Here is a 56,640-nt window from a genome sequence, read left to right as displayed (position 1 = left end):
CCTGTACGAAGCGCCCTCGGGAGACGTCGAGGCGCTCCTGATCGTGCGCTACCCACAGTGACGCGCAACCGGCTCGGACGAGCCGATCTCGGATCGTGGGACCCGGGTTGCCGAGGGCAAGATGCCGTGGCAACAATCGGCCCGGTGAGTGAGATAGCCCAGAAGTTACGCAGAGTAATGCCGGTCACCGTCGTCGTGGCGGGCCTGATCACGGTGTTGGTGGGAGTCACCAGTTCCGCCGCGATCGTCTTCACCGCCGCCAAAGCGGCAGGAGCGGGACCGCGGGAGCTCACCTCGTGGATGCTGGCCCTCGGGGTCGGCATGGGGGTCACCTGTATCGGCCTGTCCCTGCGGTACAAGGCCCCTGTCGTCACCGCCTGGTCCACCCCCGGGGCTGCGCTGCTGGTGTCCGGACTCGACGGGGTGACGATGGCTCAGGCCGTCGGCGCCTTCCTCGTCTCCGCCGCGCTGGTCGTGCTCAGCGGGTTGACGGGCTGGTTCGAGCGCGTGATGGGAAGGATCCCCGTGCCGCTCGCGGCGGGCCTGCTCGCCGGGGTGCTCGTACAGTTCGGCACCGGACTCTTCGCCAGTATGGACGGCCACTTCGCCGTCGTGTTCTCCATGGTCGCGGTCTATCTCCTGGGCCGCAGGCTGCTGCCCCGCTACGCGGTCGTCGCAGCGCTCGCCGCGGGAGTCGCGGTCGCGGCCGTACAGGGCTCGCTGCAGCCGGGCAGGATCCGGTTCGCCTTCGCCGAGCCGGTCTTCACGGCCCCCGCGTTCTCGTGGCAGGTGATCATCAGCGTCGCGCTGCCGCTGTTCGTCGTGACGATGGCCTCGCAGAACCTGCCGGGCGTCGCGGTCCTGCGCGGCGACGGCTACGGCCGGGTGCCGGTGTCGCCGGTGATCAGCTGGACGGGCGCCACCAATCTGCTGCTCGCGCCGTTCGGCTGCTTCGGACTGAACCTCGCGGCCATCACGGCGGCCATCTGCACGGGCCGTGAAGCACACGAGGACCCGGACCGCCGCTACCTGGCCGGTGTCTGGGCGGGAGTGTTCTACCTGGGTGTGGGCGTCTTCGGCGGAACGGTCGGCTCGCTGCTCACCGCGCTGCCCACCGCCCTCATCCTCGGCATCGCCGGGCTCGGACTGCTGGGCACCATCGGGAACTCGCTCGCCTCGGCACTCTCGGACGAGGGTGCGCGGGAGGCCGCGGTCATCACCTTCCTGGCCGCGGCGTCCGGGGTGACGCTGCTCGGAGTGGGTTCGGCGTTCTGGGGACTGCTGGCCGGGGCCCTGACCGTCGCGGTGACGCGCAGGCGCCAACGGCCCGTTCCGCAGGCCGAGACGGCCGTCCCAAGGCCTGACCGGACCGAGCAACCTGCGTACGGGGTGCACTGACATGCGCGACGTCCACCGCATTCGCCTCCTCCTTATCTGCCGCGCCGAGGGTCTCTAGGGTTCGACCTCCTCGGCGCGGAGTCCGGCCATGCGCCACACAGTCGGCCCGAAGCCGCGACGATCCACAGAGGACATCTCCGAATGAACTCCACACCCTCCGTCCATCGTGCCCCCGCCTTCCCGGTCCAGGCGCCCTCCGGAATGCCGTTCGAGCGGTACGCGCCCTTCCGGGCCATCGACCTGCCCGACCGCACCTGGCCCGGCAAGACCATTACCAAGGCGCCCCAGTGGTGCGCGGTCGACCTGCGAGACGGCAACCAGGCCCTGATCGACCCGATGGGCGCGGACCGCAAGCTGCGCATGTTCGAGCTGCTCGTCTCGATGGGCTACAAGGAGATCGAGGTCGGCTTTCCCTCGGCGAGCCAGACCGACTTCGACTTCATCCGGCAGCTCATCGAAGAGGACCGGATCCCCGACGACGTCGCCATCCAGGTCCTGGTACCCACCCGTGCCCACCTCATCGAGCGCACCTTCGAGGCCGTACGGGGCGCCGAGCACGCCATCATCCACCTCTACAACTCCACCTCGACCCTCCAGCGCCAAGTCGTCTTCGGCATGGACCGCGACCAGGTCACCGGGCTGGCCGTGAGCGGGGCGCGGCTGTGCGCCGATCTCGCCGAGCGGATGACGGACACCGGGATCGGCTTCCAGTACTCCCCGGAGTCCTACACCGGGACCGAGCTGGAGTACGCCGCCGAGATCTGCAACGCGGTCATCGGCGTGTGGCAGCCGACGGCGGACCGCAAGGTCATCGTCAACCTGCCGGCCACCGTCGAGATGGCCACGCCCAACGTCTACGCCGACTCCATCGAGTGGATGCACCGCAATCTGGACCGGCGCGACGCGGTGGTCCTGTCCGTGCACCCGCACAACGACCGCGGCACGGCCGTGGCGGCCGCCGAGCTGGGCTACCTGGCCGGCGCCGACCGCATCGAGGGCTGCCTGTTCGGCAACGGGGAGCGGACCGGCAACGTCTGCCTGGTCACCTTGGGCCTGAACCTCTTCAGCCAGGGAATCGACCCGATGATCGACTTCTCCGACATCGACGAGATCCGCCGCACGGTCGAATTCTGCAACCAGCTCCCCGTGCACCCGCGCCACCCGTACGGCGGCGACATGGTCTATACGGCGTTCTCCGGATCGCACCAGGACGCCATCAAGAAGGGCCTGGAGGCGCTGGAGCGCTCGGCCGCCGCCGCCGGGACCCCGGTGGAGGCCTTCGACTGGGCGGTGCCGTACCTGCCGATCGACCCCAAGGACGTCGGCCGCAGCTACGAGGCCGTCATCCGGGTCAACTCCCAGTCCGGCAAGGGCGGCATCGCCCACGTCATGAAGACCGAGCACAAGCTGAACCTGCCGCGCGGTCTGCAGATCGAGTTCTCGCAGGCCGTCCAGAACCGTACGGACGACCAGGGCGGCGAGGTCTCGCCCGCGCAGATGTGGGAAGCCTTCGTCGAGGAGTACCTGCCCGTCGACTCTCCGGAGGCGGGCGCCGTGGGCCGGGGCGGCGAGGTCGCGCCGTGGGGCCGGATGTCCCTGCTGTCCCACCAGTCGGCCAGCGTCATCGACGAGAAGAACTCCTTCTCGGTGGAGGTGCTGCTCGACGGGGAGAAGAAGACGCTGGACGGCATCGGCAACGGCCCCATCGACGCCTTCGTCTCGGCCCTCGACGAACTGGGCATCGAGGTACGGGTCGGGGACTTCCAGGAGCACGCGATGTCCACGGGCGGTGACGCCCGCGCCGCCGCGTACGTGGAGGCCTCGGTCGAAGGCCGGACCTTCTGGGGCGTGGGCCTCGACTCCAACATCGTCACGTCTTCCCTGAAGGCGGTCGTCTCGGCGGTCAACCGGGCCTTCCGCGACCGCGCCGACCGGGCCTGACCCTGTGCCGGGGCCTGCCCGTCCGCGGCTCTGACCTGCGGACGCCACCCGTGAAGGAATGCGGGGCCGTCCCGTCGGGACGGCCCCCGTGTCATGACCGCCTCGTGGAGGCGGAGAAGAGTACGGAGGAGGACAGATGGATCTGCGTGTGCTCACCGAGCCGCAGCGGGGGGCCGACTATCAGACGCTGCTGCGCGTCGCCCGGACTGCCGAGGATCTCGGTTTCGACGGGTTCTTCCGCTCGGACCACTACGTGAAGGTGGCTCCCGGCGATGCCCTGCCCGGCCCCACCGACGCCTGGATCACCCTGGCCGGACTCGCCCGTGAGACGAGCCGGATCACCCTGGGCACCATGATGACGGCGAGCACCTTCCGGCTGCCCGGAGTCCTCGCCGTGCAGGTCGCGCAGGTGGACCAGATGTCGGGCGGCCGGATCGAACTCGGCCTGGGAGCAGGCTGGTTCGAGCGCGAGCACCTGGCGTACGGCATTCCTTTCCCGGCCGCGCGATTCGGTCGCCTGGAGGAGCAGCTCGAGATCCTCACCGGGATGTGGGGCACGCCCGCGGGCAAGACTTTCAACCACGAGGGCCGGCACTACCGGCTGGTGGACTGCCCGGCGCTGCCCAAGCCGGTGCGCGGGCGGGTGCCCGTACTGATCGGCGGCCGCGGAGCCGTACGTACCCCGGCCCTGGCCGCCCGGTTCGCCGACGAGTTCAACGTGCCCTTCGCCGCGCCGGACGACACCCGCGACCAGTTCCGGCGCGTGCGTGAAGCGGCCGAGGAGGCCGGCCGCGACCCGGACGGGCTGGTGTACTCGGCCGCGCTCACCGTGTGCGTCGGTCGTGACGACGCCGAGGTCGTGCGGCGGGCCGGCGCGATCGGGCGCGACCCTCAGGAACTGCGGGTGACGGGACTCGCGGGTACCCCCGACGAGGTGATCAGGACGCTGGACCGGTACCGGGCGGCCGGTGCGTCGAGAATCTACCTCCAGCTCCTCGACCTGTCCGATCTCGGTCAACTGGAGCTGATCGCGGACCGGGTGGCCGCCCGACTGCCGTGACCCGGCAGGGGATTTCAGGCCTTCGCCCCGGACCTGGGGAGGGCGACCGCGATGGCCACCGCAGCGACCATGACCAGCGCGGCGTCCACGCCGACACCCATCCGGGTTCCGCCCAGGAGGGCCGTCTCGACGGCGTCGCCGGCGCGCTCCAGGGCACCGGCCCGGTCGGCCGCGATCGCGCTCAGCACCGGGATGCCGATGGTGATTCCGATCTGCTGAGCGCTGGTGACGAGTCCGGTGGCCAGCCCCTGTTCGTGGTCGGTCACGCCGGCCGTGGCGTTGATGCCGTACGAGACCACCGCGGACATGTGGCCGACGGACGCGAGGAGCAGTGCGGTGAGGGCCAGGGGGACACCGCCGTGATCCGGCAGGAACACCAGGGCCGCCGTACCCGCCGACTGCACCGCGAGGCCCGCGATCAGCGTGGTCCTGGCTCCCAGGGCGGCGACGATCCGGGAGGCCGCCATGCCGGTGAGCGCGAGGACGACACCCTGTCCGCCGAAGACGAGGCTGGTCTCGAAGCCGGAAAGACCGAGCACCTGCTGGAGGTAGAGCGTGAGGAGGAAGATCACCGAGCTCATCATCGAGAAGGTGGCGAACCCGCCGAGATTGCCGAAGGCCACGCTGGGGCGGCGCAGCATCTGGAGCGAGATCAGCGGTTCGGCGGCCCGGAACTCCACGGCCGCGAATGCCGCCAGCAGCAGGACGCCCAAGAGCAGGGTGACGATCACCTCGACCTCGCCGAAGCCCTGTTCGGCCGCGGTGGACAAGGAGTAGATGATGCTCAGCAGACCGCCGGTGACGGTGACGGCGCCGGGCACGTCCAGCTTCGGCCGCCGGGCGGGCCGGCTCTCGGCGAGCAGCACGGGGGCGGCGATCGCGAGGAGCGCACCGGCGCCCGCCAGCAGGGACATGGTGGACCGCCAGCCCAACTGGTCGGTCATCACACCGCCCATGAGCATGCCGACCGTGAAGCCCAGGGACAGGACCGTGCCGTTGACGGCCAGTGCCCTGTTGCGTTGCGGGCCCTCCGGGAAGGTCGTGGTCAGAAGGGACATGCCCGTCGGCACCACGGCGGCGGCGCCGAAACCCTGCAGGGCGCGGGCGACGAGGAACAGGGCCGGATTCCAGGCGGCCGCAGCGAGTACGGAGGCCAGGGTGAAGAGGGCGAGGCCGGCGATGAACAACCGGCGGCGGCCGAACAGGTCCGAGACGCGGCCGAAGAGCAGGAGGAATCCGCCCGACGGCAGGGCGAAGGCGGTGACGGCCCATTGGAGGTCGGCCTGCCCCATGCCGAGGTCGTCGCCGAGCACGGGAAGGGCCACGTTCAGGATGGAGAAGTCCAGCGCGATGATGAACTGCGCCGCGCACAGGAGCAGGAGCGTCAGTGTCGCTCGGGTGGTCAGCCGGTCGTGGTCACCGGGGGCGGCGGTATCCCTGTCCGCTGCCCCCGCTTCGGTCGGAGTGCTTGTCATGATCACAGAGTCCACCGCCCTGGAGGCGGGCGGAAGAGGCCACTTGTGCTGGTGGTGCCACCACCAGCCACACCGGCACCGTCGGCACGTGGTGACGTCAACGAGGGGATCCCGTACGTGACTTCGACCGTCCGGTCGGCGACGCACCGGCCCGAGCTCAGTGACTTCCTCCGCAATCGGCGGGGGCGGATCACGCCTGCGGAGGCAGGGCTGCCGTCGAGCGGCCGCAGGCGTACTCCGGGCTTGCGCCGCGAGGAGGTGGCGGTGCTCGCGGGGGTGGGGCCGTCCTGGTACCAGTGGCTCGAACAGGGGCGGGACATCACCGTGTCGCCACAGGTGCTGGACGCGGTGGCGCGCGTCCTGCGGCTGGACGACACGGAGCGGCGCCACCTCTACGCCCTGGCGGGGGTGAACCCGCCGCTGCCCGCCGCGGAGCCGGGAGCCGCGTACTGCGAAGGGCTGCAAAGGCTCATCGAGGCGTGGGAACCCCGTCCGGCGACCATGCTCGACCGCTACTGGAACCACGTCGCGTGGAACGAGTCGGCGCGCCTCGCGCTCGGGCTGCCGGGCGCGGACCGCAACTGGCTGGTGGGCTTCTTCCGACACCAGAGGTTCCAGCCGGGCGGTGGGCGGGCGCGGTCCTGGAAACAGGTCGCGCCGGCGGTGGTCGCGGCCTTCCGCGCCTCGATGGCGGAGCGGCCCGATGACGGGGGATTCCGGGAGGTGATCGCGGAACTACTGCGGACGAGCCCCGAGTTTGCCGAGCTGTGGGCCCACCAGGACGTCAAGGAATTCGGAGTGATCGTCAACGAGGTCGACCATCCGGTGGTGGGCGGGCTCAGCTTCGAGAGCAGTCAGCTGCGGCTGCCCGCCCGGCCGGACCTCACCGTGATGCTCTACAATCCGATGGCCGGAACGGATACGTCCGAAAAGCTTACCTGGCTCCTTTCGGCGCGCACGGGGTGAGCATGATCACAGTGATGCACCTGAACCGGCCGGCATTCCCCGGCGTGTTCACGCGGCGCCCCGTATATTGTCCACTCCTTGGACAGGCGGACTCTCCCTCGAAATCGCTCTGACCTGCGAATATTCGATGATCCGGGCATGTGCTGCCGAAACTTCTTGATCTGCCCGGCCGGAGATGGGAGTGTAAATGCATGAACCACGGACGTGCCTGTCCTTGAGTAACCGAACTCGTTCAGGCCGCCATTCGGAGGCTCACCCTCAGCCTCCTCTTCGCTGAATGCGGAACCCCGCATCGGATGTCGTAACTCACAGTTCAACGGGGGAATGCGATGCAGGACTTAGATATGTTCACGCCGGGGCCGACCCATGTTCCGCTGGCTATCAGAATGGCTTCGATCGCTCAGCTGACGCATCACCGGACGGCCGACTTCAAGAAACTCTTCGAGCGTATTCACGCCGGACTGCAGAATCTCTTCCGCACCAGCGGCCAGATTCTCATGCTTCCCGCCTCCGGCACCGGCGCGATGGAATCCGTCGTCGCCAATGTCGTGACAGCCGGTGACACCGTCCTGGTCCTCGCCGCGGGAAAGTACGGCCTTCGCTGGGCGGAGCTCTGTCGCACCTATCAGGCCGACGTGCGGCTGCACGAGGTGCCCGACGGCGAGACCTTCGACCTTCGCGCCGTGGAGCGCGAGCTCGCGGCACTCAAGCCGCGCCACCTGTTCGTGACGCACTGCGAGACCTCGACCGGCGCCGTGCACGATGTGCAGGGCCTCGCGGAACTGGGCCGGCGGCACGGCGCCACGGTCGTGGCGGACACCATGACGTCGATCGGTGTCGAACCCTTCCAGATGGACGAGTGGGGCGTGGACTTCGCCCTCACCGCCTCGCACAAGGGGCTGATGAGCCCCCCGGGCGCCGCCTTCGTCGCCGTCGGTGAGCGAGGCTGGGACGTGGTGCGTCCGTCCCAGGGGTACTCGTACTGGAACTTCCACCTGCTGCGCGCCGCCGCTCTGGAGAGCACCGTTCCCAACACTCCGCCGAACGCGACGCTGTTCGCCGTCGCGGCCGGGCTCGAACGGATCGAGGCCGAAGGGCTGGAGAACGTCTGGGAGCGGCACGCGCACAGCGCCGCCGTGTGCCGGGCCGGCCTCGCGGCCCTGGGTCTGCCGATGCTGCCGCAGGGCAGGGCCTCGCACTCGCTCACCGCCGCGATGCTGCCCGCGGACGGCCGTGCCGACGGCCTGGTGGAGGCATTGCACGAGCGCTTCGGCATCCGTGTCGCCGGAGGCCAGGGCAGCCTGAAGGGCCGGATCATCAGAATCGGCCACATCGGCTCGGTGTCCCCGCTCGACCTCCTGCCGGTCCTCACCGCCCTGGAGATCCTCCTCCTGGAACGCGGTGTCGTGCGGGAGCCCGGCCGTGCGTCGGCCGCCATGGCGGCCGTCCTGTGGAGACAGCAAGGGCTGCGCACCGCCTGACGTCAGCCGTTCTCCGGCCGTCGCGAGCGCCCCTTCACCGCACTCGTCAGCGCTCCCTTCCCCTCCATTCACTTCGCTTCCTTCCTTTCTCCTTCCCCTTCCCTCGCGCCGGCGCCCCGGCCGCCGCCGCACCACGTGCCGGCCGTGCTCGGCCGCGCCTCGTTCCCCCCCGCCCGCAGGCCCGAGCCTGCCCGCGGTTCATCCCTGCCTGCCCGGCCGCGGTCAACGGTGCCCGCGATCCTCGCCATGCCCTGACGCGAGCGCCCCCGGGCGGCAGTCAGACGCGCCCGACGGCGCAGCGCCGGCCGTTGCTGCCTGCCTGCCGCGTCACCCCGACCAAACCCCTTTGGAGAACCTGTGCTGAGCACCGAGACGCGCCGCTTCATCGGCGCGTACACCACCCTTCTCACTCCCTTCGACCCCTCTGGCGCCCTCGACGAGGAGGCCCTGCGCCGCCTGGTCGACTTCCAGATCGACAACGGCGTCACGCGGCTGTGTCCCAATGGCGTGACCGGCGAGGCGGCCGCCCTCACCGACGAGGAGAAGCTGCGCATCACCCGGATCTGCGTCGAGCAGGCAGCCGGACGCGCGATGGTCATCCCCGACATCGGCACGGAGAACCTGACCCGCACCCTGGAGCTGGCGAAGGAGGCCGAGAAGCTGGGGGCCGACGCCGTACTCGCCTTCACCCCCTACCTGGACCCGCCCACCGAGCGCGGTCTGGTGGCGTACTTCCGCAAGGTCGCCGACTCCGTGCAGATCCCGCTGATGATGCACAACCTGCCGGGCCGCACGACCGTCGACATCTCGCCGAACCAGGTGGCCGAGCTGTCGAGCCACCCGAACATCATCGGAATGAAGGAGGGCAACCAGGACATCGTGCGACTGCGCCGGGTGCTTCACCTGGTGCGCGACGCCGATTTCGTGGTGCTCGCCGGCAATGACTTCACCGCACTGCCGACCCTGCTCCTCGGCGGGCACGGGCACATCTCCGTGGCGGCCAACGTCATGCCCCGCCAGAGCCGCTCGATCGTCGAGGCGGCGCTCGCCGGTGACTTCGCCACGGCGCGCGACCTGTACCTCAAGTTCGCCGAGTTCTACCGCGGCATCTACTTCGCGACGAACCCGATCGCCCTCAAGAAGGCCTTCTCCCTCGCCCACTTCGAGGTCGGCGACCCGCGTCTGCCGCTCACCCCGCTGCCCGAGGACCGCATCGGCGAGCTCGAAACGATCATGAAGGACTGCGAACTCCTCTGAGCCGGCGCACATCGCCCGCCGCAGTCAGCCGAACCCTGGAAGGGATGAACAAGATGAACCCGTTGCTCGATGTGGCCGCCATGACCGAGGGCGTGTACGGCGGCGACGTCGTACGGTCGCTGCTCTACGCCGCCGCCGACAACCCGGGCAGCCGTGTCGTGCGCGTGGCCGTGGCCAGTGCGGAGCCCGGCAAGGGCGGTCAGGTGCACCACCACCCCAAGACCGACGAGACGTACTTCATCATCGCCGGCAATGCCGAACTGGAGTTCGACGGCGAGCTGTACCAACTTGCCCCGACCTCCTGCGTCCGCATTCCGCGCGGCACGAAGCACCGGATCTCCAACACCGGTACGGAGACGCTGCGCTACCTCGCCTTCCACATCGGCGACGCCGACTTCGGCGGCGCGGTCGAGCACGTCAAGGCGGGCTGACCCTCGTGGACGTCGTGATCGCCGGAGCGGGAAAGGCGGGATCGCTCCACTACCGGGCCTACTCGCACCTCGCCCGCTCCGGCCGCCTGGACCGCGCCCGTATCCAGTTCGTCGACCCGGCCCGCAAGGCCGGGCCCGAGCTGGCCGCGCTGCTGCGGCGCGACCGGGTGGCCGAGAAGGTGGTGGCCGGACGGGAGGAACTGACGCCCGTGGCACCGGAGTCGGCCATCGTCGACCTCTGCCTGCCGAGCCGTACGCTGGCCCCGGCACTGCTGGAGTGGTGGCGCGCCGGCTACCGCAAGTTCGTGATCGAGAAGCCCTTCACGGTCCCGCCGGAACTCGTCGACGACGTCCGCCGCGTCCTGGAGACCTCGCAGGCCGTCCTGGTGCGCAACTACCTGCACTCACAGGTGCACGGCGCGGTCCGTGAGCTGATCGACCTGTACGACCTCGACCCGGTCCTGTGCGTCACCAACTTCTCCAAGGACCGCCGTGCGGACAACCTGCGCGGGCGAGGCGCCTCCGGCACGGCGTCGCCGACGGTCTTCGAGGTCGAGATGCCGCACCAGCTCTACATCGGCACCGACCTGCTCGGAGAACCCGAACAGGTCGAGTACGCCGAGGACCTCGACCCGATGACCGCGCCCGACGGGACCCCGCTCAGGCTCGGCGAAGGCGTCATCGTGGGCCGAGCGGCTCGCGGTGCGGCCTTCGTGCACTACTCCAACCTGCACTATCCGACCATCGTGCGGAGCCTCGACCTCTTCAGCCGGGGTGGCCTGTCGATCCACGCCACCTACGCCCCGATCTGCGAGGAGCTGGCCGACATCAAGGCCGGCGTGATGCTGTGCCGGGGCTCCACGGTCATCAGCAAGAGGCTCTTCACCTCCGACGACAACATGCTGGGGATGGTCTCGCACGCCTTCTCCAGACTGTCCTCGGCCGCCCCGGCCCCGGTCGACCTGGACGAGGTACTGCGCAACTCGGCGCTCATCCGGTCGGCCGTCGACGAACCGGCCGGCCTGCGGCCGACCCTCGGCTCGGCCCGCGGCGACGTCCTCCAGGGGTGGGTCGCCGACTCCTTCAAGCTGGGACTCGAAGCGGGCGTCGGGCAGGCGTTCCTGGCCTTCCTGGAACAGCGCCAGCGGGCCCGGCTCGCCGGCGTGCTGCCCGCACTCGACCCGGCCTTCCACACCGGAACCCCGGCCCCCACCGCGATCCGGCCCCCGGCCGCAGCGAGGGAAGGGCTGACACGAGAGGTACTCGTCCGATGACGATCAAGGTCCATGGACTGCTCCACGTGGCGATGGTGACCGTGGACATCGACCGGCTCACCGACTTCTACGTCGGCCTCGTCGGCGCGGAGGTCGCCAAGCGGCTGGAGCTGACCACCCCCCGGTTCGCCGAGGGAGTCGGCGTGCCCGGCGCCACGGCGACCACCGTCCACCTGCGCATCCCCGGAGCACAGACCGTCCTGGAGCTCACCCGGTACGACCGCCACGTGCGCCCCGAGGACCCGCGGGCGCCGTCGAACACGACCGGCCTGCGCCACCTCGCCCTGGCCGTCGCCGACATCGCCGCCGCCGAGGCCGAACTGCGCGAGCGGCGGATCGAGGTGGTCGGCGGCCCCGTCGAGGTGGACGCTCCGGCCGCCGCCCGAGGCGTGAAGTTCCTCTACTTCCGCGACCCCGACGGCAACCTCGTCGAGCTGATCGAGCCGCCCGCGGCGCGCGACGCCTGACCAGGGCCCGCACCCGCGCCCGTTCCCGCACCCGTACCCGTACCCATCGCGTCCCATCCCGACTGACGAGAAGGAACAACCCAGCATGTGGATCGCCCCCGTCCAGCGCACCGAGACCGATGGCCGCCTGGAGCTCTCCGTCGAGGTGTCCCACCAGGACGGCACCGCGACCGACCGCCTCTGGTACCGCGTCGACCTGCGCCACGCCCCCTACCTGACCGACCTCATGGACCCCTTCCTGCTGGCCACGCTGTTCGTGGCCATGCGCAAGGGCGAGAACCTGCACGTCGAGGGCCCGGTGTCGCAGACGCTCCTGGAGAACCTCGAGGAGTTCCAGGCGGCCTGGGTGCAGTGGCGCCCCGAGCGCTACACCGCCGTCGAGCTCTCCGCCGACCGCGAGGTCCCGGACCGCGCCGGCCCCGACACCCGCAGCGCCCTGCAGACCTTCTCCGGCGGCGTGGACAGCGCCTTCACGACGATCCGCCACGTCAAGAAGGCGGCCGGCCGCGGCTCGCTCGACCTGACCGGCGCCGTCATGGTGCACGGCTACGACATCCCGCTGGAGGAGCGCGACGCCTACGACGCGCTCTACGCCCGCAGCGTGCCGCTGCTGGACGGTGTCGGCGTCGAACTGCTGCCGGTGACCACGAACTTCCGCAAGCTGTGGCACAGCGACCTCTCCCACTGGGAAGACGCCTTCGCCACCGGCATGACCTCCGTACTGACCCTGTTCAGCGGCCGGTTCGAACACGGAGTCATCGCCAGCTCGGAGCCCTACGGCTCGCTCGTGCTGCCCTGGGGCTCCAACCCCATGACCGACTGGATGCTGTCCGGCGGCCGGATGCGCATGCACCACGACGCGACCGGCATCGAGCGCAGCGACAAGGTCGCCGGCCTTGCCAGGCTGTGGCCCGAGGGCGCCGACAACCTGCGCGTGTGCTGGCAGGGCGAGCAGAAGGACCGTAACTGCTGCCAGTGCGAGAAGTGCATCCGCACCATCCTCAACTTCAAGGTCAGCGACAGCCCCCTGCCCCCGTCCTTCCCCCACGACGTGACGCCCGAGCAGATCCGCAGCCTGCGCGGCCTCGCCGAGGCGCACATCAACCCGCTGCGCCAGATCCTCGCCACGGCCCGCCGCCGCGAGATCACCGCCGAGTGGGTCGCGGCCCTGGCCGACTGCATCGCCGCCAACGAGGACGAGCTCGCCCGGGGCATCAGCTACGAGGGCGGCTTCCCGCTGCTGGCCGCGGCCCGGGCCGAGCGGTGAGCCAGGCCCAGTACGCGGTCGTCGCCCGTTTCGAGCTGAAGCCGGAGGGAGCCGAGGCCTTCGACGCCCTCGCCCAGTGGCGGATCGCGCAGGCCGCCGCCAACGAACCGGGACTGGTCGGCTACGCGGTGCATCGCATCGACGGCGAGCCGCTGACCCGCGTCTTCTACGAGATCTACCGCGACGAGGCCGCGTTCAGGGAACACCGGGCCACGGAGCAGACCGCCGAGTTCGGCCGACGCCACGTGCCCTTCGTCCAGGGCCCGCCGCGCATCGAGTTCCTCAACGTGCTCTGGAGCGCGAACGGGCTGGCCCCCAGCCCCTGACCGCAACCGCCCGCCGGCCCCCGCACCCCTTCGGAGAGAAGCCATGACCGCCCGCACCACCGTCTACCAGCCGCACCACACGGCCTTCAGCGTGGCCGACCTCGACGCGTCCAAGGCCTTCTACGGCTACTTCGGCTTCTCCCTCATCCTCGAGTGGACCAAGCAGGACAAGTCGCTGAGCATCACCCACCTCCAGCAGGAGGGCAGCAGCTACGTGCTGGAGCTCTTCCACTACGCCGCCAACGCGGCCGCCCCGCGTCCGTCCTTCACCGTCGGCAACAACCTGCCGGAGGTCGGGGTGAAGCACCTCGGCTTCAGCGTCTCCGACCTGGCGGCGGCCCGTGAGGAGATCATCGCCGCCGGCATCGGAGAGGTCACGGAGATCGCCACGGGCCGCACCCTCGTCGACTACTTCTTCGTCATCGACCCGGACGGAATGTACCTGGAGTTCGTCAACGACTCCCGCGGCCTGGACCCGAGCGCGCCGCTGCTGCTCTCGGACGCTCAGAAGTAACGAAAGGAACACCCGACATGGCCGTCTCCTCCTTCATGGTGCCGCTCGGCACCCCCGCACCCGATTTCTCGCTGCCCGCACTCGACGGGACCACCGTGAGCCTCGCCGACCACGCCGGGGCGCCCGCCCTGCTCGTGGCCTTCGTCTCCAACCACTGCCCGTTCGTGAAGCACCTGGAGAAGGCGCTCGTGGCCTTCTCCGAGGAGTTCCCGCAGCTCGCCGTCGTCGCCGTGTGCAGCAACGACACCTCGGTCGCGCCCGACGACGGGCCGCAGGGGCTGCGCGACCAGGTCGCCCGTACCGGCTGGACCTTCCCGTACCTGATCGACGCCGACCAGTCGGTGGCGCGGGCCTACCGCGCGGCCTGCACACCGGACTTCTTCCTGTACGGGCCCGACGGCACCCTCGCCTACCGAGGGTCGTTCGACGACTCGACCCCCGGTAACGGCCGGCCGGTGACGGGGGAGCGGCTACGGTCCGCCGTCACCGAGACGCTGGCCGGGCGGCCCGTGCCCGAACCGCACCACCCCAGCATCGGCTGTTCGGTGAAGTGGGCTCCCGGAAACGAGCCGTCCTGACCATGAGGCCGAAAATCTCCGTGCTCGGCACCGGCTACCTCGGTGCCACCCACGCCGCAGGGCTCGCCGAGATGGGCTTCGAGGTCATCGGCCTGGACGTGGACGCCAACAAGATCGCGACGCTGGCCCGCGGCGAGGTGCCCTTCCACGAACCCGGCCTGGGCGCCCTCATGCGGACCCACACCGCCTCCGGCCGGCTGCGCTTCACCACGGACTACGCCGAGGCGGCGGCCTTCGCCGACATCCACTTCCTCGCCGTCGGAACCCCGCAGTCCGCCGATGGCGGGGCCGCCGACCTGCGGTACGTGGATGCCGCGATCGACGCGCTGGCCCCGCACCTGACCCGACCCTGCCTGGTCGTGGGCAAGTCCACGGTTCCCGTGGGCACGGCCGCCCGGCTCGTGGACCGGCTGGTGTCCCTCGCCCCGGCCGGGGGCACCGTCGACCTCGCCTGGAACCCCGAGTTCCTGCGCGAGGGGCATGCGGTGGCCGACACGCTCCGGCCGGACCGCATCGTCGTGGGCGTGCGCTCCGACATCGCGGAGAAGCTGCTGCGGGAGGTGTACGCCGGCATCGTGGAGCGGGGTACGCCGTTCCTGGTCACCGATCTCGCCACGGCGGAACTGGTGAAGACGGCCGCCAACTCCTTCCTCGCCACCAAGATCTCCTTCATCAACGCGATGGCGGAGCTGTGCGAGGCGGCGGGGGCCGACGTCACCACCCTGGCCCGGGCCATCGGTCACGATGCCCGGATCGGGAGCCGTTTCCTGAACGCCGGTGTCGGCTTCGGCGGCGGATGCCTGCCCAAGGACGTCCGGGCCTTCCGGGCCCGGGCCGCCCAACTGGGGGGTGAGGGGGCGGCCGCCCTGCTGTCCGAGGTGGACGCCATCAACCTCCGGGCCCGCGGCAGGGTCCTGGACATGGCCCGCGACACCCTCGGCGGCGAGTTGGCCGGCCGGCGGATCGCCGTGCTGGGCGCCGCCTTCAAGCCGGACACGGACGACGTGCGCGACTCGCCGGCCCTCGACGTCGCCGCGCAGGCGGCACGTGCGGGAGCCGAGGTGAGCGTGTACGACCCGATGGCGGCCCGGGCCGGTGCCGCGGCCCGCCCCGAGCTGAACTTCGCCTCCTCACTGGAAGCCGCCGTCACCGGCGCCGACCTGGTGATGCTGCTCACCGAGTGGGAGGAGTTCCGGGTCGCCGATCCGCGCCGGCTCGCCACGCTGGTGCGTACCCCGCTGCTGGTCGACGGCCGCAACGCGCTGGACCACCAGGCGTGGGCGGCGGCGGGCTGGAGCGTGCGGGCACCCGGGCGGGTGCCGCTGGCCGGCCAGATCCCGTTCGACGCGCCCGAAGCCGCCTGAGCCAGGGCGTCCTGCCGGTTCCACCCGTCTCCACCCCTCTCCTATCGATTCATCCCGATTCCCCTTGATCCCCTTTCCCGACGCGCGAAGGAGCGACCCACCATGGCCGAGGCAGGCCTACCGACCCGTGACCGGGCTGCTTCGATCGCCGACCGGATGAACGGCCTGGCGCCCACGCTCCGCCACCGGGCCATCGTCGGCACGGTCGGACTCGCCCTGTTCTTCGACATGTTCGAGATCTTCATGTCGGGTGTGCTGGGCGCCGTGCTCACCAGCCGGTTCGACCTCACCCGTACCCAGACCTCCGCGGTGCTGGCGTCCGTCTTCGTCGGAATGTTCATCGGCGTGCTGGTCGCGGGACGGCTCGCGGACCGGTACGGACGGCGTCGGGTCATGCTGGGCGCCATCGCCGTCTACACCGTCTTCTCGGCGGTGGGCGCGGTCAGCCCCGACGTGTCGATGGTCATCGGCGCCCGGCTCCTTGCCGGGCTCGGCATCGGCCCGGTCCTGCCGCTCGCCGACTCCTATCTCAGCGACCTGCTGCCGGCCCGCCACCGGGGCCGATACACCGCCTGGGCCTACACCATCGGGTTCATGGGGGTGCCCGCCGTGGGCCTGCTGGCGCGCTGGGTGGTACCGCTCAGTCCGCTGGGCCTCGACGGATGGCGCTGGCTCTTCCTCATCGGATCGGCCGGCGGGCTCGTCGTCCTGGCCCTGCGCCGCAACCTGGTGGAGTCCCCACGCTGGCTCGCCTCGGTGGGCCGGATCGATGAGGCCGAGGCGACGCTCAAGGAGTTGGGCGACACCTCCGGCCCGGTGACGGGGCCCGCAGCCGGGCCCGCAACCGGGCCCGCCGGCGACCGGCGGGCGCCGACCACGCGCGAGGCTCTACGGGCCCTGATGCAGAGCCCCGTGTACCGGCGCCGGATGGGCATGATGACGGTCTTCCACCTCATGCAGGCCTTCGGCGGCTACGGGTTCGGCACGATGGCCCCCCTGGTGCTCTCCGCGAAGGGCTACTCCATCGTCCACTCGCTGCTGTTCAGCGCGGTGACGTTCCTCGGCTACCCGCTCGGCTCGCTGCTCTCGCTGCCGCTCATCGAGAGAGTGGAGCGCAAGTACCTCATCGTGGGAGCGGCGCTGTCGATGGCGGCTTCCGGGCTGCTGTTCGGCAGCGCGGACAGCGAGGTCACCATCGTGCTGGCCGGCCTGTGCTACACGGCCGTCAGCAACGTCTTCTCCAACTCCTACCACGTCTACCAGGCCGAGATCTTCCCCACCGCGTTGCGCGTCACCGCGGTGAGCTGGACGTACTCCCTGTCGCGGATCACCACGGCCGCGATGCCGTTCCTCCTCGTGCCGGTGCTGGACGACTTCGGATCAGGGGTGCTCTTCGCCCTGGTCGCCGTGACGCTGGGCATCATCGCGCTCGACATCGGGCTGCTCGGCCCCTCGACGACCGGCCGGGCCCTGGAAGAGGTCAACGAATCCCTCGCCGCGTCCTGCACTGACGCCGGCGCCGCCCGGAACACGCCGGAATTCGAGGGACACGAACGGTCGATTCCGCTGAAATGAAGGCGGCCCGGGAAATAGTGCAGGAATTCTGTTGACGAGACCGAAAGTCACATGATGGACTCGGGGATACCGGGAGGGTTCGCCCCCCGAGGAATTCCTTCAGGCTCCCTTGTCTGTGCAGCGCTCCGCGCGCACCGATGAGCCTTTCCAATGCGGTGAGCAGTCATACAAATATTCGCTGCTCGCACACGCTTCCGTACAATTCTTCGCGAGAAAGCCAAGACATGAGCCAGATCAGCGAGACCAAGAAATTCTCCCTCAGTGCCGAAGAGCTGGACAAGTTCCAGCGGGACGGATACATAGGCCCCTTCGACCTCTATGAGAAGGACGAGATGGAGGCGAACCTCCAGGCCCTCCGTCCCAAGCTGCTGAGCACCAAGAAGGCCATTTACGGCGGCGGCAAGGCCGTGTCCGGCAACACCAACCTGGCGAACTACGACCGGCACCTGGACGTCGACTTCCTCGCCGACCACATCACGCGGCCCGAGATCGTCGACCGGGTCTCCAGCATCCTGGGCGAGGACACCCTGTGCTGGCGCTCCGAGTTCTTCCCGAAGTATCCGGGCGACGAGGGCACCGACTGGCACCAGGCCGACAACTTCTCCAACGTCGCCGGATCCAAGCACCCGCAGATCGTCTGGCCCGAGGACGCGGACTTCGGCGGGACCATCACCGTCTGGACGGCCTTCACCGACGCCAGCATCGAGAACGGCTGCCTCCAGTTCATCCCGGGCTCGCACAAGACGATGAACTACGACGAGTCCAAGACCATGGACTACGACCCGGACGCCATCAACAACACGGAGAAGAACGGCATCCGCCGCGGCTTCTTCGGCCATGACTACCGCCAGCTCCAGAAGGACCCCAACTGGAGCCCGGACGAGGCGAAGGCCGTCTCCCAGGTCATGCGCCAGGGCCAGTTCATCGTCTTCTGGTCGACGCTGATGCACGCTTCGCACCCGCACAGCGGTCTCACCGACCAGATGCGGCTGGGTTTCGCCGGCCGCTACCTGCCGACCTCGGTCAAGGTCTACCCGTACTCCACCGAGCTGGAGGAGTTCGGCGGACAGGCCAGCCTCGCCCGGTTCGGCAACGTCCTGACCTCGGGCCGGGACACCTACGGCCACAACCGCTTCGTGGACAGCACGGTCAACGGCCACCCGTTCCGCACCAACTGAGACAGGAAAGGACGATCACGGTGTCGAACAACGCCCAGAGCACGCGGCCCCAGACCCAGGAAGAGCTGGAGCAGTGGGTCGTCAGCACCTGCCGGGACTTCGGTCTCACAGTGGAGAACGCCGACGACGACTTCTTCGAGGCCGGCGGCAACTCGCTGACCGCGATCCGCCTGATCTCCCAGGCCGACGAGACCTTCGGCGACGACGTCCTGTCCCCGGACGACCTCTTCGCCCGCAGCGCTGTCCGGGACATCGCCGCATCCATCCTCCAGAACACCCAGGAGTGAGGGGGTCGGCCGTGCGGCCCGACAGCGACAGATGGGCGCCGGTGCTTCGGCCCGCGGTGGGGACGCGCCGCGTCCGGCTGATCTGCTTCCCGTACGCGGGAGGAGGCCCCGACCTCTTCAGGAGCTGGGCGGCCGGCCTGGACGACGGGGTGGAACTGGTCGCTGTCAGGCTGCCCGGCCGGGGTCCCCGGCTGCGCGAGGCGATGTACGAGGACTGGGAGACCTTGCTCGCGGACACCTTCACCGCACTCCGCTCGGGCGGCCTCCTCAGTGCCCCGCACGCCTTCTACGGACACAGCTTCGGAGGCCGGATCGCCTACGAGATGGCCCACTTGGCGGCGCGGACGGACCCGGGAGCCACCCGGAGACTGTTCGTGTCCGGCAGCCGCAGCCCCAACTCCCCGCAGGCCCGCCCCTATCTGCACGAGCTGTCGCCGCAGGCATACCTCGACGCGGTCCGCGCCATGGGCGGCACACCCGCCGAGATCCTGGACGACAAGAACATGATGCGCCTGTTCCTCCCCACGATGCGGGCCGACATGCGGCTGGCGGAGCTGTGGGGCGACCGCCACGGCGCACCCGGTGTGGACGTGCCCATCACCGCGCTCTACGGACGCGACGATCCCGTCGACGGACACGCCGGCATGCGCGACTGGACGCGCTACACCAGTCGCGACTGCGAACTGGTGGAGATGCCCGGAGGGCACTTCTTCCTGGACACGCACCGGGACCGACTGCTGGAAACCATCAACGCGAGGCTGGGGGGACCCTCATGACAACACCGCACCGCCCGACGGCCGCCGCCCTGGCGGCCCACCAGGCCCTCAACCAGGGCACCACCACCCCGTACCCCGAACGCGCGGTCAAGGAGCTGTTCGAGGCCCAGGCCGCCCGCCGCCCCACCGCCACCGCGCTCGTCCACCCCGGGGGCCGCCTGGCCTACCGGGCGCTGGACGGACTCGCCAACGACCTCGCCGCGCGGATGGAGGACGCGGGTGTCCGCCCCGGCGACACCGTCACCGTACTCATCGGCCGCTCGGCAGAGCTGATCATCGCCCTGCTGGCCGTGGCCAAGTGCGGCGCCGCCTACCTTCCCGCCGACGCGTCCCTGCCGGACGACCGGCTGAGCACCCTGCTGGCGCGCACCGGCGGCACCCATGTCCTGACCCGCGCCGCCGACACCGGCGCCGTCCGCGCCCGGCTGCCGGGCCAGACCGTCGTCCCGGTGGAGCTGCAGCTCCTGACGGAGCGGAGGCAGCCGCCGTCGTACCAAGGGTCCCCCGACGACATCGCCTACATCAATTTCACCTCCGGCTCCACCGGCACCCCCAAGGGCGTCCCCGTACGGAACCGGAGCATCGCCCGCCTCGTCCACGACGCCCGCTACGCGCGGCTGGACGAGGACACCGTCCTGCTCCAGCTCGCACCCGCCTCCTTCGACGCGGCGACCTTCGAGATCTGGGGCGCCCTGCTCAACGGCGGCACCTGCGTGCTGTACCCGGACTCCTTCATCCGGCTCGGCCGGCTGCGCCGCGTCCTGACCGAGCACCGGGTGAGCGTGCTCTTCCTCACCACCGCCCTCTTCAACACCATCGTCGACGAGGCCCCGGACACCCTCGACACCGTCACCACGATCCTGACCGGCGGCGAGGCACACTCCCTGACCCACATGGCCACCGCCCTGCGCGCCTACGGCGCCGAGCGGATCGTCAGCGTCTACGGGCCCACCGAGTGCACCACTTTCGCCACCTACCACCCGGTCCGCACGCTCCACCCGGACGAGTCCAGCCTCCCCATCGGCCGGCCCATCCAGAACACCCGTGCCTACGTGGTCCACGACGGCAGACTGTGCGAACCGGGGGAGACCGGTGAGGTCCTGCTCGCCGGACCCGGTCTCTCCCCGGGCTACCTCGGGCTGCCGGAGATCAGCGAGCGCCAGTTCGTCGAGGCCGACATCGACGGAGTCCGCGAACGGCTCTACCGCACCGGCGACCGCGCCCGCCTCTCCGAACGGGGCCACCTGGTCTTCCAGGGCCGGCTCGACGACCAGGTCAAGGTGAACGGCTTCCGCATCGAACTGGGCGAGATCGCCTACCACTTGGACGCACACCCCGCCGTACGCCAGAGTTTCGTCACCACCCGGCCGAACGCGCAGGGGGGACAGGAGCTCGTAGCCTTCGCAGTACCCGACGCGGCGGACCGCGACCCCGAGGAGATCCGCGCGCATCTGCGCGGCATCCTGCCCGCCTACATGGTGCCGCCCGTCATCCGGCTCCGTGCCGAACTGCCCCTGACCGACACGGGCAAGGTGGACCGGCGCGCCCTGCTCGCCGCTCACGACCCCCTCTCCATCCCCGCAGGAGCGTCGTCATGAGCACCTCCCTCACCGGTCGGCAGCTCATCGCTCCGGAACTGGCCCTGGAATTCCCCTTCTTCAGCTCCGACCACGACGCGTTCCGCGCCCGGGTCCGAGGGCAGCTCGCCGAATGCGTGCTGCCCAGGGCCGAGGCCTGGGAGGAGCGGGGCGCCATCGCGGCCGACGCCTGGAAGGAGCTCGGCGCGGCCGGACTCCTGGATGTCGGCCACACGGGCGAGGACTTCCTGCGCAGTGCCGTGCTGCTGGAGGAACTGGGCGCGACCGGCTACGCCGGCATCCGGGCCTCCATCGGCGTCCACGCGTACATGGCACTTTCCTACGTCCTGTTGTTCGGCACTCCCGAGCAACAGGCGGCTCACGTGCCCGCCGCCCATCGCGGCGAGCGCGTCACCGCCCTGGCCATCAGCGAGCCCGAGGCGGGATCGGACCTGCGCGGCCTGCGGACCTTCGCAGCGCCCCGTGGCTCCGATGACACCGCGGGTTTCGTGCTCGACGGGCACAAGAGCTACGTGGCCAACGGCACCGGTGCGGGCCTGCTCGTCGTACTGGCCCGCACGCGCCGGCCCACCCCGGACTCCGGGGCGGAGCGGGGGCTGACGGGAGCCAGCATGCTGCTCGTCGACGCCGGCAGTCCGGGGATCACCCGGCGCCCGCAGCCGATGCTGGGCTGGCGTGCCGCCGACATCGCCGAGATCACCTTCGAGGGGGTCGAGGTCCCGGCCGACGCCGTACTCGGCCGACGGGACCGCGCCCTGATGCAGCTGATGCGTGCCCTGGACTTCGAACGGCTGGTGGCGGGACTGCTGGCCGTCGGCGGCGTCCGGCACACCCTGAGCCTGCTCGACGGCCATGTCCGCACCCGCCGGGTCAAGGGCGTACCCCTGGCCTCGCACCAGTCCGTACGGCACCGACTCGGCGAACTGTACGGGGAGTTCGACATGGTGCGCCGGTATGCCCACCACGCGGCCTGGCTGCATTCGAGAGGCCGCCTCGACACCCGTACGGCATCGGTGCTGAAGCTGCGCTCCACCGAACTGGCCCTGTCCGCGGCACAGGTGTGCGCCCAATACCACGGGGCGCAGGGGTATGTGGAGGACTCAGCCGTAGCGCGGCTGTACCGCGACGCGACGGCGGGCACGGTCGCGGCGGGGCCCAGCGAGCTGATGCGCGACATGATCTACGAGGCGAGCTGAGATGGCCCGGGAAAGCGCCGCGCCCGTGTCCGTCCAGTCCTCCACGCCGACGTCCGAGCCGCCCTACGGGACCGGCGCCGCCCCCGGGCCGAAACCGCGCCGAGGCGTGGCCGTGGCACTCGCGGCGACCGCCGTCCTGCCTGCCGCCGTCATCGTCGCCACCGTCTGGGGCCTGTCCGGTTCCGGCACGGCCGCGGGCCACGGCAGCGGGCCGAAGCTGGGCGCCACCGGACACTTCTTCCTCGCGGTCGTCGTGGTCCTGGCCGCCGCCCACCTCGGCGGAGCGCTCGCCCGCCGGCTCGGGCAGCCCCGCGTGATCGGCGAGATCCTCGCCGGCCTCGCCCTGGGGCCGTCACTGCTCGGCCATCTGCTGCCCGGATCCATGGCCTGGCTGTTTCCGGCCGGCAGCCGCGGCCCCATGGACGGACTGGCCCAACTGGGCCTGATCCTCTTCATGTTCGGCGTGGGTCAAGAGCTCGCCGGAATGCGTCTGCGCGGCGCCGCGACACGGGCCCTGCTGGTCAGCCAGGCCTCGGTACTGGTCCCCTTCGCGCTCGGCGTGGTCGTCGCCGTACCACTCGCCGAGCGGTACGCGGGGCCGAACGGCGGCGGCGTCGGCTTCGTCCTGTTCCTCGGCTGTGCCCTGAGCATCACCGCCTTCCCCGTCCTCGCCCGGATCCTCGCCGACCTCGGGATCTCCCGTACCGAACCGGGACGCCTCAGCCTCTTCGCGGCGGCGGTCGGTGACGGCGCCGGCTGGCTGGTCCTCGCGGCGATCCTGGCCGTGACCCACGGGTCCGATCCCACCGTGCTCCTGCTCAACGGCCTGGTCGCCGTCGTGGTGGCCGCGGTGTTCCTGGGCCCCGTCAAACGGCTGCTGTCCCACTGGGCCGCACGCGACCGCGGCGGCGCCGCCTCCGGGGTGCTGCTCGTCGTCGGCGTTACGACGGCGGCCACGCTCACGGCCGCCATCGGTGTGCACCAGCTGATCGGCGCCCTGCTGGTCGGCCTGGCCTGGCCGGCCCGCGGGGCGGCCGTCGCGGATCGGCTGACGGGCACGGCCAAGACCGTTCTCCTGCCGTTCTTCTTCTTCGGCTTCGGGCTGACGGCCGACCTGAGCGCACTGCACTGGGACGGCCGGACGGTCCTGGTCTTCGTGGGGCTGCTGGCCCTGGCCACCGTAGGCAAGATCGCCGGGCCCGCTCTGTGCGCCCGGCTCACCGGAATGCCACGACGGCCGGCGCTCGTCCTCGGCGTCCTGCTCAACGCCCGCGGCCTGACGGAACTCATCGTCATCCAGATCGGCTACGACGCGGGGATCATCGACGCCCGGATGCTCGCCATCCTCACCCTCGTCGCCCTCGGCACCACCGTGATGACGAGCCCCCTGCTGCGCCTGCTCAAAGCGAACGGCGCCGGCCGCCGCGACAGCCCTGGGCAGGCCCTCGCCGAACCGCCGCCCGGGGAGCTTGTGCTCCGAGGCTGAGCCGCGACCGGTGGTCCGCTGCCCCGACCGTCCGCATCGCCACCTACGCGGCAGCCCCCTCCTCGCGATCGTGCCCGGCACCGGCACCTACCTGGCGCCGGCCCACCTGACCAGGACCCGGCGGGCACCCCTGACAAGCGAAAGGATTCCCAAGCACATGCCCACAGACGTGGACTTCCCTCTCCCCTTCACCGCGCTGCGACCGACACCCGACGCGGTCGAGCAGGCTCAGCGCAGGGGTGTGGACTGGGCCGTCGGGCACGGCCTGATCCAGCCTACGGACACCGCCATCGGCTACTTCCTGTCCATGCGGCTGGCCGATGTGGCGACAGGATTCAGTCCCAAGGCGGGCGGGCCCGACCTGGACGTGATGACCGACGTCATCACCTGGACCGCCGTCTGTGACGACTTCTTCGACGGCCCGGCCGGGGACGATCCCGTCTTCGCCGCGGACGTCGTCCGGGCGCTCCTCTCGAAGACGGCGCCCTACGGAGAGGCGGGAGCGCACCCGGCCGCGGCCTCGCTCACCGTCCCCGCCGGTGCCGAGGGCCTGGCCAGTGCCACAGCCGACCTGTGGGAGCGACTGCAAGCGCCCATGACCGAGCGGTGGCGCGAGCGGGCCGCCCGCAACTGGGCGCGCTTCCTGCGCTCCTTCCTCGCCGAGATCGACGCCCGCCGCTCCGGCACTGTCCCCGCCCTGGACGGCTACCTGGCCCTGCGCAGGGAGACCATGGCGATGTATGTGTACCTGGACGCCACGGAACGCACCGGACGCTACGAGGTGCCGGAGCGGGTGCTCGCCGACCCGACGGTGCGCCGGCTGGCGGAACTGGAAATCGACATCCTCGCCCACTGCAACGACGTCCACTCCGTCGAGCACGAAGAGGCTCGCGGGGACACGTACAACCTCGTCGTCGTCCTTGAGGCCGCGAGCGGGCGCCGCCGCGCGCAGGTGATCGAGGAGATACGCCGCAGGGTCGGCGGGCTCGCGGAGCAGTTCCAGCGCCTCGCCGCGGGGATACCCGCCCTCTGCGACCGCCTGTCCTGCGACCCGTACGAGCGCCTGAGCACCGAGCGTCACCTCAGAGCCATGACCCGCCAGCTGCGGGTGACCTACGACTGGTCCCTCGCCACCAAGCGCTACGCCGAGCAGACCCGTTCCGGCCGTCGGCCGCAATACCTCGCCCACGGCGCCGCCCCGCTCGGCGCCCTGCTGTCGGACCGGACCGGAGAGACACACTGACCATGGTCGATACCCTTGCCCCCAGCCCTGTCCCCGCCCGCAGACTGCCGGGCGGCGTCCCGCTCCTCGGCCACGCGCTGAGACTGGTCCGGCAGCCACTGCAGTTCGTGGAAGAACTGCGCGACCACGGACCGGTCGTCGTCTTCAGGATCGGCACCCGGCCCGCCTACATGGTCAGTGCAGGGGAACTGCTCAAGGACATCCTCATCACCCACCAGAGCAAGTTCGAAAAGGGCGGAACCCTCTTCGACCAGGCCACGAAGCTCCTCGGGAACGGTCTGGCGGCCTCCAACGGCGAACTGCACCTGCGCCAGCGCCGGTTGTCGCAGCCCGCCTTCCACCACGGCCGGATGAGCCTCTACGCCCGCGCTGCGATCGACTCGGCCGAGGCCGTCTCCGCCTCCTGGCGCGACGGTCAAGTGCTCGACGTGGGACGCGAACTCAACGGCATGACCATGGACATCCTCGCCCGGACGCTCTTCTCCAGCCTCACGCCCGAGGCGGCCGCCGAGATCCGGCGCACCCTGCCCGCGCTGGTCGCGGGCGTCGGACGACGGGCCTTCCTGCCGGTCGATTTCGTGCACCGCCTCCCCCTCCCCGTCAACCGGCGGGAGGCGGCCGACCTGCGGCGGCTCTACGAGGTGGTGGACGGCATCATCGCGGACTACCGGGTCGGCGACCTGGACCAGGACGACCTCCTCTCGATGCTCATGCTGGCCCGTGACGAACACACCGGCGAGGGGATGACCACCCGGCAGATCCACGACGAGATACGTTCCATGATGGTCGCCGGGACGGAGACCTCGGCCACGCTGCTGCTCTGGGCCTTCCAGGTGCTCTCCACCCGCCCGGAGATCGAGCGCCGCGTGCACGAGGAGCTCGACGAGCAACTGGAGGGCCGCCCGGTGTCCTACGCCGACCTGCCGCGGCTGGCGTACCTGGGCCGGGTCATCCAGGAACTCCTGCGGATGTACCCGACCGGCTGGATCCTCACCCGCCGCGCCACCGCCGACGTGAACCTGGGCGGGTACCGCATCCCCGAGGGCGCGGACGTGTTCTTCAGCCCGTACGCCCTCCACCGCGACCCGGAGCTCTTCCCCGAGCCCGACCGGTTCGACCCGGATCGCTGGCTCCCCGAGCGCGCCGGGTCCATCCCCCGCCACGCGTACCTGCCGTTCGGGGCGGGCGTACGCAAGTGCATAGGCGAGTCCCTCGCCTATGCCGAGATCACGATCGCCCTCGCCGCACTGGCCGGGCAGTGGCGGCTGCGGTCCGTCACCGACCACCCGACGCGTGCCGTGGCGCGTTCCACCCTCCGTCCGAAGGAGTCCCGCATGCGCCTGGAAGCCCGCCGCCGGGAGAGGACGGCGCCATGACGACGGCTCCGACGCACACCGCCTCGTCGCCGGTCGGAGCCGCGGCCGCCCTGTCCGTCATGCTGGCGGAGGTGGAGGAGGGCCTGCGCGCCTTTCTCTCGGGGCAGGGCCACCGCAGGCCGGGCGGGCACCCCAGGGGCGCCGGACCGGCCCAGGCCGTTGCGGAGCTCGTCGGCGCCGGCGGCAAGCGCCTGCGGCCCCGGTTCCTGCTCAGCGGCTACCTCGCCGCAGGCGGCGAGCCGGGCAGCGCGCCGGTCCGGGCCGCCATGGCCCTGGAGCTGCTGCACGCTGCGGCTCTCATCCACGACGACGTGATGGACGACGCGGACCGCCGTCGCTCAAGGCCGACCGTCCACGCGCGGCACGCGGACATCCACCGCACGAACGGCTGGTTCGGCGAGTCCCGCCGCTACGGTGAATCGGTGGCGGTCCTCGCCGGGGACCTCGCCTGGGCATACGCCGACCACCTGATGGCAGGGCTGCCGCCGGCGGTCGCCGCAGAGTGGTTCGAGCTCAAGACCGAACTGATCGAGGGTCAGGCCCTGGACGTCACCGCGGCGGCCGAGCTGATCCCGGATCCCGAACTGGCCCGGTACATAGCGGTGGTGAAGTCCGGCAGGTACACCGTCCACCGCCCACTGGTGCTCGGCGCCCTGCTGGCCGGCCGCACCGACCTGACCGGGGCCTTCGAACAGTACGGCGAGTCCCTGGGGGAGGCCTTCCAGCTGCGCGACGACCTCATCGACGCCTTTGGGGACGGCTGCGCGAGCGGCAAGCCGGCGGGCCTGGACTTCGGGCACGGCAAGATGACACTGCTGCTCTCCCTGGCCATGAGGTCGGACCCCGGGATCCGTACCCTGGTCGAACGCGGTGAGACCACCTTGCTGCGCGACCGCCTCTCCGGCAGCGCCGTCCACACCGACGTCGAGGCACGCATCGCCCACCTCGTCGCCCGGGCCCACGCCGCCCTCACGGCGGCGGACCTGCCCCTGCGGTGGCGGACCGAACTCCGGGCCACCGCAGAAGCGGTGGCGTACCGGAACCGCTGACCGTGAGGGGCCGGGAAGGCAGTCGAAGCCCTGCCGGAGCCCGCCTCGCCGGGCCACGGCGGACGGATGTCCGAAGGGCGGCTTGACCTGTGACGGCCCGTCTTTCCGGACCTTTCACCGCGCTGCCCGTCGATACGGCCGGTCCTCCCCGGCCGCTCCCCGACGAGACTTCGTTCTCCCCGGATTCTCCCCGGCCACGGCTGTCTCTGAAGGTGCACGGCCGCCGGCCAGGATTTCCCTCGCCGCGGTCTGTTCCGCCGTGGTGAGTCCGGCGCGTTCGGCGAGGGCGCCGCCCTGGAACCGGCTGTCGGCACCGAGCTCCTCCAGCAGGTCGGCGATGTGGCGGCGGCAGGTGCGCAGGGACATGCCCATCCGCCGGGCGATCACCTCATCCTTGGCACCCTCGGCCAGCAGCCCGACCAGCGCCCGGCGCAGGCTCGGGCCGACCTCCTTGTACGCGGCCTCGCTGCTGCCGTGGAACGGGGTGGCGCCGGACCAGTGCTGCTCGAAGACGCGGCACAGGTACGCCACCACGTCCGGGTCCCGGACCAGTACGGCACCCTCGCCCGGGCCGCCGTCGGTCCGCCGTGGCAGGAAGGCCACCGAGCGGTCGAACACCACAGCGCGGTCGGGCAGTTCGGCGGCGGTGCGGTACTCGGCGCCGGCCTCCGTGAGGGTCTCCACGTACCCCTGGGTGGAGAGGCTGGCGCGAGCCGAGTGCTGGTAGAGGGTGCGCATCCGCACCCCGCGGCGCAGCATCGCGAGGTCCCGCTCGATGGCGTCCCCGAGGCGGTGCGGCGCCCGGCCGCCGCCCGGCTGGATGCTGAACACCTCCTCCCGGCAGCGGGCCGACTCCTCGGTGATCATCGCCGAGGCGGCTGCCAGGTCGGGCAGCACGTCCACGCCCTGCCGGTGGTCGCGTTCGCGCCGGGCGGCGCGGTAGTGCGGCATCAGGGAGCGCAGGTCCTCGCGTATGGACTGGGCGTGCGCGGCGGCCTGCGCGACCTGGGCCTCCAGCGGCGCGACCGCCTCCGCCGCGGCCGCGTCCGGGCTGACCGGTATCAGCTCCTCGGGGCTGCCGGGCGCCGGGCGCAGCAGCCGGAGCAGCAGCAGGGTTCGGCAAGCCCCCTCGACCTCCTCCGGGCTCATGCCGAGGGTGCCGGGCACGTCGGGCGGCCATCTTTTGAGGCCGCCCTGCGACAGCGCGTACTCGAAGACGGCGACGGCCCGGGCATCCAGCCGCGGCAGTTCGATAGATTCTGTCTGGATGGTCATATTTCTCCCCGTAATGCGGCCCTGCTACTTCCGTGCCATGCAGGCTATTGCCAGCTCGCAGGGCTGGACCAAGGGGGCATGCCGGTATGAACTTTGAGCGTCCGGCCGGGCCACATCCCGTCAGGCCGATACGCCGAGATGCAGCGCGAACGCCCGACGCGGGCGGTCGCCGCCCGATCCACGATCTCCCCGACCAGGAGCTGCGCCATGTCCAGAACCCTCCGCTGTCTGCTCCTCCTCACGGTTCTGCTGGCCGGCGGTTCCCTCGCCGCCCCGTCGGAGGCAGGGCCAGGGGCGGCCGATGGGCACGGGGGCGCTCGTGGCGGGGCGACCGCGGTCCTCGCCGCGGACCCTCTCGACACGAGTTGGGGTGACGACCACATCCGCCCCGCTCTTTAGGGCGCGTTGCTCCCGTCCGCCTCATGGGTTCCGCCGTGCGAAGAGTGAAGTGCGAGGTCGTAGAGCGTGTCATCACTGCCCGAGACTCCGTTCCGGTCCCTCACCGGGCCGCGGCGGACACGCGCCGAGGGTCCCGCGGACCTGGCGCTGTTACCCGACCTGGTACGCGCCGTCCTCGCGCGGGCCGGGGCCGGCCGGCCCATGGCAACGGTGGACTGGGCCGTGGAACCGGGCGAGTTCTGGTGCCACGTACGGCCGGGGGATGCCGTCCGCCGCACCCAGGGGTGGAAGCTCCACGTCTCGGCCACCCCGCTCTCGGCCCCGGTGGTGCTGGCCCGAGCCGCCGAGGTGCTGACCACCCACCGGGCGCCGTTCAAATTCGCGGCGAGCCCGGCACGGGTCGCCGCCCTGGTCTCGGGACGCTTCGCCCGGGGAGGGGCCGGCAAGTTCATCACGGTCTACCCGGTCGACGACGCACAGTTCCGGCTGCTCGCGGAGGAGTTGCACCGGGCCACCGTGGGGCTGCCCGGTCCCGCGGTGCTCTCCGACCGGCGCTATCTGCCGGACAGTCAGGTCTACTACCGCTACGGCGTGTTCGCGGGAACCCCCGAGCTCACGGCCGACGGCGCCTTCGCCGCCCGGCTGACCGATCCCGAGGGCCGGCCCGTCTCCGACGAGCGCAACGCCTGGTACAGCCCGCCGTCCTGGGCGGGAGACCCGTTCCCCGGCCGCCCGGCCGCTCCGGCCCGCAGCACGGCCACCGCGAAGCCCGTGCTGCTGCACGAGCGCTACCTCGTGCGCGGAGCGATCCAGCACTCCAACAAAGGTGGTGTGTTCCGGGCGGAGGACACCGCCACCGGAGCCCAGGTGGTCGTCAAGCAGGCCCGTCCTCATGTGGGCGCCGGCCTCGAAGGGCTGGACGTGCGGGATCTCCTGCGCCGGGAGGCGACTCTGCTGGAACGTTTCGGCAAGCGGTTCCCCGACCGGGTTCCCCGGCTCGTCGAGGTATTCGAGCAGCAGGGCAGCGCCTTCCTGGTCGCCGAGTCGGTGCCCGGAGCGACCCTGCGCCGGACCGTCGCCGAGCGGCTGGTCCGGGAGGCAACCGCCTGCCCCGATGAGCGGACCGCCGACTCCTTGGTCCGGCAACTTCTCGAACTGGTCGCCGCCGCCCACGAACTCGGCTTCACCCTGCACGACTTCAACCCCAACAACGTCATGGCCACCCCCGACGGGCGGCTGAGGCTGATCGACCTGGAGATGGCCGCCGAAGAGGGCGAACGCTGGGTGCTCGGCGCCACCCCCGGATACACCGCCCCCGAACTGCGCGCCGCCGACCCGGTGGCCCCCGCGTTCGGGCCCGGCGTGGACCTCTACGCCCTGGGCGCCACAGTCCTGCACACCCTGACCGGCGCCGATCCGCTCTTCGCGGCGGACCGGCCCGCGGCGGGGGCCCGCCCGGACGAGGAGCGGCTGTCCCGGCTCCTGGACCTGCTGGCCCGCGACCAGCCGCTCGTACGGCGGTTCGGGCCGCTGGTCCGGGGGCTGATGCGGGACGCGCCCGCGGAACGCTGGACCCTGGAGCGGGCTCGGGGAGCCCTGACCGGCGGCGCGGCACCGGCGGAATCGGTGGCGCCTGCCGCACCCGTCGGCGCCACGGGGCCCACGGGCCCGGCGGAGGTGCGCGCACGGCTGCTGCACGACGGCATCGCCCACCTGCTGGCCACCATGCGCCCGGCGGACCCCGACCGGCTCTGGGCCGCGGACTCCTTCGGCGAGACGTGCGACCCGGTGGCCCTCCAGCACGGCTCGGCGGGCGGGGTGAGCGTGCTCGCCCGCGCCCTGCGCCACGCGGACGACCTCGCGGCCGGGTTCCCGTACGAGACCTCCTACGGCTCCCCGCACGGACCGCCGGTCACCCAGGAGGCCCTGCGTACGGGGCTGCGTAAGGCCGCGCTCTGGACGGCGGACCGGCAGCAGGCGCTGCCCGGCGACCTGCCCGGACTCCACTTCGGCCGTTCGGGCACGGCCTGGGCCCTGCTCGACGCCGCCCGGGCGCTTGAGGACGCGGCACTCACCGAACGCGCCGTCGCGCTCGCCCTGGCACTGCCCGTGGAGTGGCCCAACCCCGATGTCTGCCACGGTGCTGCCGGCGCCGGCCTGACCCAGCTGCACTTCTGGCGCACCACCGGGGACCCGCGCTTCCTCGGCCGTGCGGCGCAGGCCGCCGAAGGGCTGCTGGCGGCTGCCCGGCGTACGCCCGAGGGCGTCTTCTGGCCGGTGCCCGAAGACTTCGACTCCGGCCTCGCGGGCGCCTGGCACTACGGGTTCGCGCACGGCGTGGCCGGAGTCGGTACCTTCCTGCTCCTCGCCGGGGAGGCCACGGGCGACGAGCGGCTGCGCGCCGCGGCCGTCGAGGCGGGCGCCACGCTCGTCGAGGCCGCCCGCCGGGGCCCGGCGGGCACGCTGTGGCCGGTGGACCGGGCCCGGCACCTGTCGGACTCCCCGGACCTGGCCCGGCACTGGTGCAGTGGCTCCTCCGGCGTGGGCACCTTCCTGGTCCGCCTCCGGTCGGTCACCGGCACCCGCGACGAGGGCCTGGCCGACCTGGTGGCGGGCGCGGCGGCCGCCGTCCGGGCGGGCAGGGTGACCGATACGGCCGCCACCTGCCACGGGCTCGCGGGCAACGCCGAGTTCCTGCTCGACGCCGCCGAGCTGACGGGCGACGTACACCACCGTGCGGGAGCCGAGCTGCTGGTCGAGCACATGGCGGCTCAGGCGGTGCTGCGCGACGGCCGGCTGCTGGTGCCCGACGAGAACCGCAAGACCGTGCTGGCCGAGTACGCCACCGGTCTGGCCGGGAGCCTCTCGCTGCTGCTGCGCCTGAGGTACGGAGGCCCGAGAGCCTGGCTGCCCGAGGGCGAATCCGTCCACCCCTGAGTGTCCGGTGGCCGTCGGCCACCGGCTGCCGGGCCCGTCCGGGTCCGGCGTTCCATCCGCAGTTCCATCCGCACAGAAGGAGACCGCCATGGCGGAGTTCGACATCGATGCCCTCCAGGTCCTGCCCGAGGACGTCCGTACCGAGGATGCCCGCGGCGAGGAGCACGCCGCCGCGCTGATCACGGCTTGCCGCTGGCACACCAGCGGCTGCTGATCGCCGGCTGAACCGGCGGCGACCCCTGCGCCGCCCCGGGAGGGGACCGGAGCCCTGTGCCGGTCCCCTCCCCCTGTCGTGCCTTGCCGGGCAACCGGCAGTCCAGGGATCAGACGATCGACATCGGGGGCTGTTGGCAGCCTGGCTGATGGATGTACGGAGATCGGGGAGTGCCGGGCCTATCGGGTGTTCGGCGAATCGGCTCCGTCGCCTACAGCCAATCGCGTTTCTTGAAGATGACGTACAGGCTCACGCAGATTACTGCCATCAGCAGGATTGCGAAGGGGTGGCCCGCCGCCCACTGTAGCTCCGGCATGGACTCGAAGTTCATGCCGTAGATGGTGCCGACCAGGGTGGGGGCGAAGAGGATGGCCGTCCAGGCGGAGATCTTCTTGAAGTCGTCGCCCTCAGGCCGCTGACCTGCGGAAATCGACGGGTGAGGCGCTCTGACCTGCGGTGATCCGTCTTTCCGGTCCTTTCGCCGTGCTGCCCGTTGATGCGCCCGATCCTCCCCAGCCGCTCCCCAACGGCTTGCATTCTCCCCAGATTCTCCCCAGCGGTGGCTGCCCCCAAAGCGGCATCGCCGCTGGCCGGGAGCGTGATGCTGGCGGAGGGACGGCTACGTAGCGTACGGATGACCGAGGCGTGGCCACGCCACTGCTCGTGGGGACGGTCGCGGGTCCCGTGTTCGTCTAGCTGCCGCCGACGGTGGCCCTGGTAGCCGGCGTCCGCAGCGGGAACGCGGAGGCAGCGTGGGTGGGCGGTGCCGCGTGGGCGGTGATGGCGGTGACGCACGTGCCCGATGCTCGGCTACTACCGGTAGCCGATGTGGCTCGCTCCGCTACTGCCGTTCACCGCGTTCCTCTATCTCCTGATGACGATGGGCTCTGCGGTGCGGCACCATCGGGGCCGGGACGCGGCGCAGAAGGACCGGACGTAGGCGCGCCCGGAGGGGCACCGGACCGGTGAACGGCCGGACTTCCGGTCGACGCCCGGGCGATACGCTGGGGAGCCGGACAACCAGCCTCTCACGTAGGAGACTTATCCTTGCCGCAGCTCGCCTTCGTGCACACCTTCTGGACCGACTACGAGCAGCTGGACAAGCCCGTCCGGGCCGGGGTTCGCAAGGCGATGGCCAAGTTCCAGTCGTTGTCCAACGGCTGGCGAGACGAGATGTGCGCCGAGGCCATCGCGGTGGCTGCGGGCGGTGCCACCGACTACCACACGCAGAACGTCATCGTTCAGATGATCTCGTTCAACGACGTGGCCGCAGCCGAGGGCTTCTTCAAGGGGACGGGCACGGAGGACGATCTCGGTGCCAACCCTCCGGGAGATGCCATCGACGGCTACGTGCTGCCGGCCGGAGACAAGAAGTGGACGGGCCGCGGTATCACAGTGCGGCAGGGCTCCGTCATCGCGAAAGTCGAGTACGCCTGGACATCGGGCGGCGAGGTGCCGGACTGGCTCATGGACGTCACCAGGATGGTGGTGGACCGCGTAAAGCAGGCCCAGAGCGGAAAGAATCCGACAGCCTCGCTGCGTTGAGCAGCGACGTCCGCCGTCCCGGCTCGGCGCAGGTGGTTGTGGCCCAGGTCCGCGGCATTGACAAAGGGTCCGTACAGGGCGCGTTCGCCGAGGTATGTGCACAGGCTGTGGACCGCGCGCAGAACCCGGAGAAGTACGGCGATGCAGACGACTGGTAAGTCGCTGCTCGGCCATCGGCCCATGACGTCAACATGAGAGAGGGCGCCAACCGCACTGGTCTGGTCAGCGCCCTTTGTGATGGGCGGATCGCATTGGATCAGCGCTTGTTCTTCCAGTTCCGGATGACCTGGTCGAGCTGCGAGCGCAGCCGGTCAGCGGCATCCGTGCCGGGCAACAGCTCGGGGTACGACTCGCTCAGGCGCCCAGCGATCAGGGCCCCCAGATTGGTGGAACTCTGCGACGGAAAGACGAGTGAGCACTTCTTCGGACCCATTTCCTGGGCCAGGCCGAGGAACCCCCGGCCGACGCCAAGGGGAGGTGAGGAGCTGTAGTGCTTCGCTTCGATCGCCGCGACGAGCTTGGCGGTCCGTGGGTGCACCCCAGCCTGCCGGCTCCGCTCGGCTTCCTGGTGCTCGATGATGGCGACGTCGCATTCGTGTGCGACCTTCGATGTGGCGGCGACGACGTACACGCCCAGGTGGATCTCCAGCTGCTTCTGAATGCCGGGGAAGCTGACCAGGATGTAGGTGAAGGTGCCCGACCAGAGGTTTCCCGGCGACCTGCGAAAGCGCAGCGCAGTGGCTGGAGTCGTGCCGTCCTGTGTGAGCATCGTGGTCCCGCCGGCTGCCCTCGCGGCATCGAGGCACAGAGTCAGAAGCGACGCCTCGTAGAGGTCGGATTCATCCGCGCTGTTGCGGTACACGGGCTGCAGGACACCGATCGCCTTCTCGATGGCCTGGATCAGGTTTCCCCTGCTCATCGGTTGGCCTCCGCGCGCGCGTCGATCCACTCGGACAACAGCTCCCGCACGAGTTCGAGCGCGTCACGGGCCCGCTCCGTTTCCTGCTGGAGTTCGATGGAGTAGGCCGTTTCCAGTTCCGGGTCACCGAACTCGATGGTCAGGTCCATCTCGTGAGCCACAGCTGTGTCCAGCGCGGCCTTGCGCGACGCGTACATGGTCTCGGCGAGCGTCAGGAGGGCCCCACGGATGAGCTCGATGCTCTCGTCGCCCGTGTACGGGATCACTGCGACATCGGACTCCCCGAGGCGCTGCAGTTTCGTCTCCGCCAGCCGGCTGGCACGTTCTGCGTACTGGCTCCCCCGCTCCTGCTTGAGCTTCTCCTCCGAGACGGCCCTGCCCTGTCGGACTTCCTGGTCCAACTGGCTCGCCAGATCCCCCAGCTCGGCCTCTTTGAGCTGCTCCATGATGTGTGTGTACTGATCGCTGTCGAAAGACACGCGGCCCCTCCCCAAGTGCCCTTCCAGGGCTGTACTCAGGGGCACCGACAACTGAGGGTGAATTGATCGACATCAGCCGATCCAGGCCGGACGCCCCTGGCGGAAGCCCGCGCGAGCCGCCGCCACGCACTCTGTTGGAGAGCCACCCGCCGTTCCTATGGTGGAGAGATGGCAAATGGGATGTGGCACACCGGATATGGCATAGAGGTCAATCTGTCTCTGCCCGGCCTCGGTCACCCGGGGCGTCCCGCTCTGCTGCGGGAGATCACCGCGAGCATCGCCGAGCGCAACCCGCAGCTGCTCGAATGCCTTGCGCACCAGGAAGGGCGCGAGTGCACGTCGGAGACGGGTGGGAAGTCTCCATGGATGTTCATCCGCCGAGGCCGCGTCGGTGGGCGCCGGCCGCTCGTCGCCTCGCACCTGCCGATCACCAACAAGGCGACCCCGGCGGGGAGCGAGCAGCGCAAGGCCACGAAGGAGCGGATCATCGAGACCGCTGCTCGGTGCGACCTGGATGCCGAGGCGGAGGTGCCCACGGCGAACTGGCGGAGCATCTCTGATGCCCTCGCCATCGGCCCCGAGGGTATACGGATCGGCTGGGAGATCCCCCCGCACGTAGTCGCCCGGCCTGTGCAGACCGCTGACGCTGCGGATCGTGTCCGCCGTACCGGACTGCCTGAAGATTTGTTCTCGCCTGGTCGCGATCAGTCGATGTCCGGGTCATTGGACTCTTCGAGGAGGCGGGTCGAGAGGTCGTCGGACCACTCCACGGCCCAGGTGCGGAGAGCGGTGATGGTGGCGTCGTCGAGGCCGTAGGCGGCGAAGGCTTCGTCATCGGTCCACTCGGCGCCGGTGAGGTTCGCCTGGAGGTCCTCGCGCTCGAAGCGGCCGCGGGCGTGGCGGCGGCCGAACTCCTCGAGCTCGGAATTTGTCCAGCGGCGGGAGGCAGCGAACACGTCGATCAGGTCGCGGGGCGCTCCGCGGTCGGCAAGGGCGCGGACCTTGGTCCCGATCACGTCCTCCTCCGCGAGGACGGGCCCGTACCGGCTCTGGGCGACGGGCCGCCAGAAGATCTCCTTGAGGATGTCGACTTCACATTCCTGCCCGGTCACTGGGTCAGTCACGGTGAAGCGAGCGGACAGCGGAGCCGTTTCCAGCGCCTGCACCTTCCAGCCCCGGGCCTCGAGGCCGCTACAGAGTGCGGCCGCGATGTCGGCCATGGGCGCCGGGTTCTCGGTGGCGACATCGAGGTCCTGGCTGGGACGGTTCACGAGGCGGTGCGCCCTCACGGCATACCCGCCGGTGAGGACCAAGGGATATGGCGAGCCTAGGGCGATCACATCCGCGAGTAGCCGGGTGTGCAGCTCCGGCATGTCCGTCACGCGGCTGCCCGGGCGCTGGAGGCGAGCTGGGGGAAGGCTTCCTCCCACACGGTGCGTACGGTGCGGCCGACGAGGGTGCGCAGCACGGGCCACAGCTGGAGGAGCAGATCCCGGTTGAGGTAGGTGGGCAGGTCGTCGTGCAGGCCCTCGTGCAGGACGGTGCGGTAGAGGCCCATGCGCTGGCGAGGTTTCCCCAGGTCGTACGAGGTCATCCCGGACCAGGCCAGGTGCAGCGGCAGCTCTACGAGACCGTGCTTCGGCCCATGCAGCTCGTCCAGCGACTCCGGCAGACGGCTCCGGAACTTCTCCCGGTACAGCGCGAGGTCCTCGGTATCCGCGCCCGAGAGGTCCCTCGGCGCGGGTGCGGGGTGCTGCGGGCTGGAGGACATGCCTCCATTATGGCGGCCGCATGAGCAGTGCGGGCCGTGATGTGCGAGCCCGCGCCCAGAGCGATCCTGCTTCTTTCGCCCTGCATCGACGACCGTCACCGGTAGTGCCCTCGGCGGAAGTCCACCGGGTGGCGGGCAGTTCCTGCACGTGCTGACGTCGGCGGCCTTCGCGGGGGGTGAGTGGCGGGCTTGTCGGGAGGCCGCACAGAGCGGGTGGACATGCGGCTCCGCTTGGAAGCCAATGTCACTGTCTGTGATCCGCTGCGGATGCAGCAAGGGTCACCGTCGAGATGTTGATCAGGAAGTCGGACAGTGTCGACGCCGGGGACGCAGTACCGGGATCGTAAGCCGATTCTCCCCGGATTCTCCCCCGCTGCCGCAGGAGGACAAAAGTCCTGGTCAGGGCCTTGCTGGAGGCAGGTAGACGAGATCACCCGCATCACTTCTCCCGCCGGGACTCCCCAGCGCCCCGTACGGCTCTCCAATCGGGGGATGCAAAGCAAACCATGCAGGCTGCTTGAGCAGAATCGGCCGACCCTACAGCCAGTCGCGCTTCTTGAAGATGACGTACAGGCTCACGCAGACGACTGCCATCAGCAGGATTGCGAAGGGGTAGCCGCCGGCCCACTTCAGTTCCGGCATGTCTTCGAAGTTCATGCCGTAGATGGTTCCCACGAGCGTGGGTGCAAAGAGGATGGCCGCCCAGGCGGAGATCTTCTTGATTTCCTCGTTCTGTTCGAAGCCCGCCTCGGCCAGGGCGCGCATTTCGGCGTTCTGTTGTTGGGAGACCAGGGTGGCGTTGACCGTGAGGATTTCCGTGAGGGCCTGGCGGAAGCCGTCGACGCGTTCGCTCGTGTGTGTCACGTGGTCCGCCACGTCGCGGAGGTAGCGCTGGAGTTCCTCGTCCGTGCCGTACTTCGCGAAGCCCGCCATCAGGCTGTGGAGCATGCTCACCAGGGGGCGGGTGGCGCGTTGGAACTCGACCATTTCGCGGGAGAGTTCGTAGATGCGGCGGGAGACCGCCGGGTCGCCGCGGAAGACCTCCGTCTCGATCTCGTCGATGTCGGTCTGGACGCCCTCGACGACCGGGGCGTAGCCGTCGACCACCGCGTCGAGGATGGCGTACAGGGCCGCCTCCGGGCCGAGGGAGAGGAGCTCCGGGTTGCCCTCCATTCGGTGGCGGACGGCGGAGAGGTCCGGGGCGCCGCCGTGGCGGACCGTGATCAGGAAGTCCGGGCCGACGAAGATGTGGAGCTCGGCGAAGTCGACCTCCTCCTGGGCGTCGAGGTAGCGGGCGGCGCGCAGGACGACGAAGAGGGTGTCGCCGTAGCGCTCCAGCTTGGGGCGCTGGTGGGCCTCCAGGGCGTCCTCGACGGCGAGTTCGTGGAGGTTGAACTCGGCTGCCAGGGAATGGAGTTCGGGCTCCGTCGGACGGTGCAGGCCGATCCAGGCCATCCCGTCGGGCTCCTCGCGCAGCTGCCGGAAGGTCTCGGCGAGGGTGGCGGGGGAGGCGATCCGGCGGCCGTCGCGGTAGACGGCCGAGTCGATCACGCTGCGGTGGTTCGGGGGAGCGGGGGTCGCCGGTGCGGGCTGCGGGCCGGTCGGCGGTCCTGCCGGAGGGTCGGCGGCGGCCGGAGCGGCGGGGCGCCGCCAGCCCGTGCGCTTCGCGGCGGACGGCGACGGGCGGTGGTCTGGGCGCTCCGACATCGCAGGTCAGCTCCCGGTCGAACGTGCGTTTACGGGCAAGGGGCAGGATATAGGGGACAAAGCGGCGACTGGTGTCGGACAGGGGATTTCCGGCCCGCTCCCGACCGCTTCGGTTCGGGGTTGCGGACGAAAGCTGTCCGCAAGGGGGGTTAGTTTGCTGCCATGGCTTCCAGGACGACACACCCCGTACTCGGTACCCGCGCTCTGAACCGTGCCACGCTCGCCCGCCAGTTGCTGCTGAGCCGCGCCGAGATGTCCGCGGGGGACGCCGTCGCGCACCTGCTCGGGCTGCAGGCGCAGAACGTGAAGCCGCCCTACTTCCAGCTGCACGCCCGGCTCGCCGGCTTCCGGCCCGCCGAGCTGGCCGGGCTCATGGAGTCCCGCGAGGTCGTCCGGATGGTCACCATGCGGTCGACGATCCACACGCACACCGCCCATGACGCCCTGACCCTGAGGCCCCTCGTCCAGCCTGCCCGCGACCGCGAGGTCAACTACTTCCGCAAGGGGCTCACGGGGGTGGATCTGGACCGGCTCGCGAAGCGCGCCCGGGCCTTCGTCGAGAGCGAGCCGCGCACCATGGGCGAGATCCGCGAGGAACTGCTCCGGGAATGGCCCGACGCCGACCCGCAGTCCCTGTCCGTCGCCGCCCGCTGCCGGCTGCCGCTGGTCCAGGTCACCCCTCGTGGGGTGTGGGGGCGCAGCGGTCAGGTCCGGCTCACCACCGTCGAGAGCTGGCTCGGGAAGCCCGCCGGTGCGGCGCAGCCCGTGGACGAGGTCGTGGTGCGCTACCTCGCCGCCTTCGGGCCGGCCTCCGTCAAGGACATGCAGACCTGGGCCGGACTGACCCGGCTGCGCGAGGCCTTCGAGCGGCTGCGCCCGGAGCTCCTCGTCTTCCAGGACGAGAACGGCGTGGAGCTCTTCGACCTTCCCGACGCCCCGCGCCCCGACGCGGACACCCCGGCGCCGCCGCGCTTCCTGCCGGAGTTCGACAATCTGCTGCTCTCGCACGCCGACCGCACCCGCGTGGTCGCCCCCGAGATCAAGGGGCGTACGTGGACCGGGAACCAGGCCCACTGCACCCTGCTCGTGGACGGGTTCCTCGCCGGCCTGTGGAAGCTCGACGGGCGGGCGCTCACCGTCGAGCTGTTCGGCCCGGTCCCGAAGGCGGCGCAGGAGGAGATCGTCGCCGAGGGCGAGCTGATGGTGGAAGGGATGGTGGAAGGGGCGGGTGAGGCCGGCAGGGGCGGTGGTGCGGCGGTGCGGTTCGGGGCGATCAAACCCTGACGTGCGTCCCCGGACGGTCCCGGACGGTCCCGGAGGGTCCCGGACGGTCCCGGACGGTCAACTCGCGGCTGACGCCGCACTGGTGGTCCGTACACCGAAGGCGGCACGATGCCCGTCATGACGACCGAGAGTACGCAGGACGACGCCACCGCCCGGTTCCTGGCCGCCCGGGACTTCCTGCTGGAACGCCGCGGCGACTACGAGGCCGCCCACGCCGGGTTCACCTGGCCCCGCCCCCACCGCTTCAACTGGGCCCTGGACTGGTTCGACCACATCGCCGCCGGGAACGACGCCGACGCCCTGCGCATCGTCGAGGAGGACGGCACCAGCCAGAGCCTCAGCTTCGCGGAGCTCGCCGTACGGTCCGGCGCCGCCGCCAACTGGCTCCGCGGGCAGGGCGTCGCGCCCGGCGACCGGATCCTGGTCATGCTCGGCAACCAGCGCGAGCTGTGGGAGGTGATGCTCGGCGCGATGAAACTGCGCGCCGTCGTCATCCCCGCCACCCCGCTGCTGGGCCCGGCCGACCTGCGCGACCGGGTCGAGCGCGGCCAGGTGCGCCACGTCATCGCGCGCGCCCTGGACACGGCCAAGTTCGACGAGGTGCCGGGCGACTACACCCGGATCTCCGCCGGGGAGCAGGTTCCCGACGGCTGGCTGAGGCTGGCGGACATGGCGGCCGCCGACGGCGATTTCACGCCGGACGGCGAGACCCTCGCCACCGACCCGCTCATGCTGTACTTCACCTCCGGCACCACCGACCGCCCCAAGCTCGTCGAGCACACGCACGCCTCGTACCCCATCGGGCACCTCTCCACCATGTACTGGCTCGGGCTGCGCCCCGGCGACGTGCACCTCAACATCGCCTCGCCCGGCTGGGCCAAGCACGCCTGGTCCAACCTCTTCGCCCCCTGGAACGCCGGCGCGACCGTCTTCGTCCACAACTACACCCGCTTCGACGCCGAGCGGCTGATGGCCGAGATGGACCGGCACGGCGTGACAACCTTCTGCGCCCCGCCCACCGTGTGGCGGATGCTGATCCAGTCCGACCTCACCAAGCTGGCCAGGCCCCCGCGCGAGGCCGTCGCCGCCGGGGAGCCGCTCAACCCGGAGGTCATCGAGCGGGTCCGCGAGGCCTGGGGCATCACCATCCGCGACGGCTTCGGTCAGACGGAGACCACCCTCCAGGTCGGGAACTTCCCCGGGGTGCCCGTCAAGCCCGGCTCCATGGGCCGGCCGGCACCCGGCTACGAGATCGTCCTGCTGGACCCGGTCACCGGCAAGGAGTCCCCGGACGAGGGCGAGCTCTGCGTGGACCTGCGCGCCCGGCCCGCCGGGGTGACGACCGGCTACCGCGACGATCCGCAGCGCACGGCCGAGGCCATGGCGGACGGGCTCTACCGCACCGGCGACATCGCCGCGCGCGACTCCGACGGGTACCTCACCTACGTCGGGCGCTCCGACGACGTGTTCAAGGCCTCGGACTACAAGATCAGCCCGTTCGAGCTGGAGAGCGCCCTGCTGGAGCACGAGGCGGTGGCCGAGGCCGCCGTCGTCCCGGCTCCGGACGCGCTGCGGCTGGCGGTCCCGAAGGCGTACGTCACCCTCGCGGGCGGCTGGGAGCCCGGGCCGGAGACGGCCCGGGTGCTGTTCGAGCACTCCCGCGCGGTGCTGTCCCCGTACAAGCGGATCCGCCGCATCGAGTTCGCCGAGCTCCCGAAGACGGTGTCCGGCAAGATCCGCCGGGTGGAGCTGCGGGAGCTCACCGCGGCCGGGTCGGCGGGGGAGTACGACGAGGCCGACCTGGACTGAGCGGAGCGCCTGCGGGCTGCTGCGCGGCGCGCGCAGCAGCCCGTGCGGGAGTACGTGGGGGAGTACGTACGGGGAGTACTACGCGGGCAGGTGCGCCTCGATCGCGGCGATGACCTCCGGGGCCTCCGGCTCGGTACGCGGGCGGAAGCGGGCCACGACCTCGCCGGCGGGGGAGATCAGGAACTTCTCGAAGTTCCACTGGACGTCCCCGGCCTTGCCGTCCGCGTCCGGGGTCTTCACCAGCTCCGTGTAGAGGGGGTGCCGGTTCTCGCCGTTGACCTCGGACTTCTCCAGGATCGGGAAGGTCACGCCGAAGCCGGCCGCGCAGAAGGTCTGGATGTCCTCGGCGTTGCCGGGCTCCTGCTCACCGAACTGGTTGCAGGGCACGCCGATGACGGTGAAGCCCTTCTCCTCGTACGTGAACTGCAGGCGGGCCAGTCCCGAGTACTGCGGGGTGAGCCCGCACTGCGAGGCGGTGTTCACCAGGAGGATCGCCTTGCCCTTGTGGGCGGCGAGGCTGGTGGGCTCGTCGGACAGGGTGGTCAGCGGGATGTCGTACAGGCTCATCGGGCTCTCCTGGGCGAGAAGTAGGCAATGCCTACGAGCTTAGGGGGTAGCTTGCCGATCACCAGGGCTCACCGGCACCCGCCCGGGCTCACCGGCACCCGCCCCGGCCTACGCGTCCGGGCCGACCAGCGCGTCCGCCGGGTCGTTGACCGGCTGTGGCCTGCCCGTCAGGTCCATGACGAAGAGCGGTATCCCGAGATCGTCGGCGCGGGCCCGGGCTTCCTCCGTGTACCCCGCGAGCGCGAAGTAGACGCTGGTCGCGGAGGCCGTGAGCCCGTTCAGCCAGACGCACTCCACCGCCCGCAGTCCGGCCGGCGCCGTGGTCGGGTCCACCTGGGCGACCAGGCCCGGAGCCCGCAGGTCCACGGTCGCCGCCGGGATCGGGCGCCCGTCGGGCTGCTGTACGTCCCGGAAGCCGAGCCAGCGCAGGTACAGCGCGGCCGTGGCCACCGCGTCGCGGGCCGTACGGATGGTCACCGGCCGGAACGCGGGCCGCGGCACCGGTGCGGCCGGCGGCGGCGGGATGTGCGCCGGGCGCCCGCCCGTGGGCCTGCCCGTGGCTCCGCCTGCAGGCTCGCCCGCGGGGCCGTTTCCTGCGCCGCCCGGATCCGGCCGGGCGGCCGGCTGAGGCGAGCCCGCCGGACGCGCCGGACCCGCCGGGCTCCCCGTCCCCTCCAGCGGGTGCACCGGAATCAGCACCACCGTCCCGCACGAGCCGCAGCCCAGCTCGGGATGCGGCCACTCGCTCTCCCGCCCGCACGTCGTGCAGCGCACCGTCACCCAGGTGTCCGACCAGGTCCGGTGGGTCAGCGGAACCGGCGGCGCCGCTAGGTCCAGCGGGGGATGGACCGGGCTTCCGCACACGCAGGGGAAGACCGGGGCGGTGTAGCCGTTCTCGCGCAGGCACGCCGGGCAGCGCACCGGTACCGCTTCCGCCATGAGACCTGGACCCCCTCCGTCGCTGTGCGTAGGTCCATGCTCCACCACCGGCGACCGCCGGGGGGAGGCCGCACGCCTTTTCCGGGGGATTCCCGCCGGTGGATCAGTGATTTGTACAAGTCGCCGACCGAGATGCGGCTTTTGGTGGCTTCCGAGGTCCCCTACCGCCTTGACGTCGCAGGAGTCGCCGCTTAGCTTGTTCCGTATAGCAGAACAAAACTTCCGGATTACGGAAAAGCCTGACCGCCAGACCCGCAGGAGAACTCGATGCCTCGTATGACAGCCGCCGCCGCTGCAGTGGAGATCCTCAAGCTCGAGGGTGTCGAACAAGCGTTCGGTGTCCCCGGTGCTGCGATCAACCCGTTCTACCGCGAGCTCAAGAACGTGGGCGGCATCGCGCACACCCTCGCCCGCCACGTCGAGGGCGCTTCGCACATGGCCGAGGGCTACACGCGTGCCAAGGCGGGCAACATCGGTGTCTGCATCGGTACTTCGGGCCCGGCCGGCACCGACATGATCACCGGCCTGTACTCGGCGATCGCGGACTCGATCCCGATCCTCTGCATCACCGGTCAGGCCCCGGTCTCGAAGCTCCACAAGGAGGACTTCCAGGCCGTCGACATCGCCTCGATCGCCAAGCCGGTCACCAAGAAGGCCACGACCGTCCTGGAGGCCGCGCAGGTCCCCGGCGTGTTCCAGGAGGCCTTCCACCTGATGCGCTCCGGCCGTCCGGGCCCGGTCCTGATCGACCTCCCGATCGACGTCCAGCTGACCGAGATCGAGTTCGACCCGGAGACCTACTCCCCGCTGCCGGTCTACAAGCCGCAGGCCACCCGCGCCCAGGCCGCGAAGGCCCTGCAGTTCCTGCTGGAGTCCGAGCGCCCGCTGATCGTCGCCGGCGGCGGCATCATCAACGCCGACGCCTCCGACCTGCTGGTCGAGTTCGCCGAGCTGGTGGGCGTCCCCGTCATCTCCACCCTGATGGGCTGGGGCACCATCCCGGACGACCACGAGCTGGCCGCCGGCATGGTCGGTGTGCAGACCGCGCACCGCTATGGCAACGCGACGTTCCTGGAGTCGGACTTCGTCTTCGGCATCGGCAACCGCTGGGCCAACCGTCACACCGGTTACAATCTGGACGCCTACACCAAGGGCCGCAAGTTCGTCCACGTCGACATCGAGCCCACGCAGCTCGGCAAGATCTTCGCCCCGGACTTCGGCATCGCCTCCGACGCCAAGGCCGCGCTGGAGCTCTTCATCGAGATCGCCAAGGAGCTCAAGGCCGAGGGCAAGCTGCCGGACTTCTCCGCCTGGACCGCCTCGGCGCAGGACCGCAAGGCGACCCTGCAGCGCCGTACGCACTTCGACAACATCCCCCTGAAGCCGCAGCGCGTCTACGAGGAGATGAACAAGGCGTTCGGCCCCGAGACCCGCTACGTCACCACCATCGGCCTCTCCCAGATCGCGGCGGCGCAGTTCCTGCACGTCTACCGCCCGCGCAACTGGATCAACTGCGGCCAGGCCGGCCCGCTCGGCTGGACCATCCCGGCCGCCATCGGTGCCGCCACCGCGGAGCCGGAGACCCCGATCGTCGCGCTGTCCGGCGACTACGACTTCCAGTTCATGATCGAGGAGCTGGCGGTCGCCGCCCAGCACAAGGTCCCCTACGTCCACGTCCTCGTGAACAACGCCTACCTGGGTCTGATCCGTCAGGCGCAGGGTGGCCTGGGCATCAACTTCGAGGTCAACCTCGAATTCGAGAACATCAACACCCCCGAGCTGGGTGTCTACGGTGTCGACCACGTCAAGGTCGCCGAGGGTCTGGGCGTCAAGGCCATCCGCGTCACCGACCCGGACAAGCTGGGCGAGGCCTTCGAGGAGGCCAAGAAGCTGGCCCAGGAGTTCCAGGTCCCGGTCGTCGTCGAGGCCATCCTGGAGCGCATCACCAACATCGCGATGAGCAAGACGGTCGACATGAGCGACGTCACCGAGTTCGAAGAGCTCGCGACCGAGCCGGGCCACGCCCCGACCGCGATCAAGGCCCTGCAGGTCTGATCCCACCCCGCACGACCCGGCGGCCCCCGTCCCTCCACCCGGAGGGGCGGGGGCCGTTCCGCGTTCCCCGTACGCAAGGTCCCGCCCCCGGAGCGGCCGGTGGGCCGCACGGCCGGCTCTCCCAGCCGCACCTGCTCCGAGCGGGAACGGCAAAGCGCCGGGCCACAGGACGTACGGTCCGTGGCGCGGCGCTCTGTCGCTCCGGCAGGGGCCGGACGGGGCCCTCAGGTCAACCGGGGACGGTCAGGTGGATCAGACGGCGAAGAGGGACCACCACTGGTCGGCGTAACCGCTGTTGCAGTCGTACTGGAAGGGCGTGGCCCCGTCGCTCCTCCCCTGAACGACGAGGCACTTACCGCTGTTGACGTTCTGGAACATGGTGTACGACCCGGTGGTGTCCAGGATGAGCCGCCACTTCTGGTCGGCCCAGTTGCCGCAGTCGTACTGGAAGGCCTGTGCGCCGTTGGCGGCACCTTGGACGACCATGCACTTGCCGCTGTTGTAGTTCTGCAGCCAGACGTAGCCGCTGCTGTCCATCACGGCGTACCAGTACTGGTCGGCGAAGTAGGAGCACGAGTACTGGATGAGGGTCGTGCCGTTGTTGTGGCCCTGCGCGACCAGACACTTGGCGCTGTTGTAGTTCTGGACGAACACGGGCGTCGCGGCCGCTGCTGCGGCGGCCGCCGGGTCCGCGGACCCGGCGATCCGGTCCGCGTCCGCGGGCGAGATCACCTTGGGCAGGGGGTTCCCCGTCGGCTGCGGGACGGCGACCTGCGGGACGGTGGCCGGCGGGGTCGCGGCGGGGCCCGGAGCCGCCGAGGCGGTACCCGTGAGGGACGTGGCGAGGAGGCCGAGCGAGCCGATCGCGAGGGCGATGCGTCTGAACAAAGGAGGTGCCTTCCGTGGGATGCGACCATGACTGATGTCGTGATCATTTTCCCTCAACTGCCCTTGTTCTGGGTGGAGTTCACCCGATTCCCAGGCGGCCGGTATTCAGGTCCCGCCGGCCGGCCGGGCGTGCGGGAACGGCAAAGCGCCGAGTCACGGGACCGTCCGTGACTCGGCGCTCTGGTTTGTTACCGCCCGACGGTGCGAGGCTGGCGCGACAGGACGTTCGCACCGCCGGGCGGAGTGTGTGGGGAGGTGGGTACCTCCGCGTGCAGGGGGCTCTGTGCGTAGCCCCTGTACGAAGAGGATCGGCTGGGACCGTGGCGGGCGGGCGACGAGAACTCCGGCGTCGTCTCCCTCAGGTCAAGAGACGGGCCTCGGAACCCATTACCACCGCACTGGCTCGCACGCTCGCCACGGTCCTCGTCCCGCCCTCACCGTGTACCACCCCTCATCCGGGTCCACGGGTCGGGCTGAGCACCCGGGGCCTGACCTCCCGTCAGGCCCCCGGTACAACTGGGTGGCTCAGGCGTCGCGCAGGGCGCGGACGGCCTCCTCGACGCGCTTGCCGTAGTCGGCGTCGGCGGCGTGGAAGTGAGCCAGGTTCTTCTCGATGACGTCTTCCAGGGTGACCTGCGACAGGCCGCCGGCGATGTTCGCCACCAGACGCTGCTTCTCGGCCTCCGACATCAGGCGGTAGAGCTCACCGGCCTGGAAGAAGTCGTCGTCCTTGGTGTGGGCCGGGGCCTCGTGGGTGCCCGTGTAGCCGGAGACGGCCTTCGGGGCGCCCAGCGCCAGACCGGTCTCGGCCGGACCCTGGTACGAGTTGGGCTCGTAGTTCTTGTCGTGGCGCGAGCCGTTGCGCAGCGCCATGACGCCGTCGCGGCCGTAGTTGTCGGCCTTCGTCGCCTTCGGGGCGTTGACCGGCAGCAGGGTGTGGTTCACACCGAGGCGGTAGCGCTGGGCGTCGGCGTAGGCGAAGAGGCGGCCCTGGAGCATCTTGTCCGGCGAGGCGGTGATGCCCGGGACGAAGTTGTTCGGGGAGAAGGCGGACTGCTCGACCTCGGCGAAGACGTTGTCCGGGTTGCGGTCGAGGACCAGACGGCCCACGCGCTGCAGCGGGTAGTCGCTGTGCGGCCACACCTTGGTGAGGTCGAACGGGTTGAAGCGGTAGTCCGCGGCCTCGGCGGCCGGCATGATCTGCACGTACAGGGTCCAGGAGGGGTTCACACCGCGCTCGATGGCCTGCAGCAGGTCGGTCTGGTGCGAGTTCGCGTCCTTGCCGACGAGCTCGGCGGCCTGCTCGCCCGAGAGGCTGCGGATGCCCTGGTTCGTCTTGAAGTGGTACTTGACGAAGAAGGCCTCGCCCTGCTCGTTCGTCCACTGGTACGTGTGGGAGCCGTAGCCGTTCATGTGACGGTACGACGCGGGGATGCCGCGGTCACCCATGAGCCAGGTGATCTGGTGCGTCGCCTCGGGGGCGTGCGCCCAGAAGTCCCAGACGTTGTCCGGCTCCTGCTTGCCCGTGAAGGGGTCGCGCTTCTGGGAGTGGATGAAGTCGGGGAACTTGATCGGGTCCTTGATGAAGAACACCGGGGTGTTGTTGCCGACGAGGTCGTAGTTACCCTCTTCGGTGTAGAACTTGAGCGCGAAGCCGCGCGGGTCGCGGACCGCGTCCGCGCCGCCGAGCGAGTCGGCGACGGTGGAGAACCGCAGGAAGGTCTCGGTCTTCTTGCCGACCGTGTTCAGGAACGCGGCGCTGGTGTACGCGGTGACGTCGTCGGTCACCTCGAAGTAGCCGTACGCGGCCGAGCCGCGGGCGTGCACCACGCGCTCCGGGATGCGCTCACGGTTGAAGCGGGCGAGCTTCTCGAGGAGCTGCTGGTCCTGGACCAGGAGCGGGCCACCGACGCCGGCGGTGGCGGAGTTCTGATTGTCGGCGACCGGGGCGCCGGACTCGGTCGTCAGCGTGCGCTTCGACATGGTGACCTTCCGTACGGGGTAACTGCTGACGGAAAGCGTCTTCCGTCATGCGGAACAGCCTAATTTCGGCACGAACTAAACGTCAACAGTTTGTTGAACGAAGTTGAAGGGTGAGTGGTAATCCGGACGGCGCCGGCGCTTGGGCGCGACAGGACAGGTGTCAGCACCGGCGCCATCCGGAAACTCAGGTCCCCTGCGAGAGGGGAAGTGCTCAGATCTGAGCGCCGGAGAGGCGCTCGACGGCACGGAGCAGGGCCGAGTGGTCCAGGCCGCCGTCACCCTGGGCGCGCAGCGAGGCGACCAGCTGGGCGACGACCGCGCCGACCGGAAGGGCCGCACCGACGTTGCGGGCGGCGTCGGTGACGATGCCCATGTCCTTGTGGTGCAGGTCGATCCGGAAACCGGGCTTGAAGTCGCGGTTCAGGAAGTTGTCCTTCTTGCGGGTCAGGACCGTGGAGCCGGCCAGACCGCCGTTGAGGACGTCCAGGGCGGCCTGGAGGTTCACGCCGGACTTCTCGAGGAAGACGACGGCCTCGGCGCACGCCTGGATGTTCACCGCGACGATGAGCTGGTTGGCGGCCTTCACCGTCTGGCCGGAGCCGTGCGGACCGCACAGGACGATGACCTTGCCGAGGGCCTCGAGGACCGGCAGGGCCTCGTCGAAGTCGGCCTGCTCGCCACCCACCATGATCGACAGGACGGCCTCGATGGCGCCGGCCTCGCCGCCGGACACCGGGGCGTCGATGACGCGGATGCCCTTGGCGGCGGCGTTCTTCGCGAGGTCGATCGAGGTCTGCGGGGTGATCGACGACATGTCGATGATCAGCGCACCGGACTTCGCGTTCTCCAGGATGCCGTTCTCACCGTAGGAGATGGCCTCGACCTGCGGGGAGGCGGGCACCATCGTGACGATGACGTCGGCGTCCGCCACGGCCTCGGCGATCGAGCCGGCCGCGGAGCCGCCGGCGGCGGCCAGGCGGTCCAGCTTGTCCTGCTCCAGGGTGAAGCCGGTGACCGAGTAGCCGGCCTTCAGGAGGTTCTCGGCCATGGGGGAACCCATGATTCCGAGACCGATCCAGGCAATCTTGGGGAGGTTGCTCATGATGAGGGTCCTTCTCTTAATGCTTTGTACGAAAAGTGCGTGAAGTGCCTGGCTGATCGCCCGGACTTTGTCCGACTACTTCGCGGCGCGGGCCTCGGCCGGCAGCCATGCGAAGGAGGCGGCAGCGTCGGCGGCCTTGTACTCCAGGCCTACGTAGCCCTCGTATCCGGCCTTCTTCAGCTGGTCGAGCAGCTCCTCCAGGGGCAGCTCGCCGGTGCCGGGGGCACCGCGTCCGGGCTTGTCCGCGATCTGGACGTGCCCGGTCTTGGCGGCGTACTTTTCGATGACCTCGGAGAGGTCCTCATCGTTCATCGCCAGGTGGTACAGGTCGAGCAGGAACTTGGCGTTGCCGAGGCCGGTGGCCTCGTTCACCTTGTCCACGACCTCGATGCCGGCCGGTGCGCTCACCAGGGGGTAGAGCGGCGACTCGGGCTTGTTGAGGGTCTCGATCAGGAGGATCGCGCCGACGCGGTCCGCGGCCTGAGCCGCCACGACCAGGTTCTTCAGGGCGAGCTCGTCCTGAACGGCCGGCTCCACGCCTTCGACGCGGTTGCCGTAGAGGGCGTTCAGCGCCTTGCAGCCGACCGAGGCCGCGAAGTCCGCGGCCACGTTGATGTTGGCGTTGAAGCGCTCCGACTCCTCACCGGGCACCGAGACCGCACCGCGGTCCGGGCCCGGCAGCCGGCCGGCGTAGAAGTTCAGTCCCACCAGCTGGGTGCCGGCGTCCTCGAGAGCCTTCTTGAGGGCGTCGAGCTCCTCCTGTGCGGGGGTGGGGGTCTCGATCCAGGGCCACCACAGCTCGACCGCCGTGAAGCCCGCCGCGGCGGCAGCCGCGGGACGCTCCAGGAGCGGGAGTTCCGTGAAGAGGATCGACAGGTTCACATCGAAGCGCTGGTCCGTGTATCCCATGAGGGGTGTGCGCTCCTTCCGTATTGCGGAAGTTATTTTCTGCTTGATGGAAGACTGCATGGGGTTCTGCGTGGATGTCAAGTGCGGACTGCCGAAAAATCCCGACCGCGGGGTAGCTTGACGGCGTGCGATTGAGAGTGGAGTTCACGACCGAGCCCTTCGATCTGGAAGAGGCTCCTGCCCATGCCGTCGCGGCCCGCGAGGTCATCCAGAAGGCCCAGCTGGACGCGGTGGACGTCGGCCCGTTCGGCAACACCGCCGAGGGTGAGGCCGACCGGGTGCTGGCCGCGGTGGGGGCGCTGCTGCGCGACTCCCTGGAGGCCGGCGCCACGCGTGTCTCGCTCCAGGTCAATGTGATCGGGGAGGAGGTGTCATGACCGAGCCCCGCGACCATCCCTTCGTCACCGCGGTCAAGCCGCTGGTGGACGCCATGGGCGGCGAGCTGATGGATCCCGCCCTGGCGCAGCCCGACGACGTCGTGCTCGCCTGGGAGGGCCAGGACCTGCTGGCCGTGCGCCTGCCGCAGCTCTCGGACTCGCTGGATCACATCCTGGCGGCCCTGGAGCGCCGGTACGGCGTACCGTTGGCGCAGCTCGACCGGAAGTCCAAGCAGGACGTCGTGCGGATACTGGAGGCGCGGGGCGCCTTCTCCGTGCGGCACGGCGTGGAAACGGTCGCGGGCGCCCTGGGCGTCAGCCGCTTCACCGTCTACAACTACCTGAACCGGGATTCGAACGCCCCGAAGGGGACCGGCAAGAGCAGCCAGGAGTGAACGCAGGCTGACTCATGGTGACGAGCCGCCGCCCAATTCACCCGGGCGGCGGCTTTTGTGTACGGGAAGTTTCAACAAAGTGTTGACGCCGTGTTGTCGAGGGCGTTAGCTATGCGCAGCCCGTCAAAGCAACAACAGGCCACGGAGGCCTACCGTGACTTCGAGTCCGACCCCGGGTCTCACCCGGTTCAACACCTTGGACGACAGCGCGGCCACGGCCGAGCTGCACGAGGTGTGCGCCAGCTCGGCGTGGGGGAGCAAGATGCTCGCCCAGCGCCCTTTCGCCACCGCAGAGTCCCTGTTCGCCGCGAACGAAGCCGCCATGGCGGAGCTCACCGCGGACGACCTGGGCGAAGCGATGGGAGGCCACGCGCCGATCGGCCGGCCGAAGCCGGGAGACCCGACCTCCGCCCGCGAGCAGCGTGGCATGGCCGGTGCCTCGGAGGGGCTCAAGAACGAGCTCCTCGAACTGAACCTGGCCTACCAGGACAAGTTCGGCCACGTCTTCCTCATCTGCGCCACCGGTGCGACCGGTGAGTTCATGCGTGACGCGGTCAAGGTCCGGATCGACAATTCGCCGGAGCAGGAGCGGGAGATCGCCCGCGGCGAGCTCGTCAAGATCAACAAGATCCGCCTCACCCGTCTCGTCGAACTCGCAGAAGCAGAAGGAGCGTGACCATGAGCACCGAGACCACTGCGTCGGTGTCCACGCACATCCTGGACACCAGCATCGGCAAGCCCGCCGAGGGCGTCACCATCTCCCTGTCGGCCCGCACGGGTCTCGGCGGCGAGTGGGCGGCCCTGGGCGGCTCCGCCACCGATGCGGACGGGCGCTGCAAGGACCTGCCGGCGCTGCCGGAGGGCACCACACACGTGCGTCTCGACTTCGAGACCGAGACGTACTTCGAGAAGAAGCAAGCCGAGGCGCAGCAGGACGCCCCCCGCGTAAGGGACAGCGGTGCGTTCTTCCCCGAGGTCACCATCACCTTTGCGGTGAACCCGGGCGAGCATTACCACGTACCGCTGCTGCTCAACCCGTTCGGCTACTCCGTTTACCGAGGGAGCTAGCATGGCCACGATTCTGGGCCAGAACCAGTACGGCAAAGCAGAGAACCGCGTCGTCAAGATCACGCGGGACGGCGACACGCACCACATCAAGGACCTGAACGTCTCGGTCGCCCTCTCCGGCGACATGGACGACGTCCACTACTCCGGCTCGAACGCCAACTGCCTTCCGACGGACACCACCAAGAACACGGTGTACGCGTTCGCCAAGGAGTACGGCATCGAGTCCGCCGAGCAGTTCGGCATCCACCTGGCGCGCTGGTTCGTCACCAGCCAGGAGCCGATCAAGCGCGCGCGCATCCGGATCGAGGAGTACTCCTGGGACCGGATCGCCACCTCGGACGCCAACTCCAAGTTCATCGGCTCCGACGAGGTGAACCACTCCTTCGTCCGCCAGGGCATGGAGACCCGCGTCACCCAGATCACGTACGACGGTACGAACTGGGAGGTCATCTCCGGCCTCAAGGACCTCGTCGTCATGAACTCCACGAACTCCGAGTTCTGGGGTTACGTGAAGGACAAGTACACGACGCTGAAGGAGGCCTACGACCGCATCCTGGCCACCCAGGTGTCGGCTCGCTGGCGCTTCAACTGGTCGGACGACGAGCAGCGGATGCCCAACTGGGAGAAGTCCTACGCCGAGGTCCGCAAGCACATGCTGCAGGCCTTCGCGGAGACCTACTCCCTGTCGCTGCAGCAGACCCTGTACCAGATGGGTTCGCGCATCATCAACCACCGTTCGGAGATCGACGAGGTCCGCTTCTCGCTCCCGAACAAGCACCACTTCCTCGTCGACCTGGAGCCCTTCGGCCTCAAGAACGACAACGAGGTGTACTTCGCCGCGGACCGTCCATACGGTCTGATCGAGGCCACTGTTCTCCGGGACGGCGTCGACGCCCGTATCCCCGTGGACATGACCAACCTCTGACGCGGCACGCGCGTCCCGGGGCTCCGCAGTGGCCCCGGGACCGCGCGACACCCCCCAGCTTCCTGAATCGGCACCCGGACGTATCACACGGGGCGGCAGTACTGTCAGCTGTCAAGGCCCCCGGCTCCGGCACTCAAATCTCCTGGGCCTTGCCGTGCCCGCACCGCCACTGAAAGCACGAGGAAGTCCCATGGCAGCATCGGCAGCCCATGACAGCGCCGTCGAGCGCATCGTCATCGAGAACTGTGCGATCGCGACCGTCGACGCGAACGACACCGAGTACGCCTCGGGTCACATCGTCATCGCCGGCAACCGGATCGAGTCCATCGGCGCGGGCAAGGCCCCCGAGAACCTCGACAACGTAGTCCGCCGCATCGACGGCACCGGGCACCTCGTGACCCCCGGTCTGGTCAACACCCACCACCACTTCTACCAGTGGATCACGCGTGGTCTGGCCACCGACCACAACCTGTTCAACTGGCTGGTCGCGCTGTACCCGACGTGGGCGCGCATCGACGAGCAGATGACGTACACGGCCGCGCAGGGCTCCCTCGCCGCGATGGCCAAGGGTGGTGTGACCACCGCGATGGACCACCACTACGTCTTCCCCAAGGGTTCCGGCGACCTGTCCGGCTCGATCATCCGCGCCGCGTCCGAGATGGGCGTCCGCTTCACCCTCGCCCGCGGCTCGATGGACCGCAGCGAGAAGGACGGCGGCCTGCCGCCGGACCACGCCGTCGAGACCCTCGAAGGCGCGCTCGCCGACACCGAGGCGACCGTCAAGAAGTTCCACGACGCCTCCTTCGACTCGATGACCCAGGTCGCCGTCGCCCCGTGCTCCCCCTTCTCGGTCTCCACCGAGCTGCTGAAGCAGGGCGCCGAGCTGGCCCGCCGCCTCGGTGTGCGCATGCACACGCACGGCTCCGAGACCGTCGAGGAAGAGCAGTTCTGCAAGGAACTGTTCGGCATGGGCCCGACCGACTACTTCGAGTCGACCGGCTGGCTCGGTGAGGACGTGTGGATGGCGCACAGCGTCCACATGAACGACTCCGACATCGCCGCGTTCGCCCGTACCAAGACCGGTGTCGCGCACTGCCCGTCCTCCAACGCCCGTCTGGCCGCCGGCATCGCCCGCGTCCCGGACATGCTCGCCGCCGGTGTCCCGGTCGGCCTCGGCGTGGACGGCACCGCCTCCAACGAGTCCGGTGAGCTGCACACCGAGCTGCGCAACGCGCTGCTGATCAACCGCCTGAACCCGGTCCACCGCGAGCGGGCCCTGAACGCGCGCCAGGCCCTGCGCCTCGGTACGTACGGTGGCGCCCAGGTCCTCGGCCGTGCCGACAACATCGGTTCGCTGGAGGCCGGCAAGTGCGCCGACCTGGTGCTGTGGAACCTCAACACCTTCCTGCACTCCTCGATCGCCGACCCGGTCACCGCGCTGGTCTTCGGTGCGGCGGCCCCGGTCACCGCGTCGTTCGTGGGCGGCAAGCAGATCGTCGAGAACAACCGCCTCCTCTTCGCCGACGAGGACGCCATCGCGGTGTCCACGCGGGCAGAGGCCCAGCGCCTCGCGCGGATCTCCGCGCAGGCCTGATCCCACGGAGTCCGGCCGGGGGGGACGGCCCCCGGCCGGCAGCCGCGGACCCGAGCGGGGTCCGTGGGCAGCCGTTCCCGGGTAGCGCCTGAGGAAATCCGAAGGCGCCCCGGGGCGGTGACTCGTACAACCAGCCCCGCGGCGCGCGTGTCGCGCCCCTGCCGCGGCACCCCCAGCTCACGAACCGGTCCGGCTCGCTCCTGCCGGGGCCCTGAGCTGGACCGCAGCGCGGAACCGATGATCGGGCGACTCGATTCCGCACCCCTTGGGACAAGTATTCGCACCACCCACAACCGCATACAGGCTCGACTCGCACCGCTTTCGCACCACCTCCAAGACACCATGCCCCTGCCGGCGTGTTCAACCGAACGGAGGAAGCCGTGGCCCAGGCGCCCAGGTTTCGCAAAGATGCAGATGCAGTCGCAGTACCGGAGGAGAAGCATCCGGTCGATGAGACCCTGCCTCCGCTGAAAATGTTCACGAGCGGTCTCCAGCACGTGGCCGCCATGTACGCCGGTGTCGTGGCCCCGCCCATGATCGTCGGCCCGGCCGTCGGGCTCTCCGCCACCGAGACCGCCTTCCTGATGGGCGCCTCGCTCTTCACCGCAGGCCTCGCCACCCTCCTCCAGACCCTCGGGTTCTGGAAGATCGGCGCCAAACTCCCCTTCGTCAACGGCGTTTCCTTCGCCGGTGTGACCCCGATGATCGCGATCGGCAAGGGGGAGGGGGAGAACGCCCTTCCCGTCATCTTCGGCGCGATCATCGTCGCCGGGGCCGTCGGCTTCTTCGCCGCCCCCTACTTCGGCAAGCTCGTCCGCTTCTTCCCGCCGGTCGTGACGGGTACGGTCATCACCCTCATCGGCGTCTCGCTCCTGCCGGTCGCCTTCAACTGGTCACAGGGCGGGAACCGCACCGCCACCGACTACGGCTCGATGCGGAACATCGGCATGGCCGCCGTCACCCTGGTGATCGTCCTGCTGATGCGCAAGTTCCTGCGCGGATTCCTCCAGCAGATATCCATCCTCCTCGGCCTGGTCGCCGGCACCCTCATCGCCCTCCCGCTCGGTATGGCGGGCTTCGACGCCGTCAAGAACGCCCCGGTGGTCGGCTTCCCGACCCCCTTCCACTTCGGCGCCCCGCAGTTCCAGGTCGCGGCCATCATCTCGATGTGCATCGTCATGCTGGTCTGCATGACCGAGTCCACCGCCGACATCCTGGCGCTGGGCAAGATCGTCGGCCGTCCGGCGGACGCGAAGACCATCGAGGGCGGCCTGCGGGCCGACACCCTCGGCAGCGCGATCAGCCCGCTGTTCAACGGGTTCATGTGCAGCGCCTTCGCCCAGAACATCGGGCTGGTCGCCATGACCAAGGTGCGCAGCCGCTTCGTCGTCGCCGCGGGCGGCGGGATCCTCATCCTGCTCGGCCTGTGCCCGATGGCGGCCTCCGTCATCGGCGTGGTCCCGCTGCCGGTCCTCGGCGGGGCCGGCATCGTCCTCTTCGGCTCGGTCGCGGCCAGCGGCATCCAGACCCTGGCCGGAGCGGCCATGGAGAAGGGCGAGAACGCCCTGATCGTCGCCGCCTCCGTGGGCATCGGCCTGATCCCGATCGCCGCGCCGGAGTTCTACCACGCCTTCCCGAAGGACCTGCTGGTCGTCCTCGACTCCGGCATCAGCACCGGGTGCGTGGTGGCCATCCTGCTGAACCTGGCCTTCAACCACCTCGGCGCCAGGAAGGGCGCGGCCTCGGGGGCCGCGCCGGACCCGGTGCCGGTGCACTGACACCCGGCTCCCTGCCCGGCCCCCCGCCCGGCCGTCCGTCCGGGCAGCACGGCGGGGGGGGGGGGGGGGGGGGGGGGGGGGGGGGGGGGGGGGGGGGGGGGGGGGGGCGGGGGGGGGGGGGGAGGGGAGGGGGGGGGGGGGGGGAGGGGGAGAGGGAG

Annotated in this window: 53 protein-coding genes and 2 pseudogenes (1 of these 55 only partly in view); 41 read left to right on the top strand and 14 right to left on the bottom strand. The window is 70.2% G+C overall.

What is annotated here, in order from left to right:
* The 4 genes from ACZ4YL_RS02375 to ACZ4YL_RS02360 form a co-directional block, all read left to right on the top strand.
* A protein-coding gene (locus ACZ4YL_RS02375) for a helix-turn-helix domain-containing protein (protein WP_468113336.1) crosses the window boundary here: on the top strand, nt 1-61 show its final stretch. Its footprint begins 458 nt before the window's first position; the window shows 61 of its 519 coding nt (coding positions 459-519); the start codon falls outside the window, past its left edge; its stop codon occupies nt 59-61.
* 116 nt (nt 62-177) lie between these two features.
* Nucleotides 178-1,398: a benzoate/H(+) symporter BenE family transporter gene (locus ACZ4YL_RS02370; protein ID WP_468113335.1), complete on the top strand. Its 1,221-nt coding sequence runs from the start codon at nt 178-180 to the stop codon at nt 1,396-1,398.
* 141 nt (nt 1,399-1,539) lie between these two features.
* A complete protein-coding gene (gene leuA / locus ACZ4YL_RS02365) occupies nt 1,540-3,339 on the top strand; it encodes a 2-isopropylmalate synthase (protein WP_468113334.1) in 1,800 nt (599 codons plus the stop codon).
* A gap of 136 nt (nt 3,340-3,475) precedes the next feature.
* Nucleotides 3,476-4,399, top strand: a complete 924-nt coding sequence (locus ACZ4YL_RS02360; RefSeq protein WP_468113333.1) for an LLM class F420-dependent oxidoreductase — start codon at nt 3,476-3,478, stop codon at nt 4,397-4,399.
* Nucleotides 4,400-4,413: 14 nt separating this feature from the next.
* Here ACZ4YL_RS02360 and ACZ4YL_RS02355 read toward each other — a convergent pair whose 3' ends face one another.
* Complete coding sequence (locus ACZ4YL_RS02355) at nt 4,414-5,874, bottom strand: MFS transporter (RefSeq protein WP_468113332.1); 1,461 nt, start codon at nt 5,872-5,874, stop codon at nt 4,414-4,416.
* A 117-nt stretch (nt 5,875-5,991) separates the two neighbouring features.
* Here ACZ4YL_RS02355 and ACZ4YL_RS02350 point away from each other — a divergent pair, with 117 nt between their 5' ends.
* The 21 genes from ACZ4YL_RS02350 (at nt 5,992) to ACZ4YL_RS02250 (ending at nt 27,563) form a co-directional block, all read left to right on the top strand.
* A complete protein-coding gene (locus tag ACZ4YL_RS02350; RefSeq protein ID WP_468113331.1) occupies nt 5,992-6,840 on the top strand; it encodes a helix-turn-helix transcriptional regulator in 849 nt (282 codons plus the stop codon).
* 386 nt (nt 6,841-7,226) lie between these two features.
* Nucleotides 7,227-8,321 carry a pyridoxal-phosphate-dependent aminotransferase family protein gene (locus ACZ4YL_RS02345; RefSeq protein ID WP_468113330.1) on the top strand — a complete coding sequence of 365 codons (1,095 nt, stop codon included), beginning with the start codon at nt 7,227-7,229 and terminating at the stop codon, nt 8,319-8,321.
* A 357-nt stretch (nt 8,322-8,678) separates the two neighbouring features.
* On the top strand, nt 8,679-9,578 hold the full coding sequence (dapA, locus tag ACZ4YL_RS02340; RefSeq protein WP_468113329.1) for a 4-hydroxy-tetrahydrodipicolinate synthase: 900 nt from the start codon (nt 8,679-8,681) through the stop codon (nt 9,576-9,578).
* A 44-nt stretch (nt 9,579-9,622) separates the two neighbouring features.
* Nucleotides 9,623-10,009: a cupin domain-containing protein gene (locus ACZ4YL_RS02335; RefSeq protein WP_468113328.1), complete on the top strand. Its 387-nt coding sequence runs from the start codon at nt 9,623-9,625 to the stop codon at nt 10,007-10,009.
* A 5-nt stretch (nt 10,010-10,014) separates the two neighbouring features.
* Nucleotides 10,015-11,283: a Rossmann-fold NAD(P)-binding domain-containing protein gene (locus ACZ4YL_RS02330; protein WP_468113327.1), complete on the top strand. Its 1,269-nt coding sequence runs from the start codon at nt 10,015-10,017 to the stop codon at nt 11,281-11,283.
* Nucleotides 11,280-11,750, top strand: a complete 471-nt coding sequence (locus tag ACZ4YL_RS02325) for a VOC family protein (RefSeq protein ID WP_468113326.1) — start codon at nt 11,280-11,282, stop codon at nt 11,748-11,750. The genes ACZ4YL_RS02330 and ACZ4YL_RS02325 overlap by 4 nt, the downstream gene beginning before the upstream one ends.
* An 85-nt stretch (nt 11,751-11,835) precedes the next feature.
* Entirely contained in the window at nt 11,836-13,017 is a 1,182-nt protein-coding gene (locus tag ACZ4YL_RS02320) for a hypothetical protein (RefSeq protein WP_468113325.1), read from the top strand.
* Nucleotides 13,014-13,343 (top strand): putative quinol monooxygenase, encoded by a 330-nt coding sequence (locus ACZ4YL_RS02315; RefSeq protein ID WP_468113324.1) that lies wholly within the window; start codon nt 13,014-13,016, stop codon nt 13,341-13,343. The genes ACZ4YL_RS02320 and ACZ4YL_RS02315 overlap by 4 nt, the downstream gene beginning before the upstream one ends.
* 43 nt (nt 13,344-13,386) lie before the next feature.
* Nucleotides 13,387-13,857, top strand: a complete 471-nt coding sequence (locus ACZ4YL_RS02310) for a VOC family protein (protein WP_468113323.1) — start codon at nt 13,387-13,389, stop codon at nt 13,855-13,857.
* A gap of 17 nt (nt 13,858-13,874) precedes the next feature.
* A complete protein-coding gene (locus ACZ4YL_RS02305; protein WP_468113322.1) occupies nt 13,875-14,435 on the top strand; it encodes a thioredoxin family protein in 561 nt (186 codons plus the stop codon).
* Nucleotides 14,436-14,437: 2 nt separating this feature from the next.
* Complete coding sequence (locus ACZ4YL_RS02300; protein WP_468113321.1) at nt 14,438-15,799, top strand: UDP-glucose dehydrogenase family protein; 1,362 nt, start codon at nt 14,438-14,440, stop codon at nt 15,797-15,799.
* Nucleotides 15,800-15,901: 102 nt separating this feature from the next.
* On the top strand, nt 15,902-17,374 hold the full coding sequence (locus tag ACZ4YL_RS02295; RefSeq protein ID WP_468113320.1) for an MFS transporter: 1,473 nt from the start codon (nt 15,902-15,904) through the stop codon (nt 17,372-17,374).
* A gap of 224 nt (nt 17,375-17,598) precedes the next feature.
* Nucleotides 17,599-18,552, top strand: a complete 954-nt coding sequence (locus ACZ4YL_RS02290; RefSeq protein ID WP_468113319.1) for a chlorinating enzyme — start codon at nt 17,599-17,601, stop codon at nt 18,550-18,552.
* A 20-nt stretch (nt 18,553-18,572) separates the two neighbouring features.
* Nucleotides 18,573-18,839 carry a phosphopantetheine-binding protein gene (locus ACZ4YL_RS02285; RefSeq protein WP_468113318.1) on the top strand — a complete coding sequence of 89 codons (267 nt, stop codon included), beginning with the start codon at nt 18,573-18,575 and terminating at the stop codon, nt 18,837-18,839.
* 56 nt (nt 18,840-18,895) lie between these two features.
* Nucleotides 18,896-19,615 (top strand): thioesterase II family protein, encoded by a 720-nt coding sequence (locus tag ACZ4YL_RS02280; protein WP_468113317.1) that lies wholly within the window; start codon nt 18,896-18,898, stop codon nt 19,613-19,615.
* Complete coding sequence (locus ACZ4YL_RS02275; RefSeq protein ID WP_468113316.1) at nt 19,612-21,213, top strand: amino acid adenylation domain-containing protein; 1,602 nt, start codon at nt 19,612-19,614, stop codon at nt 21,211-21,213. Before ACZ4YL_RS02280 ends, ACZ4YL_RS02275 begins: the two co-directional genes overlap by 4 nt.
* Nucleotides 21,210-22,409: an acyl-CoA dehydrogenase family protein gene (locus ACZ4YL_RS02270; protein ID WP_468113315.1), complete on the top strand. Its 1,200-nt coding sequence runs from the start codon at nt 21,210-21,212 to the stop codon at nt 22,407-22,409. Before ACZ4YL_RS02275 ends, ACZ4YL_RS02270 begins: the two co-directional genes overlap by 4 nt.
* A gap of 1 nt (nt 22,410) precedes the next feature.
* A complete protein-coding gene (locus tag ACZ4YL_RS02265) occupies nt 22,411-23,895 on the top strand; it encodes a cation:proton antiporter domain-containing protein (protein ID WP_468113314.1) in 1,485 nt (494 codons plus the stop codon).
* 157 nt (nt 23,896-24,052) lie between these two features.
* Complete coding sequence (locus ACZ4YL_RS02260; RefSeq protein ID WP_468113313.1) at nt 24,053-25,138, top strand: terpene synthase family protein; 1,086 nt, start codon at nt 24,053-24,055, stop codon at nt 25,136-25,138.
* 2 nt (nt 25,139-25,140) lie between these two features.
* Nucleotides 25,141-26,514, top strand: a complete 1,374-nt coding sequence (locus tag ACZ4YL_RS02255; protein WP_468113312.1) for a cytochrome P450 — start codon at nt 25,141-25,143, stop codon at nt 26,512-26,514.
* Nucleotides 26,511-27,563 (top strand): polyprenyl synthetase family protein, encoded by a 1,053-nt coding sequence (locus tag ACZ4YL_RS02250; RefSeq protein WP_468113311.1) that lies wholly within the window; start codon nt 26,511-26,513, stop codon nt 27,561-27,563. Before ACZ4YL_RS02255 ends, ACZ4YL_RS02250 begins: the two co-directional genes overlap by 4 nt.
* Nucleotides 27,564-27,677: 114 nt before the next feature.
* On the opposite strand, the gene ACZ4YL_RS02245 is transcribed toward ACZ4YL_RS02250, so the two are convergent.
* Nucleotides 27,678-28,838: a hypothetical protein gene (locus ACZ4YL_RS02245; protein ID WP_468113310.1), complete on the bottom strand. Its 1,161-nt coding sequence runs from the start codon at nt 28,836-28,838 to the stop codon at nt 27,678-27,680.
* 207 nt (nt 28,839-29,045) lie between these two features.
* Between ACZ4YL_RS02245 and ACZ4YL_RS02240 the strand changes: the two genes are divergently transcribed.
* The 3 genes from ACZ4YL_RS02240 (at nt 29,046) to ACZ4YL_RS02230 (ending at nt 32,388) form a co-directional block, all read left to right on the top strand.
* On the top strand, nt 29,046-29,237 hold the full coding sequence (locus ACZ4YL_RS02240) for a hypothetical protein (protein WP_468113309.1): 192 nt from the start codon (nt 29,046-29,048) through the stop codon (nt 29,235-29,237).
* A gap of 66 nt (nt 29,238-29,303) precedes the next feature.
* The gene (gene lanL, locus ACZ4YL_RS02235; RefSeq protein ID WP_468113308.1) at nt 29,304-32,174 is read left to right on the top strand and encodes a class IV lanthionine synthetase LanL; all 2,871 of its coding nucleotides are present in this window, start codon (nt 29,304-29,306) and stop codon (nt 32,172-32,174) included.
* A gap of 88 nt (nt 32,175-32,262) precedes the next feature.
* Nucleotides 32,263-32,388 (top strand): ALQxL family class IV lanthipeptide, encoded by a 126-nt coding sequence (locus ACZ4YL_RS02230; protein WP_189745961.1) that lies wholly within the window; start codon nt 32,263-32,265, stop codon nt 32,386-32,388.
* A 211-nt stretch (nt 32,389-32,599) separates the two neighbouring features.
* On the opposite strand, the pseudogene ACZ4YL_RS02225 reads toward ACZ4YL_RS02230, so the two are convergent.
* Nucleotides 32,600-32,785 (bottom strand): annotated as a pseudogene (locus tag ACZ4YL_RS02225) (CorA family divalent cation transporter); the annotation flags it as partial.
* 260 nt (nt 32,786-33,045) lie between these two features.
* Between ACZ4YL_RS02225 and ACZ4YL_RS02220 the strand changes: the two are divergent.
* The 3 genes and pseudogenes from ACZ4YL_RS02220 to ACZ4YL_RS02210 all read left to right on the top strand — a co-directional run.
* Nucleotides 33,046-33,328: pseudogene (locus tag ACZ4YL_RS02220) on the top strand (glycosyltransferase); the annotation flags it as partial.
* Nucleotides 33,329-33,435: 107 nt separating this feature from the next.
* Complete coding sequence (locus ACZ4YL_RS02215; protein WP_468113307.1) at nt 33,436-33,933, top strand: hypothetical protein; 498 nt, start codon at nt 33,436-33,438, stop codon at nt 33,931-33,933.
* Nucleotides 33,930-34,091, top strand: coding sequence for a hypothetical protein (locus tag ACZ4YL_RS02210; RefSeq protein ID WP_468113306.1), 162 nt, complete (start codon nt 33,930-33,932; stop codon nt 34,089-34,091). Before ACZ4YL_RS02215 ends, ACZ4YL_RS02210 begins: the two co-directional genes overlap by 4 nt.
* A gap of 98 nt (nt 34,092-34,189) precedes the next feature.
* Here the strand turns inward: ACZ4YL_RS02210 and ACZ4YL_RS02205 are convergent, their stop codons facing one another.
* From ACZ4YL_RS02205 to ACZ4YL_RS02185, 5 genes are all read right to left on the bottom strand, one after another.
* Complete coding sequence (locus ACZ4YL_RS02205; RefSeq protein ID WP_468113305.1) at nt 34,190-34,852, bottom strand: hypothetical protein; 663 nt, start codon at nt 34,850-34,852, stop codon at nt 34,190-34,192.
* Nucleotides 34,849-35,298 (bottom strand): hypothetical protein, encoded by a 450-nt coding sequence (locus ACZ4YL_RS02200; protein ID WP_468113304.1) that lies wholly within the window; start codon nt 35,296-35,298, stop codon nt 34,849-34,851. The genes ACZ4YL_RS02205 and ACZ4YL_RS02200 overlap by 4 nt, the downstream gene beginning before the upstream one ends.
* 737 nt (nt 35,299-36,035) lie before the next feature.
* Nucleotides 36,036-36,704 carry a nucleotidyl transferase AbiEii/AbiGii toxin family protein gene (locus ACZ4YL_RS02195; protein ID WP_468113477.1) on the bottom strand — a complete coding sequence of 223 codons (669 nt, stop codon included), beginning with the start codon at nt 36,702-36,704 and terminating at the stop codon, nt 36,036-36,038.
* Between the two features lie 5 nt (nt 36,705-36,709).
* Entirely contained in the window at nt 36,710-37,102 is a 393-nt protein-coding gene (locus tag ACZ4YL_RS02190) for a hypothetical protein (RefSeq protein ID WP_468113303.1), read from the bottom strand.
* A 537-nt stretch (nt 37,103-37,639) separates the two neighbouring features.
* Nucleotides 37,640-38,809 (bottom strand): magnesium and cobalt transport protein CorA, encoded by a 1,170-nt coding sequence (locus ACZ4YL_RS02185; protein WP_468113302.1) that lies wholly within the window; start codon nt 38,807-38,809, stop codon nt 37,640-37,642.
* Between the two features lie 162 nt (nt 38,810-38,971).
* Here ACZ4YL_RS02185 and ACZ4YL_RS02180 point away from each other — a divergent pair, with 162 nt between their 5' ends.
* Entirely contained in the window at nt 38,972-40,093 is a 1,122-nt protein-coding gene (locus tag ACZ4YL_RS02180; RefSeq protein ID WP_468113301.1) for a winged helix DNA-binding domain-containing protein, read from the top strand.
* Between the two features lie 117 nt (nt 40,094-40,210).
* Entirely contained in the window at nt 40,211-41,902 is a 1,692-nt protein-coding gene (locus ACZ4YL_RS02175; protein WP_468113300.1) for an AMP-binding protein, read from the top strand.
* Between the two features lie 78 nt (nt 41,903-41,980).
* Here ACZ4YL_RS02175 and ACZ4YL_RS02170 read toward each other — a convergent pair whose 3' ends face one another.
* Together ACZ4YL_RS02170 and ACZ4YL_RS02165 are read right to left on the bottom strand one after the other, a co-directional pair.
* Nucleotides 41,981-42,469: a glutathione peroxidase gene (locus ACZ4YL_RS02170; RefSeq protein ID WP_373041522.1), complete on the bottom strand. Its 489-nt coding sequence runs from the start codon at nt 42,467-42,469 to the stop codon at nt 41,981-41,983.
* 108 nt (nt 42,470-42,577) lie between these two features.
* Nucleotides 42,578-43,408 carry a hypothetical protein gene (locus tag ACZ4YL_RS02165; RefSeq protein WP_468113299.1) on the bottom strand — a complete coding sequence of 277 codons (831 nt, stop codon included), beginning with the start codon at nt 43,406-43,408 and terminating at the stop codon, nt 42,578-42,580.
* Between the two features lie 267 nt (nt 43,409-43,675).
* Between ACZ4YL_RS02165 and gcl the strand changes: the two genes are divergently transcribed.
* Entirely contained in the window at nt 43,676-45,463 is a 1,788-nt protein-coding gene (gene gcl, locus ACZ4YL_RS02160) for a glyoxylate carboligase (RefSeq protein WP_406084499.1), read from the top strand.
* Between the two features lie 252 nt (nt 45,464-45,715).
* On the opposite strand, the gene ACZ4YL_RS02155 is transcribed toward gcl, so the two are convergent.
* From ACZ4YL_RS02155 to ACZ4YL_RS02140, 4 genes are all read right to left on the bottom strand, one after another.
* Nucleotides 45,716-46,351, bottom strand: a complete 636-nt coding sequence (locus ACZ4YL_RS02155) for an RICIN domain-containing protein (RefSeq protein WP_468113298.1) — start codon at nt 46,349-46,351, stop codon at nt 45,716-45,718.
* A gap of 525 nt (nt 46,352-46,876) precedes the next feature.
* Nucleotides 46,877-48,334, bottom strand: a complete 1,458-nt coding sequence (locus tag ACZ4YL_RS02150; protein WP_030390353.1) for a catalase — start codon at nt 48,332-48,334, stop codon at nt 46,877-46,879.
* Nucleotides 48,335-48,545: 211 nt separating this feature from the next.
* On the bottom strand, nt 48,546-49,436 hold the full coding sequence (locus tag ACZ4YL_RS02145) for a 2-hydroxy-3-oxopropionate reductase (protein WP_266377667.1): 891 nt from the start codon (nt 49,434-49,436) through the stop codon (nt 48,546-48,548).
* Nucleotides 49,437-49,511: 75 nt separating this feature from the next.
* On the bottom strand, nt 49,512-50,345 hold the full coding sequence (locus tag ACZ4YL_RS02140; protein WP_327738274.1) for a TIM barrel protein: 834 nt from the start codon (nt 50,343-50,345) through the stop codon (nt 49,512-49,514).
* Between the two features lie 125 nt (nt 50,346-50,470).
* On the opposite strand from ACZ4YL_RS02140, the gene ACZ4YL_RS02135 reads away from it, so the two are divergent.
* From ACZ4YL_RS02135 to ACZ4YL_RS02105, 7 genes are all read left to right on the top strand, one after another.
* Nucleotides 50,471-50,722, top strand: a complete 252-nt coding sequence (locus ACZ4YL_RS02135) for a thiamine-binding protein (RefSeq protein ID WP_150260218.1) — start codon at nt 50,471-50,473, stop codon at nt 50,720-50,722.
* On the top strand, nt 50,719-51,117 hold the full coding sequence (locus ACZ4YL_RS02130; RefSeq protein WP_030714791.1) for a helix-turn-helix domain-containing protein: 399 nt from the start codon (nt 50,719-50,721) through the stop codon (nt 51,115-51,117). Before ACZ4YL_RS02135 ends, ACZ4YL_RS02130 begins: the two co-directional genes overlap by 4 nt.
* A gap of 154 nt (nt 51,118-51,271) precedes the next feature.
* Nucleotides 51,272-51,793 (top strand): 2-oxo-4-hydroxy-4-carboxy-5-ureidoimidazoline decarboxylase, encoded by a 522-nt coding sequence (gene uraD, locus ACZ4YL_RS02125; protein WP_351156629.1) that lies wholly within the window; start codon nt 51,272-51,274, stop codon nt 51,791-51,793.
* A 2-nt stretch (nt 51,794-51,795) separates the two neighbouring features.
* Complete coding sequence (gene uraH / locus ACZ4YL_RS02120; protein WP_468113297.1) at nt 51,796-52,185, top strand: hydroxyisourate hydrolase; 390 nt, start codon at nt 51,796-51,798, stop codon at nt 52,183-52,185.
* 1 nt (nt 52,186) lies between these two features.
* A complete protein-coding gene (gene pucL / locus ACZ4YL_RS02115) occupies nt 52,187-53,110 on the top strand; it encodes a factor-independent urate hydroxylase (protein WP_351156624.1) in 924 nt (307 codons plus the stop codon).
* Nucleotides 53,111-53,300: 190 nt separating this feature from the next.
* Nucleotides 53,301-54,704 carry an 8-oxoguanine deaminase gene (locus ACZ4YL_RS02110; protein WP_468113296.1) on the top strand — a complete coding sequence of 468 codons (1,404 nt, stop codon included), beginning with the start codon at nt 53,301-53,303 and terminating at the stop codon, nt 54,702-54,704.
* A 380-nt stretch (nt 54,705-55,084) separates the two neighbouring features.
* Nucleotides 55,085-56,482: a nucleobase:cation symporter-2 family protein gene (locus ACZ4YL_RS02105; RefSeq protein ID WP_468113476.1), complete on the top strand. Its 1,398-nt coding sequence runs from the start codon at nt 55,085-55,087 to the stop codon at nt 56,480-56,482.
* Nucleotides 56,483-56,640: the final 158 nt, after the last annotated feature.

This window comes from Streptomyces sp. NPDC030021 (assembly GCF_055574035.1).
This window is presented reverse-complemented; position numbering and strand designations above follow the sequence as displayed.

Coding starts and splice junctions, on each gene's coding strand:
- ACZ4YL_RS02370 (WP_468113335.1), top strand. CDS start 178: ATGCCGGTCACCGTCGTCGTGGCGGGCCTGATCACGGTGTTGGTGGGA.
- leuA (WP_468113334.1), top strand. CDS start 1,540: ATGAACTCCACACCCTCCGTCCATCGTGCCCCCGCCTTCCCGGTCCAG.
- ACZ4YL_RS02360 (WP_468113333.1), top strand. CDS start 3,476: ATGGATCTGCGTGTGCTCACCGAGCCGCAGCGGGGGGCCGACTATCAG.
- ACZ4YL_RS02355 (WP_468113332.1), bottom strand. CDS start 5,874: ATGACAAGCACTCCGACCGAAGCGGGGGCAGCGGACAGGGATACCGCC.
- ACZ4YL_RS02345 (WP_468113330.1), top strand. CDS start 7,227: ATGGCTTCGATCGCTCAGCTGACGCATCACCGGACGGCCGACTTCAAG.
- ACZ4YL_RS02335 (WP_468113328.1), top strand. CDS start 9,623: ATGAACAAGATGAACCCGTTGCTCGATGTGGCCGCCATGACCGAGGGC.
- ACZ4YL_RS02325 (WP_468113326.1), top strand. CDS start 11,280: ATGACGATCAAGGTCCATGGACTGCTCCACGTGGCGATGGTGACCGTG.
- ACZ4YL_RS02320 (WP_468113325.1), top strand. CDS start 11,836: ATGTGGATCGCCCCCGTCCAGCGCACCGAGACCGATGGCCGCCTGGAG.
- ACZ4YL_RS02310 (WP_468113323.1), top strand. CDS start 13,387: ATGACCGCCCGCACCACCGTCTACCAGCCGCACCACACGGCCTTCAGC.
- ACZ4YL_RS02305 (WP_468113322.1), top strand. CDS start 13,875: ATGGCCGTCTCCTCCTTCATGGTGCCGCTCGGCACCCCCGCACCCGAT.
- ACZ4YL_RS02300 (WP_468113321.1), top strand. CDS start 14,438: ATGAGGCCGAAAATCTCCGTGCTCGGCACCGGCTACCTCGGTGCCACC.
- ACZ4YL_RS02295 (WP_468113320.1), top strand. CDS start 15,902: ATGGCCGAGGCAGGCCTACCGACCCGTGACCGGGCTGCTTCGATCGCC.
- ACZ4YL_RS02290 (WP_468113319.1), top strand. CDS start 17,599: ATGAGCCAGATCAGCGAGACCAAGAAATTCTCCCTCAGTGCCGAAGAG.
- ACZ4YL_RS02275 (WP_468113316.1), top strand. CDS start 19,612: ATGACAACACCGCACCGCCCGACGGCCGCCGCCCTGGCGGCCCACCAG.
- ACZ4YL_RS02270 (WP_468113315.1), top strand. CDS start 21,210: ATGAGCACCTCCCTCACCGGTCGGCAGCTCATCGCTCCGGAACTGGCC.
- ACZ4YL_RS02265 (WP_468113314.1), top strand. CDS start 22,411: ATGGCCCGGGAAAGCGCCGCGCCCGTGTCCGTCCAGTCCTCCACGCCG.
- ACZ4YL_RS02260 (WP_468113313.1), top strand. CDS start 24,053: ATGCCCACAGACGTGGACTTCCCTCTCCCCTTCACCGCGCTGCGACCG.
- ACZ4YL_RS02255 (WP_468113312.1), top strand. CDS start 25,141: ATGGTCGATACCCTTGCCCCCAGCCCTGTCCCCGCCCGCAGACTGCCG.
- ACZ4YL_RS02250 (WP_468113311.1), top strand. CDS start 26,511: ATGACGACGGCTCCGACGCACACCGCCTCGTCGCCGGTCGGAGCCGCG.
- ACZ4YL_RS02245 (WP_468113310.1), bottom strand. CDS start 28,838: ATGACCATCCAGACAGAATCTATCGAACTGCCGCGGCTGGATGCCCGG.
- ACZ4YL_RS02240 (WP_468113309.1), top strand. CDS start 29,046: ATGTCCAGAACCCTCCGCTGTCTGCTCCTCCTCACGGTTCTGCTGGCC.
- ACZ4YL_RS02230 (WP_189745961.1), top strand. CDS start 32,263: ATGGCGGAGTTCGACATCGATGCCCTCCAGGTCCTGCCCGAGGACGTC.
- ACZ4YL_RS02205 (WP_468113305.1), bottom strand. CDS start 34,852: ATGAGCAGGGGAAACCTGATCCAGGCCATCGAGAAGGCGATCGGTGTC.
- ACZ4YL_RS02200 (WP_468113304.1), bottom strand. CDS start 35,298: ATGGAGCAGCTCAAAGAGGCCGAGCTGGGGGATCTGGCGAGCCAGTTG.
- ACZ4YL_RS02195 (WP_468113477.1), bottom strand. CDS start 36,704: ATGCCGGAGCTGCACACCCGGCTACTCGCGGATGTGATCGCCCTAGGC.
- ACZ4YL_RS02190 (WP_468113303.1), bottom strand. CDS start 37,102: ATGTCCTCCAGCCCGCAGCACCCCGCACCCGCGCCGAGGGACCTCTCG.
- ACZ4YL_RS02185 (WP_468113302.1), bottom strand. CDS start 38,809: ATGTCGGAGCGCCCAGACCACCGCCCGTCGCCGTCCGCCGCGAAGCGC.
- ACZ4YL_RS02180 (WP_468113301.1), top strand. CDS start 38,972: ATGGCTTCCAGGACGACACACCCCGTACTCGGTACCCGCGCTCTGAAC.
- ACZ4YL_RS02175 (WP_468113300.1), top strand. CDS start 40,211: ATGACGACCGAGAGTACGCAGGACGACGCCACCGCCCGGTTCCTGGCC.
- ACZ4YL_RS02170 (WP_373041522.1), bottom strand. CDS start 42,469: ATGAGCCTGTACGACATCCCGCTGACCACCCTGTCCGACGAGCCCACC.
- ACZ4YL_RS02165 (WP_468113299.1), bottom strand. CDS start 43,408: ATGGCGGAAGCGGTACCGGTGCGCTGCCCGGCGTGCCTGCGCGAGAAC.
- gcl (WP_406084499.1), top strand. CDS start 43,676: ATGCCTCGTATGACAGCCGCCGCCGCTGCAGTGGAGATCCTCAAGCTC.
- ACZ4YL_RS02150 (WP_030390353.1), bottom strand. CDS start 48,334: ATGTCGAAGCGCACGCTGACGACCGAGTCCGGCGCCCCGGTCGCCGAC.
- ACZ4YL_RS02145 (WP_266377667.1), bottom strand. CDS start 49,436: ATGAGCAACCTCCCCAAGATTGCCTGGATCGGTCTCGGAATCATGGGT.
- ACZ4YL_RS02140 (WP_327738274.1), bottom strand. CDS start 50,345: ATGGGATACACGGACCAGCGCTTCGATGTGAACCTGTCGATCCTCTTC.
- ACZ4YL_RS02130 (WP_030714791.1), top strand. CDS start 50,719: ATGACCGAGCCCCGCGACCATCCCTTCGTCACCGCGGTCAAGCCGCTG.
- uraH (WP_468113297.1), top strand. CDS start 51,796: ATGAGCACCGAGACCACTGCGTCGGTGTCCACGCACATCCTGGACACC.
- pucL (WP_351156624.1), top strand. CDS start 52,187: ATGGCCACGATTCTGGGCCAGAACCAGTACGGCAAAGCAGAGAACCGC.
- ACZ4YL_RS02110 (WP_468113296.1), top strand. CDS start 53,301: ATGGCAGCATCGGCAGCCCATGACAGCGCCGTCGAGCGCATCGTCATC.